The sequence below is a fragment of the Alteromonas infernus genome (assembly GCF_902705815.1).
Genome location: NZ_CACSIG010000008.1, coordinates 288358 through 346028, shown reverse-complemented (window position 1 = coordinate 346028; position 57671 = coordinate 288358). Strand labels below are relative to the sequence as shown.

Below are 57671 nucleotides of genomic sequence, written 5' to 3'. Positions count from 1 at the left end.
AGCAATGTGAACAAGAACTTGAATATTTAGGTTCGTTAACAATGAGATTATTTCGGCGTAGGGACAAAATAAGGTTGATTGCTTGTGTGTTCCTCATTTCCATTTCTTGGAGTATCGCTATTTTCTTTTCGTTTAACATTAATAGTTGATTTTTTAAGGTCTATCTCAAATTACTTTCTATGAAAAGAATAGCTTACCTCGATAACTTACTTTATCCCGTTATGCTCATTCTAACGATGATTGCTCTACACTTTCACGCTGGAACAATACAGTTAGACATTAATTCGAGTGACGCACAAAGAGACTTGAATACTGCAGTTGGAACATCACTGCTTAGTGGTGTTTTTCTTTTATCCATCAGAATCATACAACAGAATGTAGCTAAGCATCTTTTTCTCATGCTAAACGTGATTCGCAAACCACAAGACTTTTGGTTTCACCGGAAAAAGCTATCAGAGCAATTTAAGAGACATGTAATTTGGTCACTCTCTCTAGGCTTTGTTATGCCTCTACTATATATGGTGTCAGAGGGGGTTATAGCGAGAATCAATGAGCGAGAAGTCTTTGCTGTTGCTATGGGAGCGGTACCTTTTTGGTTGTTAATGTCACTGTTTATACTTCAGATAACTACCGTCAACAGATATTTATGGAAATTTTTGTCCAACGGTAGCATAGAAGCTATCGATAAAATTAAGCTTTACAGGAGTGTAATTAAGATTGCAGTCACGACGATTTTTATGACGTCAATGGTGTTTCTCGTTATACCTGTTTTTTGGATAAAGCAGCCTGTCCATTTTTTTGATATGGTTTTTATCGTATCGCTAGTACTATTTTTTGTTGTTTTTCTTGTAGCGCCTACGATTAAGTTCATTTGTATAGTACGTAAGATCAAATGCTCATTAGCTAGGGATTTAGACAGAAAGATTGACCGCTTGATTAAAGAAAGTGTAGTAGCGGAAAAAAGTAAAGAGATCGAATATCTATTAAGCATCAAAGAACGTTACTGTGATTCTTGGATTTTTTATAGGTATAAATGAAACTTTTTGTAGTGTAATTCTTCATGTTCCATAAGTTCGTAATCACGAACTATGCACAGATACGATCTGAAATCTAAATTTGAGGGAGTTTTACTCATGCGAATATACGGCGATAAGCGTTCTGGTAACTGCTATAAAATTCAACTGCTCCTTTCCCTGTTAGGTAAAAGCTGTGAGTGGGTAGACGTTGATATAATGAAAGGAGAAACAAGAGCGCCCTCTTTTCTTGAAAAGACGCCTAATGGCAAAATTCCTCTACTTGAACTCGATGACGGCAGGGTGCTATCAGAGTCAAATGCGATAATGCATTATATTGCGTGTAACTCTCCCTACGTACCCTCATCGCCTTATCACTTCTCACAGTTACTACAATGGCAGTTCTTCGAGCAGTATAGCCATGAACCTTATATTGCGGTGGCACGTTACATCAACGTCTACTTAGGCCTCCCTGAAGATAAGAAAGCCGAGTATGAATCTAAGCAAGCAGGTGGTTATCGCGCCCTTGCTGTGATGGAGCACCAGCTTAATCTCACGCCGTATTTGTTAGGCGATAGCATTAGTCTTGCCGATATTTCTTTATTCGCTTACACCCATGTTGCAAATGAAGGCGGGTTTGACCTTTCTGCCTACCCTGCTATTCGCAACTGGATACAATTGATTAAAGAGCAAAAAGGGTTTATCCCTATGAAAGCGTAGCAAGCGCTGTGTAAAACGTTATTGCACTTTTCGTCGATGGGATTGTGGACCCTGCCACATTTTCTGAAGTGCGCTCTGTGCCCTATGAAGGGCCAATACATTCGTATTTTCGATACAGCTAATGGCATAAGCTGTCGCTTCTAACGTCGAAAGCGCGCTGGCTACAGAAGTATGCCTAATCAAATAGTTTGAGTCAGGGGCGTTAGTAAAATGAAACGCGGGTAAAACCCTTAGCCAAGGGTTTCGCTTTACAATACCAAACGCTTGTTTCCAGCTTCCATCAACTAGAATGAGTGTAGAAATCTGGTTCGATATAGTGGCAGATGCATTTTCTAGAGGTGTACTCGCTTCACTGGGATAAATAAGTGCTGAATGCTTTTGACTACACTGCATTTCCAAAGCCGCCATCGCGCTATTGTCACTAGCACAAACGACCTGAGTGCTTGGAATGCACAGACTTAGCAGTCTCACCGTATTTTTTGCGTGATGCGCTTCTTTCTCGTGCTGAACGATAATAATGTCGAGCGCGGTTTTCACCTTATCTATATGCTCGCAAATACAAGTGTTTTGTGGATACTGACAGCCTTCACAATAAAGACGCATAATGTGGTTATTTAATCCTTCCGTTCGAAGTGGTAAAGCAAATAGTTTAGTAACTTAACTGTTAGGATAATATACAACATGATAAATGAAGCAGTACAATTATGTGTTGAGAAAACCCTTTCTTTCGTACCAGATGGAAATGTTATCAGCTATGGTTTATTAGCAGATTTGTGCGGCTTGCCAGGTAGGGCGAGAATGATGGGAAAGTGTTTACAGGAAATCGAAACGGACTGTAACTGGCACAGAGTTCTTCGTGCTGACGGCAAAATCGCATTTCCTAGCGGCTCTGACAAAGCACGCGAACAGCGGGAGCGATTAATAGCCGAAGGGGTTGAGGTAAAGCGCAGTCGAGTTAATATGAAAAAATTCGGTTGGTCTCCAGATATACACACTATACTGGTAGCATTAGATTACTAATATCTCGTTTTATATCAGAGTAGTTAGATAAACGTATATTGCGTGCAGAATAATGATAAAAAAAATTAAGATTGATCAGTTAACGCCCGGTATGTTTGTTCACCAAATACTTGAACAGGACGGAGCATTGACGGTTAAAAGCCAAGGTCGAGTGACTTCTGCCGATGTTGTGAAAACCCTCAAAAAGCGTGGCGTGAAAACCCTCGCTATAGACACTGATAAGAATTTTGATGCAGGCGAGATTGCGCAAGAGGCAGTACCAGAAACAACACAAGCTGGCCAAATAAAGAACAATGCTAAACCAAAGAAGGTAACGCTTACAAACGAACTCAATAGAGCATCTAAGCTTCATGTCCAGGGCAAAGCGATCCAAGAGCTTTTGTTAGAAAACCTTCAAAAAGAAACCCCCTTTGATGCAAGTATCCCAAAAGCGTTTTCTAATAAATTGGTTGAGTCGGTAGATAGGAATCCTGATGCGTTACTCTGCCTAACTAAAATACGCGAAAAAGACGATTACCTGTTAGAACATTCTCTTAATGTCGCTATCTTATTGGCTAACTTCGGTAAGTTTTTGGGAATGTCTGAAGAGGACGTTCAAGATCTCTCTTATGCCGGCTTTCTTCATGGATTTAGGAAAAATTAAAATCCCCGGTGAGATTCTTCATAAACCTGGTCGGCTAACCGATAGTGAAATGGAGATCATGAAAGGCCATGTAAAATATGGTGTTGATTACCTAAAAAGCACTGATATAGCGGCTCCTCTCATTAGAGCAATCAGTGAGCACCATGAACGTTTAGATGGCCTTGGTTACCCTGCAGGTACTAAAGGTAACGCAATAAGTAAAGCAGGGCGAATGTTGGCCATTGCTGATATGTACGATGCCCTTACCGCTGACCGTGTCTATAAATCAGGTATGTCTAGCCAAAAAGCCTTTTCGATTTTGATGAGCGATGCCCCTACCCGCCTTGATCAAACGCTTGTACAGCAGTTTATCAAATGTCTTGGCGTATACCCTGTTGGTAGCCTTGTTTTACTATCAAATGACAGGCTTGGCATGGTGTTGGAACAGCGAGACTCTCCGCTAACGCCGCTGGTTAAAGAGTTCTTTTCTGTGCGAAATAACCATTACCTGCCCCCCAGAGATATCGATCTTGCGCTCGATAAGACAGTGAGTATCGCTAAAGCCGTTATTGCCTCCGACTACAAAATTGATGTGAACAGTTTTTTCGAACGTTCTGTCGCGACCTAATCTGTCGTTACTTTTTGGCAACACCGTGTACAAATTACAGTGTGTTTCGCTTCTTTCGATACGCTGTTCATTGCTTTCGTATTTAGCTTGCGTTCAGGTTTGGCGCATTATAATTAACGTTCAAATAAGGCGTGCCTGAAGCTATTTTTAGGTTTAGGTTGTTGAATTTTAGGTAATAGTTAATATCCCCTATAAAAATTGGCTGGCTCTTTGAAAAAGGGACGAAGTATCTGTTTTCAATAGGGTGGAACGGTATTTGCTCTACTAATTTTTAATAGAAACATTTATGTTAAGCTTATTGAAGGTAGCAATGGATAAATGAAACCTATCAATAGTGAGCTGTATACTTTAAATAAGAGGAAGTTATGAAAAAGACTCTCGCTGTAAGTTTGATCGCTGCGTCGTTAACGGTTGCAGGTTGTGCAACTGATCCAAATAATACGCAGAAAGGTGCCGCAATTGGTGCTGTAGTTGGTGCACTACTCGGTAAAGCAACAGGTGATAATGACAAAAGCCGATACGCGTGGGGCGCTGCGGTAGGTGCCATTGCGGGTGGAGCAATCGGTAACTATATGGACAAACAGGAAGAAGAGTTAAGAACAGAGCTTTCTGATACTGGTGTTCAAGTAGTGCGTGAGGGAGATAACCTTCGTCTAATTATGCCAGGCGACATTACTTTTGCTACTGACAGCGCTAGCATTAGCCCTAACTTCAACCCAGTTCTACAAGATGTTGCAAAAGTAGTAAATAACTACGAAAAAACAGTATTAATGATTAAAGGTCATACCGACGACACGGGTTCTGAACAATATAACCAGTCTCTGTCGGAAAGACGCGCGGGTGCGGTTAAGAATTTACTGATTAACTATTCGGTAAACCCTACTCGTATTACTACCGTGGGCATGGGGGAATACTCGCCTAAAGTACCAAATAATAGCGCGGCTAACCGTTCTATGAACCGCCGTGTTGAAATGGAAATTCAACCGTTAACCCAGTCTAATACCTAATTCCACTGCAGGCACGGTTAAATATAATAAAGAGCCCCGTTTGTTCGGGGCTTTGTTTATCTATCTATGGCCTTTATTTGTTCAGCAACTACGTCGGCTATGGCGTTAGGTATGGGAATAGCCAAATGATAGTGAGCGACTTTCCATTTACCATCCTGCTTAGTTAATACGCCTGTTCCTCGGGTTTCCCCTAACTTTTCATTATCTAAAAGTTCATCAAACCAGGCTACCTTCTTGTCTGGCGAAAAATAAATGTGTCTGTCTCTAGGAGAGTATGTCCAGCCGCTGCCTTTATCGAAGTGGGGTTTTGCATATGCCATAAACGTTGTCAGACTCCATACCTCTGAAGCGTCGGTCCCGATAAAAACGGCGTTGTCATCATATAAGCCGAAATAGCTATCAAAGTCTGCGTTAGAGGCGTTCGTGTGCAAAGCATCAAGCACGTTGCCCACCGCCTCGCGATCGTCATCAGCACTTACCGACATAGAAAGTAACAACAGCATTAGTAGGGTTACATATTTCACGTTCTTATCTACCTCAAAGCTTGACTTAACGCCTATCTTAAAAGCTCACATAATATTTTGGAAACAATTATGAAGCTTATTGCGAGTACATTTAAAGTGATAAACCGTACATGCCCGATGTCTATATGAAAAGGTGTGTTGATGTTTCACATGGAACAAATTTTATGCTCCGATTGCCTTAAAAAGTCTGAATCAACAAATGTAAAGGTGGGGGGCGTCTAGCATGCTCAAGCGTATAAATTTGGACAAGCAGCAGTAAGCATTTAACGCCAACGGGAAGCTAATTTGTAACGGCGAATAAAGTTGTTTTGAGTATTTAAGGCTTTTAGAAGAAAGGCTGGCACGCTATTTAACGGTATGTTAACCATCAACCATCAACCTTCGTATTTAATCGCAGACTCTCTTACAACCAACGTAGGTTCGAAGCATTGCTTAATCTCATGGCCTTGGCCATAGACCTTATTTAATATGTACTTTGCTGACATTTCGGCCATTTCAGCCACAGGGTTACTTACTGTGGTTAACCTAGGAAAAACATGATGGGCAAAAACGACATCATCAAAACCCACAATGGATAAGTCATGTGGCAAGCTCATTCCTAAGTCTCTTGCACAACTAATAGCACCTGACGCCATCCAGTCGTTCGCGCACACTAAAGCGGAAAAGTGGTGATCTTGTGCCATCAACTCAAGTAACCCTACCTTTCCGTCATCCTCTGAATAATCGCCATTGAATACCAGCTGAGGGTTAACGGTTAACCCTGCCTCACTTAGCGCACGCTTATGCCCTTTTAAGCGTAAACAGGCATCTGCTTTGTCAGTAGGGCCAGAGATGTAAGCAATGTGCTTATGGCCTAACTCTAGTAAATGTCGCGTTGCTAGGTAGCCACCTTTTTCGTTATCTAAGGTTGTACAGGCATCGGGGAGGCCATCTACCTTGCGATTGACTAGTGCAACGGGAAGCTTGGATTGATTTAGTTCTAAGAGGTACGCATCAGACAGCGCTTCTGCGTGCATGATAAGCGCATCGCAGTTTCGGCTTATCAGAAATTCTACGGCATCCTTTTCCGTTTCTAAACAATTGCGCCCTACCGTGATAATGACGTGTTTATCTTGAGCGCGTAATGTAGATTCAACCGCTTGCATTAAGTCGCCGAAAAAAGGTGCATTAAGCTCGGGGACAAGTACACCTATGCTGTCGGTTCTACTGTTCGCCAGTGAACGAGCAACCGAGTTTGGTCGGTAATTCAGTTCCTTTACCGCTTTTTCAACCCGTTCTTTCAGCACTTTATTAACTGACGTTTTACCATTTAAAACACGGGATACGGTAGATAATGAAACGCCCGCGCGTTCAGCAACTTGGTAAATGGTAGGCACGTATTCAACCTCGTTTATAAATCAATGCGTAATCTTTCTTGTATTATGCCGACATCGGCGGTTCTGTGCTACGTCGAGCCAGTAATGCTTGAGTAACTTGTCTTTGCTTTTCATCATTTAAGGGGGCCAAGGCATGAAGCCACAGCAGTATCACCGTGTGGCCGATGAGATGAGTGAGCAATCTTTGAAACAGTTTCTTGCGGGACTAAAGCAGCAGGTGGACAACCACATAGCTAAACTTCCCGCGCACGAGGTGTTTTTAACACAGTATTTGGGGTGAGTTATAAGAAGTGTATTTTTGGAAGCTATTTATTACTATCTTTTGTCATTAACGTCATCAATCGCGGGTGTACAAATAATTTTTCCTTACCGGAATTCATTTCTTGCAGCACACCAATACCCGCTAACTGCTTTAAATACGTTGAAGCAGTTTGGCGTTTTGCAATGTCACGTTTAACTAAATTATTGATACGGCAGTAGGGTTGTTCAAAAATAAGCTGAACGAGCTCATAGCTATATATTTTAGGTAGCTGTGCTTTTATGTAATCGGTTGTACTTTCCATAAGTGCCCTTATCGCTGTGATCTTATCACTAGTCCATATGGCAGTTTGCTCGACACCTTTTAGTATAAATAACAGCCAATCTTCCCAATTCTGATCTTTGGTCACGTGGTTCAATAGGCGATAATAGTCTTGTTTATTATGAACGATGAAACGGCTTAAATACAAAATAGGTAGCGTTAAAAGACCGCATTCAATAAGGTACAAAACATTTAAAATACGTCCTGTTCGACCATTCCCATCATAAAATGGATGTATAGCTTCAAATTGATAATGGCTAACAGCCATCTTTATTAATGGATCTATATCATCGTCATCATGAAGAAATCGCTCCCAGTTAGTTAACAAGTCGCGGATAACGTTCTCTCCCGCAGGCGGGGTATAGATAATTTCTCCAGTCGTCTGGTTGCCTATAAAAGTCCCCGGTACTTTACGAATATCCATTTCAGAGTGCTTTAACGTACTGCATACTTCAATGGCTGTCGCTGTGCAAAGCGGCTTTCTTTCAAGTTGTATATAACCTTGATACAACGCTGTTCTGTAGCGTAAAGCTTCCTTTGTTGCATGATCAGCGCCCTTGTCTTCTAGCGCATACTGAAAAAGCTTATCGGTAGTGGTGACAATATTTTCAATTTCTGAACTGTCTTTTGCTTCCAGCAAAGGTAATAAGTTAATTAGCATGCTTTGGTTAGGTATGAGTTCTCCTGCCTTTTTTAATTCTGCTACAGCGGCGCGTGCAGAAATACAGGCTTTCAGAACGGCCTTCGTTTCTATGGAATGTAGATTTGGCGGTAATGTGGGTAATTGGTTGTAAGGCAGCTCTGCTTGCCAAATCATGTTTAAATTTCCAGTTTATATCGACATACATGAACTATTGGGTCAGTTTATGTCGATTAGATCGACATATCAATTCCATGTGTCGAGTTTTTTTATGTTTTTTTCGACATGACTTTCTTGTGTGTCGATACACTCGACACATCAACACTCAATCCAAACGATTTACCAAAATCGAGTTTTGAGTAGGAAACTTCAAAGCAGTACGCCATTCCTTAGGGCTGTTTAATATCCTCTTATTCACCCTTTAAAGCTTGGCATATCAAGTGTTGTCCCATTGTCCCAACTGCCCACGGTAAGTGAGCAAATGGGTGGCTAGTTAGTTTCGCCTGGCTGGCTTTTTCGGCATACGGCTGCGTTTGCCATCGAAGAAGGCCAATACTCTGAACCAATAGAGTGATTCTTTAAGTCAAAATGAGGGGGCTGCCCACCATTCTGCCCCCACTAAACAAGTAGTTGATAATGGAAATCTACCAACCGAATTGGACGGGAAAAATAAAAAAGCCCTGTAATTTCGATGCTCTTCACAAGGTAATACAGGGCTTTTAAGGCATTCTTGGACGGGTAAATTTCAACCCAAGAACCTATTCGATGTTTTGGATCTGTTCGCGCATCTGCTCAATTAATACTTTAAGCTCTACAGCTGATTGCGTTATGTCAGTGCTAATAGATTTTGAACCTAAGGTGTTCGATTCACGATTAAATTCCTGCATCATAAAGTCGAGTCTGCGGCCTACTGCCCCGCCCTTCTTAAGGATATTGCGGGTTTCTTTAACATGTGCGTTTAAGCGGTCTAGCTCTTCTGCCACATCCACTTTTTGCGCAAGCATGATCATCTCTTGCTCGAAACGGCCAGCGTCAAGCTCTACTTTTGCCTCTTCAAAGCGCGCCTGCACTCTTTCGCGCTGCCACACCATAATTTCAGGCATGCGCGCCGCCACTTTTTCCGCTTCTGCTTCAATGGCATCGAGGCGCTGCGTAATCATGCCTTTAAGCGCTTCGCCTTCTGTAGCACGGGCACTAATGAAGTCATTTAACGCTTGGTCAAACGCGGTCATTACATCGGCGTGAATGGCATCCATATCGGCCTCTTCGGCGGCAATTACGCCAGGCCAGCGCAATACGTCTAGCGGATTAACGCCAGTTGATTGACCGTGCGACTGCACCCAGTCGGCCGCGTGTAGAACTTGCTTTGCTAGCTCTTCATTTAAGCTAAGCTTGGTTACAGCTGCATCGTTTGCGGTAAAACGCAAGGCACATTCTACTTTTCCTCGCGCCAACTTTTTGCGGAAACGCTCGCGTAAAACAGGCTCTAGTGAGCGAAACTGCTCTGGTAGGCGGAAGTAGGTTTCTAAAAAGCGTTGGTTAACTGAGCGTATTTCCCAAACCGCTGAGCCCCACTCTTTTTTCGTTTCTACGCGTGCAAACGCTGTCATGCTGTAAATCATAAATATCCTTTAATTTTTATAAAAGCCTGCAAAAACAACCCGAACGTCGTGTTGTATACGTGAAAATCGAAGGCAGGTTTTCTTGTGTTTTGTATATTACCCCACATTTACGATTTTCAATAAGCAAACATGCAAAGTTCGTTTTTAACGCTTGCGGGTATTGCGTTATACTTAAGCGCAATTTCGTAGCTATTTTGTATTTGCAGCGTTTGGCCGCGCGTTAACTTTCTCGTATTTTTAACGCAGGGCAGAACTGTAAATCGCAATTCATTTTTAAGCATTTACGTTGTGGAGAACACTATGCGTCCAAGCGGCAGAACCGCCAGTCAAATTCGCCCCGTTACTATTACTCGCCAATACACTTGTCATGCAGAAGGCTCTGTTCTTGTAGAGTTTGGTAACACCAAGGTGTTGTGTAATGCGACGGTGGAAGAAGGTGTACCACGCTTTATGAAAGGCCAAGGCAAAGGTTGGGTGACGGCGGAATACAGTATGCTTCCGCGCGCAACCCATACTCGCAGCGGTCGTGAAGCCGCACGCGGTAAGCAAGGTGGCCGTACGTTAGAAATTCAGCGTCTCATCGCTCGCTCACTTCGCGCTGCACTTGACCTAAAATTACTGGGTGAAAACACCATCACGCTTGATTGCGATGTTATCCAGGCAGATGGCGGCACCCGCACAGCCTCAATTACCGGCGCATGTGTTGCCTTAGTTGATGCGCTTACATACATGCGCAGCAAAGGTATTATTAAAACAAACCCACTTAAGCACATGATTGCTGCGCTATCAGTCGGTATTTACGAAGGTACACCCATTGCTGACCTTGAGTATACCGAAGATTCTGAAGCTGAAACCGATATGAACATTGTAATGACAGAGACAGGTAAACTTATCGAAGTGCAAGGCACTGCTGAGGGCGAACCTTTCTCGTTTGAAGAACTTGATGAGCTGTTGAAAATTGGTAAGCACGGGCTGCGTGAACTATTCGATATTCAAAAAGCAGCCTTGGCGTAAGCGAGTAATAAAGAGGTCATCATGAAAGCGTTTCAGCGAGATTTTATCGAGTTTGCTATTGAACGTGGCGTACTGAAGTTTGGCGAATTTACGCTAAAATCGGGCCGCGTGAGCCCCTACTTCTTTAATGCTGGTTTGTTTAACCGCGGCGGTGATTTGGCCAAACTGGGCCGCTTTTACGCCAATGCACTAATGGATGCCGGCGTTGAGTTTAACGTACTGTTTGGCCCGGCCTACAAAGGCATTCCTATTGCCACTACGACTGCCGTGGCGTTGGCGGATAACCATAACCTTGATGTGCCTTATTGCTTTAACCGCAAAGAAGCCAAAACACACGGTGAAGGCGGCAATCTAGTGGGAAGCCCGCTAGAGGGCAAGGTTATGCTGGTGGATGATGTGATCACAGCCGGCACTGCTATTCGTGAGTCTATGACACTCATAGAGCAGCAGCAAGCAAGCCTGTCAGGCGTACTTATCGCGTTAGATAGACAAGAGCGCGGTAAAGGCGAGCTCTCTGCGATTCAAGAAGTAGAGCGCGACTTCAACACGCAGGTTATCTCGATTGTTTCCCTTGCCGATGTGGTGTCATACCTTGGTGAAAAAGGCGGTTTTGATAACGAGATCGCTGCAATAAACACCTATCGTGAAAACTATGGCATCTGAGTTTGACAACGTGTTTAACGCCGCCAGTCAGCACCTAGATGCTTTGGGACTTCGCTGCCCTGAGCCGGTGATGATGGTGCGTTTGAATATTCGAAAGTTGGCCGATGGGGAAACTCTTTCGGTCACGGCTGACGATCCATCAACGGCCAGAGATATTCCCAGTTTTTGCCGCTTTATGGACCATACCTTAGTGGCATCCCAAACTGAGACCTTACCGTATCAATACGTTATAAAGAAAGGGCGCGAATAGGCGCCCTTCTTTTTTAAACCGTTAGTCGATTTTTCTATACTTGGCTTCAAGTGCACAATAAAGTCCAAACATAATGAATCCAGCTCCTACGGCCGCGATAAGATAGGGGCCGAAGGGTTGCTGCATTAAGGTTTCAAGCGCTTTTTGTAAGCCACCTGCTTCTGAAGGATTACTCAAAAAAGCGGCGAGAATAAAAAAGCTTCCTACTAGCGAGTAAACAACGCCCCTAGCGGTATACCCTAGCCGGCCAGTTACGGTCACACTCTTTTCGATACGTTGACTTAACGCGGGTAAAGAAAACTTTTCTAAAAAGTCGGTGGTATAGGCATGCTTGAACTGCACAATAGCAAATATGAGTATACACAAACCAATGGCGGTCACTAATACTAAACCCCATTCGTACTGCATTAAAAACTCGCTGACCTTTTTTCCACTTCCTTGAGAAGAGGAACTACTTTTTAGTGCTAAAAGGGTTTTTCCACCCGCATAAGCGGCAATAAAATAGAAAGCGCCAGACACAAAGAAGAAGACTTTATTGATCATGTAGATAAAGAAACTGTCGTCAGTAGATTTATCAGTGATAAAAATTTGCAGCCAGCGCCAAGAGGCGTAACAGGCGAGACCGAGAACAAGAATACCTAAGAATACCTGTCCAAGGGGTTGTTGTTTAAGTGTAATAAAGACATGGGACTGGGAGGCTTTTTCACGACCCATCGTATTTAACACTGAGGTAAGAATGAATGCCCCCAGCATGATATACATAACGGTTTTCGCGCTGTAGCCCGCTTTAGCCGTAGCTTTTTTCCATTTCGACGAAGATTTCACGAGTTCCTCTCATAACCTAATGGCAACATTAATTCATCTACTTCTACGTTACCTATCAAGTTGCATTCCGCTTTTTATTTTCGTTTAAACTTCATCTAGCGAGCAGGGGCATCAGCTTTCTGCGCCATTTGCCGCTACTTGCAATAGCAGCTTTTGTAATACACGCTTGCTGTGCGCACAGGTGCAGTGGATGTCGGTCATATGCAAGACTTCCACGCTTAACATCTTTTGCAATACCGACGCTTTTACGTTTAACGAAACGAAGCCTTCTTGATTTGAAATTTGTTCTGGTGTCATGATCATTTCCCCTTTGTGAATAGTTTAATGCAGCGTTTCACTGGCCAATCGATTTGTGCATTCAGGCAAGTGAATGTGTTCAAGCGTTTGCTGTAATGATGCAATCAATCTACAAATAGAAGGGCTAGTGGCGTGAAGCGGTAATATTGCAATAAGTTGCTGTTGGCATTCTTGCAATATGGCGTGGGCCTCACGCTTTTTTTGCTCTTGTGCGAGAAGAGAGGACAAATACATGCCCATGGTGCCAAACGCGAGCACATCCTCTTGTATGGCTTTTTCTTTATTCGATGAGGTGGACTGTAGTGCATTAAGAATGACTTTGGCTGCTTCAAAGGTTTGATAACCCAGTTCCCTGGCCCGCTCACGCTTGCCCTGCTGATGGGCTTGCTGGGTTTGCGCTTGCATAGCAAGGCGATGTTGTCGGGCATTTAAAGGATTTAGCTGTAGCCACTTTTTATACACGGGACACAAACGCTGAACATTCATATAAGCACCTCCTGTTTTTTATAACATTAGTGCAAATAAGAATCATTATCAAATGTAAAGTTCAAAAAATCTATTGCAGCAATCGGTGTTCAGGAAATTGGGGTCATGAGGTCTTTAATTTGTTGCAGCGATTAACACGTCAAACTTTGTGTAGGCTATCCGAGTGCGTTAGACAGCCACCACAAAAAGATCACAGCAAGGGTAATGGCGACAACGGCTTTCATTTTATAACGTTTGATAAGCTGTTCGGCTTTATCTCCTGCGTAATACACGACAATCGCAAGCCCGAAGTATCGGATAGCCCGTGCTATGACGGTCGCTAAAAGAAACAGAGGTAGCGAAAATTTCGTCGCCCCTGCTGCGAGCATGGCAACTTGGAAGGGAATAGGCGCGATACCTAAGGTCATAACAAACCAAAAGCCTTGGTTTTGCATTTGCTGCTTAACATTATCGAACTGGTCTTGGCTGAAAAAAGTGTTAATCAACCACTCCCCTACTATATCAAATAAGTAATATCCAAGTGCATAGCCAAAAACAGCACCAATAACACAGCCTAATGTTGCCATGAACGCGATTTTCCACAGCGACTCGCGTCTTGCCTGCATTAGCGGAACCATTACCGCTTCAAGGGGAATAGGCACTATCGTGGATTCTAAAAACGACGCTAAGGTGATGCCTTTTAGCATATGTTTAGAGTCGATCAGCTTTTTAGTTTTATGTTTAACCTTTTTACCCAGTGCCATGTAATCTCTACTACTTAAATTATTTTTTACTGCCTGTATACAACACCGTCTTTCATCACAAATGACACGCGCTCCATAAGCGAGATGTCCTCTAGCGGGTTACCCGGTATGGCTACAATATCGGCTAACTTGCCTTGTTCCAGTGTGCCCAAAATATCGTCTATACCCAGTAATTCCGCGCTGTTAACGGTGGCGCTAAGCAGTGCATCAATCGGCTTCATACCGGCATCGACCATAAGCGAAAACTCTTGGGCATTATCGCCATGGGCCGACACACCGCTGTCTGTACCATAAGCAATTTTTACGCCCGCTTTGTGCGCTTCGGCGAAAGTATTTTGAATGAGCGGACCAATGGCTGCCGCTTTAGGGCGAACGAGTTCTGGGAAGAAGCCGTCTATTTTAGCTTTATCGGCTACGAACTTACCCGCCAGTATGGTAGGCACATAGTAGGTACCGTGTTTTTTCATAAGGTTGCGAATTTCATCATCCATGAAAGTACCGTGCTCGATAGAATCCACACCTGCTTCAATGGCTCGCATCATCCCTTCCTTGCCGTGGGCGTGTACGGCTACTGTCATGCCATAATCTTTTGCTGTAGCGACTATAGCTTCCAGTTCATCCGTCATAAATTGTGGGTTTTGGCCGCTTTTAGCTACGCTCAACACGCCCCCGGTTGCCGTAATTTTAATGAGGTCTGCGCCGTCCTGATAGCGAGCGCGAACGGCTTCTCGGGCTTCGACTTCTCCGTTCGCCACGCCTTGTTTGGGGCCTACATCAGGGCGCAATAGGTGTGACATGCCGTTGCTTGGGTCGGCATGCCCCCCGGTCGTAGCGATAGATTTAGCTGCCGTGTATATACGTGGCCCTGAAGCGTACCCTTTTGCAATAGCATTGCGTAATGCGACGGTTTCATTGTAGCCGTCACCCAGATTTCTTACCGTAGTAAAGCCAGCGTTTAGCGTTACTTCGGCGTATTTAGCTGCGCGCAACGCATAGTCGGCTTCATTCAATGAAAAGCGCTCAAGGTACGTTTGTGGCCCGCCATGCTGTGACGACAAGTGCACATGCATATCCATTAACCCAGGCATAACCGTCGCGGCTTTTAAATCAATAACCGTGTCGCCTTCCTGCGCTCGCGTAAACCCTTTTTGCACGGAAGCTATTTTGTTATCTTCAACAACAATAGTTACATTGCTCAACAGCTTTTTTGACGTACCAGTAAAGGCTTTTCCAGCGTGGATAAGGGTTGCTGCTGCGGTTGAAAAAGAGGACGACAACAGGGCTGCGGCTACCGTCAGCGTAATGAGAGGCTTATTCATGATATAGGTCTTCTTGTTGATTGTTTTGTAGACTATATCGAATGTAATGCACCTGTTGATATAACGCAAAGTAAAGCGCTATCAATGGCGTCTTTTCAGTGATAAGTGACCTAACGTGCTCGCACTTGCGTCTTTATTAAGGCGCTATTAATGCTACCTAGCAACTTCACCTAATATAAAACGTTTCCCACTTGAGCGAATCGAAAACGATGTTACAGACTCGTTTGCGTGTTCGTCGGCATGCTCAAGTAGTTGATAGTAAACATTTTGGTGTAGTCTAGCCCATAAGTTCCTACGCACATTCACATAGGGAATGGGCGTAGCTTGGGGGTCTTGGATGGCTTTGGGGGGAACCCGTAGTTCAAGTTGTTCTGCATGTTCTAAACGTATTTCGTCACCGGTTTGCGTGGTAAAGGTGAACACGTCGTCATCGGTGCGTTCGCCTTTTTCTTTTTGCCATTGAGTAACAAGAAAAGGCGTGTCCTCTACGGTAATACCTACTTTTTCCACGGGGGTTACCAGGAAGTAGTTTTCATCTTCCCGCTTTAAGACCGAGGCAAAAAGTTGGACCAGACTCGCTCGCCCAATCGGGCTTCCTTCGTAAAACCACCTGCCATCCAGGGCAATCGTAAGGTTAATGTCTCCGCAAAAATCGGGATCCCATTTCTCAACAGGCGGTAAAGGGCGCGCTTTTGACGACGTGCCCTTAAGCTGTTGTTGAAATCTAGTTAGATCCACGTTCTTCAACCAATACTTTCAGCTCGCGTAGCTTTGCCTTGATACGGCGCATGTTATCTGGCCCGGTGCGAAGTAATTGTTTTTGCGGTTCATTTAAATTTTCCAAGCGCTCATCCGCATATTTATAGGCTACTGAGTCGGAATAGACCTCAACTGGAACTGGTACTTCAGGGGTGTCTAAAAGCTGATCAATAGCTTCTAATAGCACTTGATTAAAGTCCTCGTCAGGGTTTCCAATCTCTGAGAATTTCGCTTGAATATCGCCTTTATAAATACCGTAGATATTAAGTAATGCGTCATTATCAAACGACTCGAGCATATCTACATAAGGCGTGTAACGCTTGTAGCTTGCCGCATCAATCCACTGCTTACCTGCCTGTGAGTAAACGCGAAAGTTTTGCTCTGGAGGCGTAAGTAGCTGATGATTAGGTGCCATTTCATCGTTCGCTAAGTTGGTAACCGATACCACAAAGCGTTGAATAAGTCCTTCGTTCACCAGCATGCGATTAACCGTTGCTTCATCTGCTGATGAGCTTTCAATTAACGATGCTTTCACCGCAGGGTCGCTAGTATCGAGAGGCTCAGGGGCTGACTCGACAGATTCTGGAAGAGGTTCAACTTCGTCTTTTTCTTCCAGCTCAACCGTTGGCGCTGGTTGGGCAGGCTCAAAAACTTCGGGTTCTTGAGGCTCAGTGATTTCCGGCTCAGTAACTTCAGTCTCAGGTGTAACTGCTGGCTCGGGCTCATCTTCGCTGGGCCAAAAGACTATGGCCAGAATAACGATAAGAAGAATGCCAACAATTATAAAATGAGGGCCTAACGATTTCTTTTCTGACGATTCGCTCATAATGACTCCACTACAAAAATATCCTTTCGGTAATACTATCAGAGATAACACCCAAAATTAGAAAATCAATCAAGAGAATTGTTCCCCTTCATCGTAAATTCCTTATTTAAGACACTTTTTTAACGTAAAAAGACCGGTTTTCGATTGGTTTTATTCATCAATTAAGGGGAAACCCTTATTTTTAGGGAGAAAAAATGGCGTTAATGTGTAAATAGAATAATGAAATTCAAAACATTTGTTTAACATTTTTTTGTTTTATGTACTAATGTGTTGATTCAACGAGATAAAGTACTGGAAACCACACGAAAACATACGCTTTTTAGCGAAATTCTCGTGAGGTGTAAGGAGGCTTTAACGTTATAGGCATTTGATAGGAAAACTAGCGTGAGTAGATTTAGACAGTATCACCCGAAACTTCATACCCCAGTAATGCGCTACAGTCATATGCAGCTTTTAATTATGCTTGGGGTAACGCTATACCTATTTTTGAATATTAACAGCTTACCGATTGAGCATCAGCTGATTGCTGTAGCGACAGTCGTGGTTATGAGTATTCAAAATGCGTTTATTCTCTCAAAAGCTAAGGTGGCACTTGCTGTCGAGGGGCCAAGGCTACTTGTATTTCCTTTAATGTGGGTTGCCTCGGGAATGGGCTATGCGGCGTTGATATATAGCGCATCGTCTATTGCTTCGCTGTTGGTTTTGGCTAATGCCGTGCGCCATCGCAACCACCGCCGCCCACTTAATATCCCTAATGAACCTGAAAACCTCGCTTAGCGTATAAGCGTTGTTTTATATTGCCCTTGATAGTGCGGTTGGCATTTTATCACGTAGAGAATGACTTACCGTAAAGGGAGGTAGAAAGCGTTAGACGCGCTCGCTATGTTCATGAGGTAGGTATGCAAAAATTTTACTTTCGGGATATCGAGGATACGCCAACAGTCATCGATTATTTAGAGGTTCAGTCTTACGAGATGAATGTCTATCTCGTTTATTTATCAATTGGAAAGCAAAGCGGTATGCTTTATGACAATAAAGACAAACCTATGCGCTTTTTTAGCGCCGGGCATATCCGTGAGGCATTTGCCCATTGCCACGTGCACAAAGCCGTAATGAAGCACGACACGCCTTACGATGAAATGATAGGCAACCCGCCAAAAAGCGAAGAGCAAATGGCGCTACCGTTTAGTATGCAACTGCCTTATTAATTTACGTGTGGTGTTTACGCTGTAAGCCAGGTGCTAGCGGCTTCTCGCATATCAACGTTTGCGCTTAGTCGCTTAGCAAGCAGAAACAGCCCACCCAGCTTTCGATGTATAAAAAGGGCATCTACCGGCGGTGTGTGCCAGAAGTTATGCTCCATGGTGAGTGTCATTCCCTTTTCATGAAGGCGCGTAATGAGGTCGCTTTGGCCAAAATCATACGGTCCTTCATGCCTTATTGCCTCACAGGCTTCCATCCCAATGTTAATCACGGCGTCTATTTGCGTTTGACTATGAGTTTCATCAATTAGCCCTATGGCAAAGGCCGCCTGCTGCATCATCTTTTCATCGTTCTTCGCTGCGCTGTTCAGTAAAATTTGGTATTGCGCGGCAATGTGGTCAGGGACTTCTCGCGTGGCACCGAAGTCTAATAGTACAATTTCTTTAGTATCTGGTTTAAATCTATAGTTTGCTAAATTGGGGTCGCTTTGTAGAAGTTTGAAATTGAAGACTTCATTAAAAAATAAAGTCATCAACGCGGTCATCACGGCATCTCTTATTTTTTGGGGCTCGTCTAGCAATACATCTAAAGGTTGGCCTTCTATAAAGTCCATCGCTAATACGGTGCTAGTGGTAAGTGGTGCGTAAGTTTTAGGGATAATAAACGCGGTAGAGCAGTGACGAGAAAAGTCACTCGCTTCAACCAGTGCGCGATAGCGGTTGAGCATTTTTGCTTCGCGCTCATAATCTGCCTCTTGATGCAGCTGCGTTTTGGCGTCTTGTAATAGGGGGCCAATGTCTAAAGATTTTGGGACCAACCCGGTCAGCTTTATAAGCGTTGCTACATTATCAATATCACTATCGATGCTTTGTTTAACGCCAGGGTACTGTACCTTAACCGCAAGCATCTCACCTTCCATCGTAATCACTTTATGTACTTGACCTATGGAAGCGGCTGCAATTGGCGCAAAGGAAAAGTAGAGTAAGCCATCTTGCCATTTCTCGCCCCAGGCGTTATTCAGAGTCTCTATTAGCTGGCTTTTAGGCATGGGGTCGGCGTCTTCGCGCAATCGACCCAAAATCACGGCTAACTCTTCAGGTAAAAAGTCACCGGCATCCATAGAGATGAGCTGACCCAGCTTCATGGCGGCCCCGCGCATGCTGGCTAGCTGATCTGCGATGTTAGCAATGTTTTTGGGCGTTAAAAGCAATGAAGATAACACTGGCTTTTCGCCTTTCAAAAGCTGACCTGCACCTTGGGTCACCACATTGCCTGCAATTTTTCCTGCCAATGAACCAAGACGTCCTATACGAGAAAGTCGCGATGAGGGGATCGCTTTGCTGGGGCGCGGTGTTAATTCATCTTTGGTATCTGATTTATCTGCCATACACTCACTCAAATTTTGTTAAGAAGCGAGACAACAGCACGTGTGAAAGCAAGTAAGAGAGGTATCGTATGAGCACTGCTGAACTAATATATTAGTTTTACTTACGACCGGGCGTTACGGATCCCGCAGGCACAAGATAATTAATTAAAATTCACAACGACGTCTATTGAGGCTTTATAAGCACAGTTGACGCAATGGTTGCATTGAATGTTAGCTTTTTATCCCGTTAACCGTGGGAATGACATATAAGTGCCACGCGTTAGATAATTTGAGATGTAAACTGAATAGCCAAACCAATAACGCTTCCGTAAGCAAAGCCAGACCAACCACTGGCGCTTCTGTAGCGAAATAGTGCTGCTCCAAAGAAACCGCACCATAACATGGCTGCATAGGCGGAAATAAGTCCACCGCCCATGCCCGTATCAGGTAAAAACAGCATAACAACAAACGTTAATGCCATGGCCCCACTCAACACCACCCACATAATGTTCTTTTTGTCAGAAAAGGCATTACTCGGTGACTTAATAGTGTCTTTCTGCTCTGCACTTTCAGCGTGTTCGGCAAGTTGAGCCGCTTTTGCTAAACGCTTTTTGCGTTCACTTCGCTCGCTTCGCGATGCATTCTTTTTGACCTGAGAAGGTATTGGTGCAGCAGTACTATTGGCCATGGTTTACCTCACTAACGGGTTTCAGTAACGTGCTTGATCCATAGATAAGGTAGAGCAGGCGTAAGAAAAAGACTATAAGACTTCGGTCTCACATTGACATGAAGGTGCAAGAAAAGAGAAAGCCCGCTTACATTTACCGCAAAGGATGTCTGTAATACGGGCTTTCACATGGCGTAATGCCGCTAGATATTAGTGATGATCGCTAATTTGGCTGCTAAAGCTTACTTCTAACAGGTTTACACTATCTGCAAAGGTAAGGGTTTTAATATCGCCCTTTCCTTCTACATTTAGCGTGTTTACTTGTTTAGGCCATAAGTCACGCAATGCATCGTGGCGAATTTTTACGCCTTCGAGCACGGGGGGCTCAGCCGTTTCTTGATAAACCCAAAAGTGCTTACCTTCCACTTCAAACCCTACGTCTGCTAGCGTTAAAGGCTCGCCTGCGGCGTTCAAAATAGCGAAGTGACGTGCCACATAATCAGCAAAGTGTTGCTGAGTTTCCACGTCATCCATAATTTCAGCGTGTTTATCAAACAAGGCTTTCACCGCATGCTCAGCGTCGTGAAGATTAAACCGGTGCATCACTTCAATATTTTCAGTTCGTGGGTTGAATAACACTGTTGTGATAGCCGCTTTAATTTGGTGAGCCTGCAAGGCAGTACTGTACGAGGCTGCACCTACCAACACAGTCGCGGTAAGCATGAACATACACACGCTTGCAAGCAGAGCACGAGGGCTCTGCTGCAATCGGGGTAAAGACAACTTACTCGTCATCTTTGTCCTCGTCGTCATCGGTTTTCAGCTCGGTTTTTGAATCGTGCATAAGGTCGCGATACTCATAGGTATTACGCGGTTTATTCTTATACGCTTCAATACGCGACGGAATGATGCGACGTGGATAGTGATTGTTTTCCACATTTACATCTGCCGTTTCCCAGTGTGGGTCAACCGTTACGCTTATCAGCTCTTTATCTTTGTCAGTCACGATAAGCTTGCTTACTGCCTTAGGTGTACGACGCCAGATTTCTGCTGGAATGCGCATTTCTTCTTTTGTGCCGTCTTCAAAACTTAGCTCAAGGATAATCGGCATGACCAGACCCCCTTTGTTGCTAAAATCTAGCACGTAGTAGTTTTTGTCTTCTTTTACTGCACGTTCAAACGCTTTACGTTCCCAAGGCTCAAGCTTATCAAGAAATTTCTTGTACTTGTTGCGTTCTTTGTTGGTTACCGTGTAGCGGTCGTTTTCGTCGTAAAAATCGCTGATGTCTTCAAAGCGCTCTACCCACAGCTTTCTACCTTCTTCCTTGTTGCGAATATCGGTAAGTGACTTAGGTTTTTCCATTTCCGCTTCGCGTTCGCGAGCAAAATCAATATCTGGATCTTCAGTGTCTAAACGCAGCTTGTAAACGCTGTCTAGGCTGATATCTACGTGGTCGGTAGTATAGAACCACCCGCGCCAGAACCAATCAAGATCTACACCTGACGCTTCTTCCATGGTGCGGAAGAAATCAGATGGTGTAGGACGCTTGAACATCCAACGCTGCGCATATTCTTTAAACGCAAAGTCGAAAAGCTCACGGCCAAGAATGGTTTCACGAAGAATGTTAAGTGCTACCGCTGGCTTAGTATAAGCATTAGGGCCTAAACGAAGTACTGAATCAGACTGCGTCATAATTGGCACTTGGGTTTGAGACTTCATGTAGCCTGTAATATCGCGAGGCTCAACACCCCATGGAATCGTTGGATCCCATTCACGACCGGCAACGCCATCTAGGAAGCTGTTTAGCCCTTCATCCATCCACGTCCACTGACGCTCATCAGAGTTCACCGTCATAGGGAAATAAATGTGACCCACTTCGTGAATAACCACGCCAATAAGGAAGCGCTTTTCAGCAAGCGAATAAGTGCGTGAACCGTCATCGCGTAGCTCTGTACGCGGGCCATTGAAGGTGATCATGGGGTATTCCATGCCGCCCACCGGGCCATTTACCGACTGGGCAACAGGGTATGGGTAATCAAAGCTAAAACGGCTGTAAACATCCATAGTATGGATGATGGATTCTGTTGAATACTTCTGCCATAGCTCGCCACCTTCTTTCGGGTAGAAAGACATCGCCATCACCAGGGGTTGCGTGTCGCCACCTTGTTGATAACCGCGTGCATCCCACGCGAACTTACGCGAAGATGCCCAGGCGAAGTCACGTACGTTATCGGCTTTAAAGGTCCAAGTTTTAAGCTTAGACGTGCCTTCTTTTTCATTTTCAATCGCTTCTTCAGGAGAAACGATAAACACGATGCGGTCAGCTTTTTCTGCTTTTTTCAAACGATCGCGCTGCGTTTTGGTTAGCACGTCTTTCGGGTTTTGAAGCACACCTGTAGAAGACACAATATGATCCGCTGGAACTGTGATATCTACTTCATAGTTACCAAATTCTAGCGTGAACTCACCACGGCCAATGAACTCTTTATTGGTCCAAGCTTCGTAGTCAGTGTATGCAGCTAGGCGTGGGAACCACTGGGCTAGCAAGAAGATGTCGTTGCCACCCTCGCGCTCGTCATCTGGGAAGTGCTCGTAACCTGCACGGGCTGAAACTGCATCCTCTTCTACAATGTTGAACGCAAAATCGATATCAAAAGTGACTTCGCTGCCAGGTTTAAGTGGCTTTGCAAGGTCAACACGCATCAGTGTACCAACAATGGTATGACGTAAATCATTACCCGATTTGTCTTCTACACGAGAGATGGTGTAACCCAATTCGTTATCGTCAACAAACTGCTGGCGACGTAGCGCACCCATGCTCAGCTTGGCGGGCTTATCGCCGCTCGCTGCCTGTGTGCCTGGCCCACGGTTACCTATGCCACCAAAGGTTGTGGTAAGGGCTGACATAGAGTCATCGCGGAATTTGTTTTGATCAAGCTGAATCCATAAATACTTAAGCGTATCTGGCGAGTTGTTGTGATACGTGATGGTTTCACTCGCTTCAAGGCGGCGCTCGTCTTCAAGTAGTTTTACGTCAATATCGTAATCTACTTGTTGCTGCCAGTATTGATGACCCGGCTCGCCAGCAGCGTTACGGTATACGTTTGGAGTAGGGAGAACTTCGTCTAGCTGACGGAATTTATCTTCGAAATCGCCTTTAGTTTGTTTTATAGCGGCGGTACTTGGAAGAGAAATCAGCATAGACAACACTGGCGCTAGCCAGAAAAAGTGTCGTTTTGCGGTGCTCATGCAGTTTCCTTGCAACTTGTAAGTTAGTATTGTTATAAGATAACAGCTTCTAGTATATAAGCATGCCGGTCACAATCCAATTTTTTGGCCGTAAACTAACCATGTTTTAACGCAAAAAAACTGTAACAGAACGTTTTGTTTCAAGCTTTAACTGTCGTATTCTTAAGCCCTTGTTTTCTTCTTTTCTTCTCATTATGAACCGTTTTACTTGGCAACGTGCCGTTATTAAAGTTGGCAGTGCCCTCATTGCGCCAGAGGGAAATGAATGCAGTGGTCGCTACTTACTTTCTTTAGCGCGTTTTATTACCGCAAGCCGAGAGGCGGGCAAAGAAGTTATTCTGGTCTCTTCTGGTAGTGTGGCCGCTGGGCGCAGCAAAGTGAAGGTAAGGCACAATGCTTCTATTGCCGAGAAGCAGGCGATGGCAGCAATCGGTCAAAACCTTATGATGGCTAACTGGCAGCGCTTTTTCGACTTTCCTTGTGCGCAAGTGTTACTTACAGCGGATGACTTGCGGGATAGAACCCGTTACGTCAACATCAAAAACACCTTGCGAGAAATTTTAAAGCATAACGCCCTGCCTATCGTGAATGAAAACGATACGGTGGCCGCTAACGAGCTAAAGGTTGGAGATAACGACAATTTAGGCGCCTACACCGCATTGGTAGCCCAAGCCGACACCTTAATTATTTGCTCTGATATTGATGGTTTGTTTACCGCTGACCCTCGAAAAGACAACACCGCAACGCTTATTCCTCATGTTGGGAAAATTGATAGCACCATTTATGGACTGGCTGGTGGTGCTGGTACTGCGGTCGGCACGGGTGGTATGCGCACGAAAATAGAAGCCGCAGACAAATGTACCAGTAGCGGTATTCAAACGCTTATCGTTAACGGTAGAAAAGGCGAAACCTTTGATGCACTGCTTGAAGGCGAAGTGCCGGGTACGCTGTTTGAAGCAAGCAGCACACCGGCCAATGCACGCAGGCTGTGGCTAACTCACACCCTTAAAACCGCTGGCAGAATAGAAGTAGATAGCGGCGCTAAAGAAGCATTGATACAAAAAGGTGCATCTTTGTTACCTTCAGGAATAATCGATGTCGTCGGCCAATTTGAGCAAGGTGATGCGGTAGAAGTCATCTGCCAAGGTGCCGTTGTCGCTAAGGGACTTTGTTTGTATAACGCAAAAGACTTGGGCCTCATAAAAGGGAAAAAGTCGAAAGACATTGCCAGTGTGTTAGGTTATGAGACAACCGATGTCGCTGTTCATCGCGACGACATGGTGCTGTATTAACATCAAGGCTGTATTCTTGCCCTAGTCTACCCGGTGGGATACGTTTTGCTTAACTTCAGCGGCATAAGCCTGAGGCACGGATGTAACGTGCCCTACCGTTAAACATCACAAAGATTCAAGCAAAGGGACAACCATGACTGATATCACGCCAACACTTGCCGATTATCCTTATAAGGTGACTATTGCTACGCGGTGGCAAGACAACGACGCATATGGGCACATTAATAATGTGGTTTATTATGGCTTTTTTGATACTGCCGTTAACCGCTTTTTAATTGAAGAAGGCGGGTTAGACATTCACCACGGGCAAACGGTGGCGTATGTGGTAAGCAGTCAGTGCCAGTACGTAGCGCCCGCCGCCTATCCTGAAGATATTTTTGTTGCGCTGCGCGTAGTTAAAATTGGCAGAAGTTCTGTGACCTATGGCTTATCGGTTTATGCTGGCGAAAATGAGCGCCGCGTAGCACACGGCCAATTTGTGCATGTATTTGTTGATAGAAAAACCGACAAAGCCATCCCTATTCCGGTAGACGTTAAAGCGGCCCTAGAATCAATTTGCGAGGCAATGTGATTCCTTTTTTATTTCAAAAAAAATTTCAATAAAAAGGCTTATAGCAGCACAGCACTAACAAGTGATCGGCATAGCGAAAGAAACAATAAAAGAGACAAGGCAAACACGATGAAAAAAGTGGTATTTCTAGACGCTGAAACCATGGACTTACCCAGTCTTGATACGACAGCCTTAGATAGCCTTAACGCAGACGTCACTTTATACCAACAAACCCAACATAAAGACGTAGCTGAGCGCATACACAATGCCGACGCAGTGCTTGTCAACAAAGTGGTATTAAGCGCAGATGACTTACAGCGGGCTAGGAAGCTGCGCTATATTGGCGTCACCGCCACAGGTATGAATAACATTGACCATGACTACTGCCAACAAGCCGGTATTATTGTGCAAAACGTTGAAGGCTATGGCACTGACAGTGTTGCCCAGCACACGTTGACCTTGGCGCTTAATTTGGCCACAAACTTTGTGGCGTATCAGCACGATGTGCGCAATCAGGCGTGGTCTGCATCCTCACACTTTTGTTTGCTAAACCACCCCGTGGTGGAGCTTGCGGGTAAGCATGCGGTGATTGTTGGGCATGGCGAGCTGGGCAAGCGTGTTGAAACCTTATTTAAGGCTATAGGAATGCAGGTGAGCATTGCTGCTCGTCCCGGCAAAAAAGATGATCCCCGCCCTAGCCTCGCCTCTCTTTTGCCTCACGCAGACGTAGTAAGTCTTCACTGTCCACTTACAGAAGATACCGACAAACTCATTAACGCCGATACCTTATCGCTAATGCAGCCAACGGCTTTTCTTATCAATACCGCCCGGGGTGGGCTTATTGATGAACAGGCGCTATACCATGCGCTTAAACACAACAAAACAACAAAATAGGCGGTGCTGGGCTTGATGTATTAAGTGTGGAGCCACCGCCAGCTGACCATGTGTTGCTTAACGAATCGTTACCAAACTTGCTGGTAACCCCTCACAACGCGTGGATTGGCAACGGAGCAAGACAAAAACTGCTTGATAAAGCCCTTGCACATTTAGCGACATTTTTAGGGCAGTAATGGCGATATGAATAACGCTACGCTGTTTGCATTGTGTTGCTTAATTTGGGGTTCTACCTGGATTGCTATTACTTACCAAATCGGCCACACCTCTGAAACCTTTGCTATTGCCCTGAGGTACTTATTGGCGTCGGCGTGTTTGGGCGCTTATTGCGTAATAAAACGCTTACCTTTGAAGCTACCGCTGCATGTTCACATAAAAATGGCCGCCGTCGGACTATTTCTCTACAGCCTCAATTACACGTTACTGTACATGGCGCAGGCGCACATTATTAGCGCTCTTTTAGCGCTGATGAGTTCTTGCATAATATATATAAACGTGGTGCTTCGTCGCTGGTGGTTAAAAGAGCCGATTAGAAAGGAGGTAGTGATTGGTGCTACTTTTGGCTTGCTCGGCATTGTGTGTTTATTTGTGCCTGAGTTTTCCAAGGTGTCGATGGATGCTGCTCTTGTTACCGGTCTCGCTATTGCCTTTGTCAGTTTCTTTTGTGCCTCGACGGGCAATGTTATTTCGGAACGCATACTGACATCCGGTACACCCGTTATTCAAATGAACTTCTATGCCATGAGTTACGCCATGCTGTTGCTATTTGTGACGTCTTTGGCCATGCCAGGGGAGCTGATTATTCCCAGTAGCGTAGAGTTTTATTTATCGCTTTTTTACTTAGCTGTATTTGGCTCTGTGTTCGCCTTCGGTGCGTATATGAAGCTTTTAAAGCAAATGGGCGCGGACAAGGCGGCCTATGTGGTATTGGTATACCCTATGGTTGCGCTGGTTATTTCAACGTTCTTTGAAGGTTATACGTGGAGCGTGTTGTCTGTTACCGGCGTGATTATCGTGCTTATAGGCAATGCGATTGCCATGGGAAAAGTACCGCGCTTTATGCGTCGCCCTCCTGTGACCAGTTAGCGCGACGCCAGCATTGATAAAGCGGTAAAGCGGCAGTTAACTCGGCTTACTTTAACGCATTTATTTTTCTATTTAGCTCGTACGCGGGCTCGGTCACTATGGTTTCAAGGGTTTCAATCCGTGCCATGAGGGCTTCAATTTGTGCGTCTTTCTCTTCTAAACGCTGTTGCTGTTTGTCGGTCACACTTTTTACGAACGGGTTACTACACTCTCCATTCATCCAATCGTTTAATCGCCACTGAAATTTTGCATCTAGGTAGCTGGCCAAGAGTACAAGTGACGTGATGCTGCCAATTATCAAAACTAAACTTAAAGTAGACATAGTGTTTTTCCCATCGAATTTTTAAGGCCCTCTGTAAAGGCCCGCTAGTGCCAAACGGTTTAACGTAAAGAGCATGCGTTGTGTTTCTTGCTATTTCACCACTTTCTATAGCTTCACGTTAAAGCACGCTCTATTACCCGTAGTCATGAGGTGCGCAAAAAAATTACAGCGTTTAAGAAAAAAGTTTGTAATAAAAGCCAGAGAGCGCAGACTGATAGAAGTAACATAATAAAATAACAACAGTTTTTTTGATTAGGGATATGGCGTTGGGGCAGGGTTTTGACGATATTTTTGCAAAGCACGGCGCACTGCTAAGTCGCGTAGCCAATAGCTATGAGGCAAACGAGGCAATGCAGCAAGAGCTCTTGCAAGAAATTGCGATTGCCGTATGGCAAGGCTTGTCTCGCTTTAAGGGCGACAGCAGCGTAAAAACCTACATATTAAAGATAGCGCACAACCGCGCGGTAACCCACGTGGCAAATCAGGTGAAGCGCCTCGATACCCATCAATACGATCAAGACGATAAGGGCTCGGATGGGTTTGTAAGCCAGGTTCGCTCTCCCGAGGAAGTATCGAGCCAGCACCAGTCATTAGAGCGCTTACTCCGTGCTGTACGGGCGTTACCTTTGCAGCCACGGCAAGTGCTTACGCTTTCCCTTGAGGGCTTAAGTTACGATGAAATTGCAGACGTGTGCGGCCTTACCAAAAACCATGTTGGCGTTATTTTAAAGCGCGCCAAACAAAGTATCATGCAGGAGCAACCTCATGCATAACTCAGATAAAGAGAACCAAAAGACACCGTCAGATAGAACCGACGAAAAGCAAGACGATAGTCTTTCAGCCCTTTGGCAAGCTCAGCCAGTTACCGCTATTAACCTAGAGAAAGTAAAAGCCAACCTTAGCAGCGAAAGAAAAAAACAGCGTTGTTATATGGTGATGGATTCATTGATGGTTTTTCCGGCTATTTATATCCTTGCGAAATATTGGGGCAATATGTCGCTGGTAGCACAACTGATGTTTGTCTTTATGCTGGCTACATCGCTTCCATTGCTTGTTTATCAATTATGGTTAAGAAGAGTGGCAGCGTTTTACAAAGATAGCCAAACTGCTGATCATTTAATGCAGCTAACAAAGCAAGTTAAGAACAATGTAAAGATAGCGTTCATGACCAAGCATTCAACATGGGTAGCTGTAGTTTTTGGGTTCGCTTTCATATTGGAACGCTACTTTTTGGGAGACCTTGCGCCAGAAAAGGTGATCAAACTAATCATCGTAATATCATCAATGAGTATTGGTATGCTAATTTGGTATGTATGGGCACACAAAAGACAAAAACGCTTTGAGCGACAACTCAAAACGCTGGAAGCTATGGCGCAGCAGCACTAAAGGCGGCGCCGAGGCGCTGTTTCAGCTTAAAACAATGAGTCTTTTGGGCTTGCGTTAGGGGTGTTGCCATCCGAGGTAGCGTTGCCTTTTTGGCTTTGCTCTACAGGCTCATCCTCCTTATCAGCCTCATCAGTGCCATTTTCGTCTTCATCGTCATTACGGGAGCTATCGGTTCTGTTATCGCCTAAGAAGAACTCATAGTAGAGATCTAAAGCAAACTCCGACTGATCTTCTAATGTGGTTTGAATCGCCTCTAAGTAAAGGCTTGGAAGCAGCTGGTATTTAAGCGCCAAGTCTGGCGGTAACTGCCTGCGTCGAAGGGTGCTGTTAGCATCATTATTACTTAAGCCTACATCTACGTTGTATTCCACTGATAAACGGTCGTTAATTTGCCCAGTGACCGAGAGCATATTTTCATTGGTACTTAAGCTGAATTCATCAATGCCCAACGCACTTCCTACCTGCCCTGTCAGAGTTTCTGTATTAGAAAGCCCAAAGCCCAATAGCAGTGCAGCATAGTTAGGATCTTGGGTGCCCGAATTAGGGCCCGAGCCGGTCAATAAGTATGACAATACGCCCTGCTGGTCCATTGCGGGCTCAGAAAACAAATTTATACTGGGGGCGTCAGCCGCGCCGTCTATACGAATACCGGCTATGACATCGTCGTCAGTTTTAGCTGGGTCGCGTATGGCCTCTACCAGTAGCAACGGTTGGTCGATAGGGCCGTTAAACTGAACTTCGCCGGTTTGAATAATCAACTGCTGACCATAGGCGCTATAGCGACCGTTTATTATTTGCAGGTCGCCATAGCCAACTAACGCTGGTTGCGTATTCACTCGTATGCCGCCGAATAAGCTGGCGGTAAGACCAAAGGCCTCAAGTTTTACTTGTTCGGTTTTGTTTTTATCGATGTTTACAAGCACCGACGCATGTACGATATCTAGCGGTTCTTCTCTATCCGGTTCCCCCCGCAGGTGGACATCTTTAGACGGCGACACTGCGCTTTCTGGAAGCGACTCAATTTCAATTCGCGCCCACGGTATGTTGACCTCGCCGTTCACATCGACCTTTTCTTGCGTCGCGGCAATGTCAATATTTGGCGACACTTTAAGACGAATGTCGGGCTGTCTAATTTCAAAGCCGTTGCCTTTTAAATTGAAGGTGGCGCTAGGGGTAGACGACCAATCCAGTTCCCCTTTTAGCGTACCTTTTCCGCCGCCCAATACAAAGGTTCCGTCTAGCGAGGCGGTTTGGTCGTTAAGCACCACTTTTTGGTTCCAGTCAGCGAGTGTGACTGGGGTATCTTGTATATCGATAGCGCCGTTTGAAACAGTAAGCTCACCGTTCAGCGATGGGTCGTCAACATAGCCACTAAGTGTAATGTTGCCGTTGAGTAGGCCTGTAAGCGTCCTGATAGCAGGAGAAAGTGGCTTAAACGGTGCTACATTTAGCCCTTCCATGACCAGCTTTCCATCAAGGGGGATTTGCTCGTCGAATGGTCGCGTATTTAGGGTTAGCGTAGCATCACCAATGTCTTGACTCGAAATCAGTGAGGTTGACGCTAATTGCCCTTGTTTAATCTTACCGGTTGTCTCGATTGAGTTAATGGTAAGGGTTAGCGGTCTGGTTTCACCCAGCTGCCAAGGGGCTTTACTCATTGACGCCGTAAACGTGGCGTCTATAGGGTCTTGCTGTGAGTAACTCCCTTTTGTTTTTATACTAAGGGTAGCTTTGGAGGGGCTTGAAACCATGGTGGGTGCCAGCTCATTGGCCCAGAGACCTACTGGTAAGGATGAGGCACTAATGTCCCAGTTGGCCTTACTTTCTTGATAGTTAACGTTTGATACGCACAATTCGCCTTCTCTGCGGGAGGTCCAGCAGTGCTTGCCTATCTTTGCCGTGACGGGGGCTGTGCCGATATCTAGACTGAACGGGCTTGATAATGTCCACTGCATATTGGCAAGCTTTAACGTGGTATCACTAATTTCGCCAATCCAGTGGTTATTACTCCACGCCCCTTTGAGGCTAAGGGCTATGTTGTTATCAGGTACGGCAAGGTCAATTTCAGCGTGATGATCTTTATAGGTGCCGTCTATGGCAACGTTCCCGTTTAACGGCCCTTGCTGAGCGGCTGAAGCATTTAAGTTAGGAGATACGGTGATATCAGAAAGCGCTAACGCGCCGTTTGCGCGAGGGTTTTGCCAAGGCCCCGATGCTTTGATATTGCCATTCACGGCCCCGGTTACTTCAGGGTAAAGGCTATTGATGGCATTAACGCTAATATCAATATCTGCATTTAAATGACGCTTATTTAAAACCTGAGCGATAGCACGAATGGTATTTTTTTCTTGCTCGTTTTCTTGGATGATATTGACGTTGGTAACGAATAAGTCGCTCGGGCCTGCATATACTGCATTGCCTTTTACTTGAAGCGGCTTACCCTGCAGTACACCTGAAATGTTCAAGTCTCTTAAGCTCATGTGCAGGCCGCCGCGCTCGGAATATTGCAAAATACTGTCAATTTCGCCGTTTAGCTGTTGAGGGGCATAAGTGCTGAATTGTTGCGCTGACACATCAGTTAAGGTGGTTTTGCCTTCCCAGGCGATAGTCTCATTTAAATACAGCGTTCCCGTATTCGCTAAGCTTCCTTCCAGTGCGCTGATATTGGCCTGGTTAACATAAATATTATTCTTTTTAAGTACCACATCTAACGATACGGGGATATTGCCAAGGTCGGGCAGCGTTGCCGCGCCATCACCTTGAAGCTGGTAATCACCCATGGTGCCAAAAAGGGATAATTGCCCCTCTTTTAACAGGGCATTTTCCATGGTTGGTATAGCCTGCTCTTGCCAATTTGCGGTGAACTCAATAGGTAAATTTTCGTCGAGAATATTGGTTTTTAAATTAGCATCAGCGCTAATCGCTCCTGTGGCACTAACCGAGAGCGTGAGGTTGTCTGCAGCACCGGATGCATTCATAACGAGTGTTTGCGGCGCATCGTCAAATTGAGTTTTAACCTTAATTTTAGCATTGAGCGGGAAATTGTCTTTAAGTGTGGCACTTGCGCTCCCTCTAAGCTCCCCTTTTTCATGCACCACTGCCATTTCCTCAACCGCTATTTCGCTGCCTTTAAAACGGGTTTGCAAAAGCGAGATGAGCGCCACTCGTTCGATACTTTCACCCTGTATAACTTGTAAATCTTCAACTAATAAGGTGCCGAGGGAAAAAGGAACCGGTGATGTAATTGTAGGTAACTGTGGTACATCGTAGGTTAATGAGTACGACGTAGGCAAAGGGCTGTCTTTTACCTTTTCTGGCTCTGCGTTTTTCTTATTTTGGGATGGCGTGTTGGGGGCGTTAGCCGGTGATGTCGATGGCGAATCTGTGCCTTGCTCTACAAGCGCTACCTTTAGCCCCTTCGTCGCTAAACTATCAAGTGAAAGTGCCTCATTACCGTTAAAGTCGACGAGTTCTAGTTCATCAATTTCGACGATAGTGGTGAGTAGCGCAAGCTTAATATTGCTTAACGCTAAGTACTCGACTTCGATGGGAAGTGGCAAAGCAAACTCATCGTTAGCGTCGGTTTCGTCTGGCGCTTCTATAGCTAAGGCAAGTTGGGTTAACGTCGCATTTTCAAGCGTGAGTTCATTAACGCACACTTTAGGTTCAAACAGGCAGCGCCATGTTATATCGATATAGGCGTATTGGGCTGACACTTTCCATTGCGGGTTCTCCCACTGAACGTTGTGTACTTCAAGCGTGTCGGCAAAGCCGCCGTCTATCGCATCGATAGACAAGTTATCTACAAAAGTGTTGGCTACAAGCTTAACGGTTGGTCCGCCTAATGGGCTAATTAGCAGCGCATATACGGCTACCAGCAAAAGAATAGGTGAGAGTAAAATGGCCGATATAGTGCGTTTTCTCATAGCTCAGGCCCCAGCATGATATGTAACTGCCATGTATTTTCATCGGGGGCAAACCCCCTTGCAACATAAAAACGAACGGGGCCGATTGGCGAAAGCCAATGGACACCCGGGCCAACGCTATAGGTTAGTGTTGTACTGGTGTCGTTGGTGGCGGTACCGGCATCAACAAATGCCGCGACGCGCCAATTATCGGCTACGCGATAGGCATATTCCACGCTTGTGGTAAGCAAATATTTCCCGCCTATTGAATCGGTCACAAGTTCACCGGTTTCGGGGTCGATAACATCTGCGGTGGGCGATATTTCTCGATAGTCAAAACCCCTAACGCTTTGGTCTCCCCCAGCGTAGAAACGCAAAGAGGTGGGTACTTCATCGAAGCTGTTGGTTTTAATAGCGCCTGCTTCACCGCGTAAGGATATTCTATGTACATCGTTAAACGTGCGTATCAACGTAGCCTCTACTACCGCTTTAGCAAAGTCGATGTCAGAGCCAAAGCCTTCTTTGCCATATTGTGCAAGCATTTGAATGTAGCTGCCGTTGCTGATGTTAAGCTCGCTGTCTTTATTGCGATAGGTTAACGAGTACCCCGGTAAAACCAGTGACGTGGTATTGGTGTTAAGCTCCCCTTGATCGTACGTTTCCCTAAGGTAAGTTATCGAACCATCGTGCTGCCATGGCGAGTCGTTTTTTTGCCAGTAGCGGTGGGCAGACAACGATAGGGTTTCACTTTCAAAGGACGTGTTGGCGTATTCAATAAATTGGTAACCCGCCTCAATGCTGGCGTAATCACGAGTGATGTTTTTCATGGGAATGCGGTAGTCGGCGGTAACAGACTGTTCGGGCTCAGATATAAAGATATCCGATGATACCGAATGTCCTTTGTCATTTACCCAAGGGCGCTCCCAGCCAAGTCGGACCCGCGGGCCGGTATCGGTGGCCGCGCCAAGTGACACATTAAATGCGTCGGTAGGCCTGTGCTGTAGTGACACCTCAACAGGTACACGTAAACCCTCAGCGTCACTAACTACCGGCCTGGCAATCACACGATTGAAATACCCAGATTGATTCAATCGCCGATTGAAATCAGACAACACCGCTGATGAATAAGCGTCTCCGGTTTCAAATGGTTTAAGGCGACTGATAATGGCTTTTGCTTTGTCTTCGCCGACGATTTTGAGTTCACCAAACTGGTACTGAGGCCCGCTTTGCGCAATTAACAGTACGTTTGCCTGCTTCGCACCACGCACTAGATCAAGTCGGGTAGCCTGCCAGTGAAAGTCAAAATAGCCGTTGGAAAGGGCATAGTTAAACATCGAAGACTTAAACGATTCATAGATAGTCTGGTTGAGTACATCGCCTTCCTTAAGCTTAAGTGCGTTAAAACGCTCTCTAAACGCTTTATCTTCACGCCCTGCCCCAATAATTTCACGGGTCACTTTATTAATGGTTAGGGGGGCGTTTAACGAAACATTAACCGTAACCTTGTCGCCGTCATCGATAACAACGTTAGTCTCGCTGTTGTAATAGCCATACGGCTGCAGTGCTGTTGCCACTGTATCGCTCACTTCCCCTTGCCAATATGGGTCAGTAAGTAGTGCTTTTTCAACATCGAGGCTGTTCAAGTGAAGCCGAATATTGTTGCGTAGCTTATCGTCTTTTACGCCTTGAATATTATAGGAAATGCCCTCTTGCGCTTGCGCGGTCGATGCTAACGTACAGATCAGCGAAAGCAGTACGCCGCACATCAAAACCAAATGAGTCTTGAATGTTTTCAACATAAACTGTCGGAAAAGTGGGTCTTGCAAACTGGCAAGCCCGGTCCAAATTGAAGGCATGAAAAGGCTAAATCCTTAAGATAACGCTGGGCTAAGAAGCATACCGCTTGATAGTAAAGTCCGTATTGTGAACGCGGTTAATGATACCACAATTGCGTTTTGTATCCCCAAACTACGATGAGAGATCAAATATTTGCGCTAACACTTGGCAGAGTAAAATATCATGGATTGTTTTTTGTACGTCAAGACCCCTATTTTGCTAGTGCATGGAGAGGAAGATCGCATAGTCCCGCCTCTACATAGTCGCTACATGGCAGATGAATTGGAAGATTACGATAAAGTTTTTAAATATGTTGAACTTGAAAGTGGCGATCATTTTTTATCTATTCAGCGTAATCGGCACCTATTCTTCAAAGAAATGGATATGTTTTTGAATCAGTATTTGAAACCTGCTTCAAAGGACGATGCGGTGAAAGCCGGTCTTACCACTGAATAGTACCCGTTAAACGCCCCAGTATTTAAGACAAGATTTCTTCGTGCTGGCGGCTTTTTAACCAAATTTCAGGTACACTTATATAGGCGCGATTATTTCGCGCCTTTTTACTTCCCCACACTTAATTTCATATTCGAGACTTTATGCCCCAGACATCTAATGGCGTATCTGATGATACTGCAGTTGTGCAAAAGCCCGCCCTTGGCCTTGTTGAATTTGTTGCGTTAATGGCAACCATGACCTCGCTGGTTGCCCTTAGCATAGATGCTATGCTGCCCGCACTTATCCAAATTGGTGAGTCACTTAATGTAGAAGAGGCACATCATACCCATTTGATTGTAACCGTGTTCTTTTTAGGCATGGCTTTCGGGCAAATGTTTTTCGGTCCGTTTTCAGACAGCCGTGGCCGCCGTCTAACAATACTAGTGGGCTTATGCATTTTTGCCTTAGGCACGTTTGTTTGTATGCTTGCCACTAATTTAGAAACCATGCTGGTGGGGCGCGTTATTCAAGCTTTTGGGGTGTCTGGCCCGCGCATAGCCTCTATGGCAATTATCCGCGACTTGTACGTGGGTGACGCTATGGCAAAAGTCATGTCATTTATCATGATGGTGTTTATTTTAGTGCCCATGCTTGCCCCAATAATTGGTCAAACCGTAATGGAACTGACATCTTGGTTCCATATATTCACGCTGTTTCTGCTGGTGGCTACTATGGCGGGGATTTGGTTCTTTTCTCGTCAAGGCGAAACCTTGCCTCGTGCAAAGCGCAGAAAATTCTCGCGTGCACACTTTTTTAAATCATCAAAGTTTATTCTGACCCATCCAGAAGTTATGGGTTATACCTTTGCCATGGGTTGTATCTTCGGGGCGTTTTTGGCGTATTTAAGCGCGTCACAAACCATATTTACCGTGTTTTATAATGTAGGAGAGTGGTTCCCATATATCTTCGCTACCCTCGCCTTTTCTATCGGGCTTGCTTCTTACTTCAACGGTAAAATGGTAATGCGTTTCGGCATGCGCAAGCTTTGTCGATTTGCGCTTAAAGGGGTGAACGGGTTTGCGGTTGTCTACCTTGCCTTGTTATTTGCCTACGACGGGCTTCCGCCTCTTGTTCTTACTATTGCTGTGATGTTTGTAGGGTTCTTTTTTGTCGGTATTTTATTTGGAAACTTAAACGCCATGGCCATGCAGCCGCTAGGCGATATGGCTGGGCTAGGTGCAGCTATTATCGGCTGCTTCTCAAGCTTATTCTCGGTGCCCGTTGCCCTTATCGTTGATAGTTTTTTGAATGGAAACTTGATGCCCATTGGTTGGGGCTTTCTTATCTTTTTTGCATTAGCTTACGCATCAGTGCGCTTCGCTGAGCGTGTTCGGGAAGGTGTTACTTCGTAACCGTATAAGTATTAATAGCTTCTTATGTACGGGGCGTAGTAAGAAGAGCGAGACTCGCTGAGTTATAGAAATAAAAAAGCCCGACCAAAATGGTCGGGCAAGAGGGCTTAGTTAAGCACCTAACGACAGAAACTGTCCTAACCTCTGTTTTTACACAACTATGGCTTTCATATCAGTCATGTAGCCACGCAAGGTCTTACCTACCGATTCCACACCGTGTGAACGGATGGCTTCGTTAATCTCAACAAGGCGTTTGTTCTCTACTTGATTAGAAGCAGCAGTCAAACCCTTACCGATAACGCTGGTATCAATGGTAGGCATAAATTTCTCACGCAAAATCGGAATTGCTGCATTGGCAAACAAATAGTTTCCGTATTCTGCTGTGTCTGAAATAACCACGTTCATTTCATACAAACGCTTACGTGCGATTGTGTTAGAAATAAGCGGTGTTTCATGCAGTGATTCATAGTACGCAGACTCAGGTAAAATACCGGCTTCAACCATTACGTCGAACGCAACTTCAACACCACACTTGATCATGGCAACCAGTAAGATGCCGTGGTCAAAGAATTCTTGTTCACTGATTTCACCTTCATAAGCCGGTGCGTTTTCAAACGCGGTTTCACCGGTTTCTTCACGCCACTTAAGTAGGTTTGCATCGCCGTTCGCCCAGTCTTCCATCATGGTGCGAGAGAACTCACCGCTGATGATGTCGTCTTGGTGCTTTTCAAATAGCGGACGAAGTAGATCAGTTAACTGCTCAGAAAGCTCAAACGCTTTCACTTTCGCAGGGTTTGAAAGACGGTCCATCATATTAGTAACGCCGCCAATCTTAAGTGCTTCAGTAATGGCTTCTAGACCGTACTGAATAAGCGCACCTGCATAACCTGGGTCAATACCGTCATCAACCATTTTCTCGAACGCAAGTACTGCTGCAACTTGTTGCATACCACATAAAATGGTTTGCTCACCCATAAGGTCAGATTTAACTTCAGCCACAAATGAAGACTCAAGTACACCTGCGCGGTCACCGCCAGTTGCACTTGCCAGAGCTTTAGCCTGATCCCAACCTTTACCTTCAGGGTCGTTTTCCGGGTGCACAGCTATTAGTGTTGGTACACCAAAGCCTCGCTTATATTCTTCACGTACCTCTGAGCCTGGGCTTTTCGGCGCACACATAATTACTGTGATATCGCTACGAATTTGCTGGCCTTCTTCAACAATGTTGAAGCCGTGTGAGTAACCTAGCGTTGCACCTTTTTTCATAAGCGGCATTACTGCCTCTACCACACTTGCGTGCTGCTTATCAGGTGTTAGGTTGTAAACTACATCAGCTTCTGGAATAAGCTGCTGATAGTTACCAACAGTAAATCCATTGCTTGAAGCGCGTTTGTAAGAGTCGCGTTGCTCATCGATGGCTGCCTGACGCAGCGCATAAGAAACATCTAACCCTGAGTCACGCATATTCAGGCCTTGGTTAAGGCCCTGCGCGCCGCAGCCTACAATGACAATTTTCTTGCCTTTTAAGAACTGACAACCGTCAGCGAATTCATCGCGTGCCATAAAACGGCAGCGGCCAAGCTGGTCTAACTGCTGGCGAAGTGACAGGGTGTTGAAATAATTAGCCATAAAAATTTCCGAACAACATTCATTTTTGTCAATATCAAACACCGACCTTGGCGTTGACAGACCTCGTCTATGACGACTTGGTAGTGAGACTAAAAGATTTCTTTTGTTTTGGAAAATGATATATTTGCAAGATAATATTGCATAAAGTGAAATGTTTATGGATTTTCGCAGTTTACAGCTCTTTAACCACCTGGCTACCAGCCTTCACTTCGGCGTCACCGCTGAGGCCATGTATGTATCGCCATCTACGTTAAGCCGTGTTATTCAGCGTCTTGAAGACGAGTTAGGCTGCACCTTGTTTAAACGGGATAACCGTAAAGTCGCGCTCACCCATAGCGGGCACAAGTTATTGTCCTTCTCAAAACAAGCGTTAGCTGATTGGCAGCAATTGAAAATTGATTTAAAAGAAGATAGCGATGCACTTCAAGGGGAACTCAGTGTATTTTGCTCGGTAACTGCCAGTCAAAGCCATTTGCCCGCTATGCTAAGGCAGTTCAGTCAGCAGCACCCTGGGGTCGATATACGTTTAATAACCGGTGACCCTGCCCTTGCCATAGAGAAAGTTAAAAGTAAGCAGTGTGATTTATCTATTGCCATCTACACCCCTGATATGCCAACGGATTTACATTTCACAGCGCTTGATAACGTGCCTTTGGTGCTTATTGCTCCTCGAGAATGGCGCTTGACCCAATTAAGTCAGCTAGATTGGACCAAACATCAGGTGATCATGCCTGAAACCGGTCCAACACGACGCACGGCATATCACTGGTTTGCCGAGCACGGTATTCGCCCTAACGTGTATGCGTATGTCGGTGGTAACGAGGCCATTGTAAGCATGGTAGCGCTAGAGTGTGGTGTAGGCTTTGTACCAAAAGTGGTACTTGATCATTCCAGTATGGCCAATGCGGTAACTCAGATACCGGTAGATGATATAGAGCCCTATGCGCTTGGTTTATGTTGCTTGCAGGACAAGCAGAACGAGCCGCTGATAAATGCCTTTATGGAACTAAACTTATCATCAAGACCATAATGTGAGGCTTCGTTTACGCTTGCGTAAACATTTGCGGCTAATTAGCACTAAGTTGTTTTATCAAATTGTCTAATGCGCGATAGCCTAACGCTTCAGCGATATGAGCGCGAAGTACGCCCTGTGACCCTTCCAGATCGGCAATGGTTCTGGCCACCTTTAGCGTGCGGTGAAACACACGCATGGATAAATTCAGCTGTTTCGCGGCTGCCTGTAAAAAGCGTAAGTCTGCATCATCAAGTAGGCAAATATCGGCAAGCTCGCCCGCATGCAGCGCACCGTTAGGTTTACCTTGGCGCGCTTGTTGTTTATGCCTTGCTTCAATAACCCGTTGGCGGGTGTCAAATAATGAATCGTTAGGCATATTGGCCCGTTCTGGCAGGTCGTAGTCGGGCAAACGGGGCACTTCTACCTGGATGTCTATTCTATCGAGAAGCGGCCCAGAGAGGCGATTTAAGTAGTTAAGTTGCTGCTGTGGTGTCAGACGATTATCATCAATATCACCCGTCGGGCTTGGGTTCATCGCTGCTACTAACTGAAAATTAGCTGGGTACGTAGCGCTTCCTGAAGCTCTCGACAAGTGTACATCGCCAGTTTCAAGGGGCTCACGCAATACATCCAGCGCTTTGCGTCCAAATTCAGGCAATTCGTCTAAAAACAAAATACCGTTATGGGCCAGCGATATTTCGCCCGGCACCGGATTAGAACCGCCACCAGTAAGCGCCACAGCAGAACTGGTATGATGGGGAGAGCGCAAATGACGCGTTAAAAAGCGCTCGGCGTGTAAGGTTTCACCTTTTACTGAATGAATGGCGGCTACTTCAAGGGCCTCTTCCTCGCTCATATCTGGTAGTAGCGAGAGCATACGGCTAGCTAGCAGGCTCTTTCCCGTGCCGGGAGGCCCCACCATTAGTAGATTATGCGCACCACTTGCGGCAATGATTAACGCCCGTTTAGCCTGTTCCTGCCCGATAATATCATCCCAACCTGTTTGCACCTTATTAGGCGAATGTGAAGCAAAAGGCTGTCCCTTTGCCAATTTCTTATTGCCAGTAAGGTGTTCATAAACAGACAGTAAATCAAACGCGGGAAAGCGCGTAGCGTGGGATACAAGTGCGGCTTCAACGTCATTGTCACCAGGGTAAACCAAAGCAATATCTTCGTTTGCGGCTGTCATTACGACGGGAATAAGGCCGTTAACCGGCTTTATTTCTCCGTTTAAAGCAAGCTCGCCCACAAAGGCAATATTTAATAAGCTTGTATCTGAAATATAGCCGGAAGCGGCGAGTATACCTACGGCGATGGGAAGGTCGAATCGCCCGCCGAACTTAGGAATATCAGCGGGAGCTAAGTTAACGGTTATTCGTTTGGCAGGAAATTCAAAGCCACTGTTGATAAGGGCGCTGCGCACACGCTCACGGGCTTCCTTTACACTGGTTTCAGCCATGCCCACTAGTTGAAAGGCGGGTAAGCCGTTAGCCAAATGAATTTCTACGCTCACCTCTGGCGCAGTAACGCCTTGGCCTGCAAAAGTTTTAACCACAGCCATGCCCATAAGCCTTACTCACCCCTGTGTCTTTATCTCTTATTTCAAAGTTTAGTGCATCCATCGCTCATGCAGAGCAAACGCAGCAAGGCTCAACTGTAGTGGGTGTGAAGAAAACTTGTAACTGTACTGAGGGAGTGAATATCGACGGAATTAAAAAATGCGGGCCTATTGTTTAAAGAGGAAATGAGGTCGGTGCTGGTCTTGCCTATTTTAACGCTTCACTGGCCTGCATGCGCTCAGCGAAGCGTTAACTAAAGCGCTTAATGGTGATCGTTATAAAAGACGGGTAATTGCCAGTGCCAGCGCATGGCACCTAGTCTAAACAGCACGGTAGTAGCAAGAGCTGCGATCCCGCACCACTGGGTAGCAAGGTCAAATTCAAGTGCGATGCCATATACAATACCGCCAGCGATACAGGTCATCGCATAAAGCTCGCCGTTTAGTACCAGCGGTACTTCGCGGCAGATGACGTCGCGTAACAACCCTCCGAAAACACCAGTAATGGTGCCCATTGCTACCGCCACTGCCATGCCTGTGTCGTTGGCTAGGGCTTTCTCTATGCCTACTACATTAAAAAGTGCTAGCCCAAAAGCATCGGCGATTAACAAATAGTGAAAGGGAAATCGCGGGCTTATTCGAAGCCAGATGATGGGAACAAAAGCCGCAATGAGAGTGGTATACAAATAGTCGGTATCGGCAATCCAAAACACAGGTACATCTAACATAACGTCGCGCAGCGTACCGCCACCAATGGCAGTAGCACTGGCTAGCACCACAACGCCGAACCCATCCATGCGTTTTTGATAGGCCATAAGAGTCCCGGAAATTGCGCATACCGCAACGCCTGCCAGGTTTAGCCAGTGAAACCAATCGAACATGCTTATTACCCTTTTACTACTCTGAAGACTCGCTATTTCTACCGCAAAAAACTTGATCAAGCCGTGTGTTTCATGCTATTTCTTTGCGCAATACCAATTCGCGGTTTACTGCGCGTTGCGTGTAGGGGTAAAGCCATAACCCCTAACAAACAACATTTCATTTTTATAATGCCAAAGGAATACGGCATTGTAAGTCAAAGATATCATATAAAACAAAGCGCTACTGGTCTGTGAGCAGTGAGGCTTTGTCGCCCTTCGCTTGAACGACCTAAGATGATTTAATACATCATCAGTATGACATGCAATTTTGAGTAAAACAGCGCGTATTGGAAAACAAGCCAAAGCATTACTGGTTTACCACTGTTTTTAAGTTTCACATAAAGGTCTAGCATTAAACCCTAGCACCTAAAATTAACGGGAAGGATTTATGCCCAAGTTACGTTCTGCAACTACCACACAAGGTAGAAATATGGCCGGCGCTCGTGCGCTATGGCGTGCAACCGGAATGAAAGATTCTGATTTCGGCAAGCCTATTATTGCTATTGCTAACTCATTTACGCAGTTTGTACCTGGGCACGTTCACCTCAAAGACCTTGGTCAACTGGTAGCGCACAGCGTGGAAGAAGCCGGTGGTGTTGCAAAAGAGTTCAACACAATAGCGGTAGACGACGGTATCGCTATGGGTCATAGCGGGATGCTTTACAGCCTTCCGTCTCGCGAAATCATCGCTGATGCGGTGGAGTATATGGTAAATGCGCACTGCGCCGATGCCATTGTTTGTATCTCTAACTGTGACAAGATAACCCCGGGAATGTTGATGGCATCAATGCGCCTTAACGTGCCGGTAATCTTTGTATCGGGCGGTCCGATGGAAGCGGGGAAAACCAAGCTTTCAGACCAGCTTATCAAGCTAGATTTGGTTGATGCCATGGTAGCGGCTGCTGATGACAAAGTGAGCGATGCAGATACCGATGAAATTGAGCGTTCAGCCTGCCCTACCTGTGGTTCATGCTCAGGGATGTTCACTGCTAACTCCATGAATTGCTTAACCGAAGCGTTAGGTTTATCACTACCGGGCAATGGTTCAATGCTTGCTACTCACGCTGACCGTGAAGGGCTGTTCAAACAAGCAGGTAAGCAAATAGTTGAGCTTTGCAAGCGCTACTACGGTGATGATGATGAAAGCGTATTGCCCCGTAATATCGCTAACTTCAAAGCGTTTGAAAACGCTATGAGCCTTGACATTGCCATGGGAGGTTCAACCAATACCATTCTGCACTTGTTAGCAGCAGCGATGGAAGGTGAAGTGCCTTTTACTATGGATGATATCGACCGCCTGTCTCGCAAAGTGCCTCACTTATGTAAAGTGGCGCCGTCGACGCCTAAATACCACATGGAAGACGTGCACCGTGCCGGTGGCGTGCTAGGTATTTTAAACGAGCTTAACAAAGCGGGCCTGCTGAACACCGATGTTAATCACGTGCTTGGTAAGTCGCTTACGGAGGTTATCAGCGAGTGGGATATCACTAACCCTGAAAATAAAGACGCGATCACCTTTTATCGCGCGGGACCTGCGGGCATTCGAACGACTAAGGCGTTTAGCCAAGACTGTCGCTGGGATGAAGCCGATGACGACCGCGAAAACGGCTGTATCCGCTCGATTGAACATGCGTTTAGTCAAGAAGGTGGACTCGCTGTACTTTACGGTAATGTGGCAGAAGACGGCTGTATTGTTAAAACCGCAGGTGTGGATGAGTCTATTTTAAAATTCAACGGCACAGCGCGTATTTATGAAAGCCAAGACGATGCGGTAGCGGGTATTTTAGGTGACGAAGTAAAAGCAGGCGATGTGGTATTTATTCGCTACGAGGGTCCGCGCGGCGGACCGGGCATGCAAGAAATGCTTTACCCAACCTCTTACCTAAAATCAAAAGGCTTAGGCAAGCACTGTGCATTAGTTACCGACGGCCGATTTAGCGGTGGTACTAGCGGCCTGTCTATTGGTCATTGCTCTCCTGAGGCGGCAAGTGGTGGCGGTATTGGCTTAGTTGAAGACGGGGACAAGATTGAAATAGATATCCCTAACCGAAGCATCAACATCGTTATTTCCGATGAAGCGCTCGCCGAACGCCGTGCAAAAATGGAAGCAAGCGATAAACCTTGGAAACCTAAGGATCGCGTTCGTGAAGTCTCAACATCGCTTAAAACCTTTGCAGCGCTAGCAACCAGTGCTGATAAGGGTGCGGTACGTGATGTAAGCAAACTGGACGATTTATAATGGCAGGCCAGCACGTTAGCGACCACGAATATCTAAGAAAGATTTTACTCGCTCCCGTTTACGATGTGGCTGTGGCCAGTGAGCTTTCTTACATGTCACTGCTATCTGCGGAACTTGGCAATGATATTTTCCTAAAGCGGGAAGACCAGCAGCCGGTTAAAAGCTTTAAACTGCGTGGTGCCTACAACCGTATTTGTTCACTAAGTGAAGCTCAGCTTAAAGCCGGGGTTATTGGTGCTTCTGCCGGTAACCATGCGCAAGGCTTGGCGTATAGCGCAAAAATGAAGGGTATTCAGGCAACCATCGTTATGCCGGAAACCACCCCTGACATTAAAGTAGACGCAGTACGTCGCTTTGGTGGTGAAAACGTGAATGTGGTATTGCATGGCACCAGCTTTGACCAAGCCAGTAACCATGCTAAAGCACTGTGTGAGACCCATGGCTATACCTTCGTACCGCCGTTTGACGACCCTGATGTAATTGCAGGCCAAGGTACGGTTGCGCGAGAGCTATTAGAGCAAAACCCACACCTTGATATTTTATTTATCGCCGTGGGCGGTGGTGGCTTAGCTGCCGGGATTGCCGTGTATTTAAAGCAGCTAAAGCCCAGCATTAAGATTGTGGCGGTGGAGTCTGAAGAGTCGGCGTGTTTCATTAAAGCGAAAGCACAAGGCGAGCCTACGGAACTGGAAAGCGTCGGTATTTTTGCCGATGGCGTGGCGGTCAAAGTCATGGGGCAGGAAACCTTTCGTTTATGTAACCGTTTAATTGACGAAACCATTACCGTTACCAATGATGAAATTTGTGGCGCAATTAAAGATATTTTCGACGACACCCGGGTTATTGCTGAACCTGCTGGCGCCCTTTCTGTGGCCGCTATTCGCAAATACGCTAAGCAGTACGACTTGAAGGGCAAGAAGCTTGGTGGCATTTTGTGTGGCGCAAACATCAATTTTCATACCTTACGCTATGTTTCTGAACGCTGTGAATTAGGCGAGCAGAAAGAAGCAGTTTTTGCGGTAAAAATTCCTGAAACCAAAGGCGCTTTCAAGCAGTTTTGTGAGTGCGTGGGGGCTAAGGCCATTACCGAGTTCAATTATCGCTATGCCAGTGAAAGTGAAGCGCATATCTTTGTAGGCGTGAAGCTTAAAGGCGGTCAGCAAGAGTTTGCTGCACTGCAAGGTGACCTTGAGAGCAAAGGCTATGACTGCGTTAATTTAAGTGACAACGAGCTGGCAAAACTGCACGTACGTCATATGGTTGGTGGTCGCCCACCTACTATCTTGAACGAGCAGGTATTTAGCTTTGAATTTCCGGAGCGCCCGGGAGCATTGCTGAATTTCTTAAACACCTTAGGCGAGCAGTGGAATATTACTTTATTCCATTATCGCAACCACGGTGCAGCCGAGGGGCTAGTGTTAGCTGGCTTTGATATTGCGCCTGAAAGCCGGGATGACTTTAACCAGCACGTCGCCGAATTAGGTTACAAGGTGGAAGAAGTCACGGATAATCCAGCTTATCGTTTTTTCTTGTCTCAACCCGCCTAAATTAAAACGCTGAGCGCAGGCGCTTGGCTTTTCAAGTTATCGCCTTGCATTGTTTCACGTTAAGCCATGGTTTACCGAGAAGCGATACAAGGCGGCATTACAACGAGCCACTTTACCTTTAAGTGAAAAACGGCTTACTTTTTACCGGTGTCAAACAAAGGTAAAGGGTGCACAAAAAAGCCCATGCAGCAGCATGGGCTTTTTACGTTTTGATAGATAGTGTTAATGGCGAGCTTTAATTAGTTTGACCATTAAGCGCTACATTCTCTAAATGTTGCATCATTTCAGGCCATATTAGCGCCATTACATCTTGTCGAAGCGCTTCACATTCTTCAGAGTACTTTAGGCTGCCATCTTTTTCAGAGTCTAACCAATGGTTTTCTTTAAGTGCGCCGATAAAGCTAGACAGCACGTTCTTGTCGTAAAACTCTGGTGAACTTAGCCCGTACAGGGCGGATAAACGCTCGGCCACTTGTTTACTCTCACGCTCTAAGGCGCCTCGACTAATTACCTTTTCTTTATCAAGAATGGTAAGCACAACGGCATAACGCTGTAACGTTTCCTGCATGCAGCGGCTTAACAGCCATGCAGAATGGAATTGTTTACAGTGAGCATCAGGGGGCAATAGCTCTTTGTCTTTTTGACGCAATAACCCATTATTGAGCAGTGCGGTAATCAGTGCGTCAGTATAAGCAAGAGCTTCATCTTGGGTTAGATGCAAGAAAAGCTCTTTTTGCAGTAAAGGATAAAGTGCAGCAATTAGCTGAAGTATATCGTTCTTAGTCGTGCCTTTTTTCGCGAAAACAGAGGCCATAACAAGACCTGGGATCGCAAATAAGTGCAAAATATTGTTGCGATAATATGTCAGGTAAACCGCTGACTTAGGCTGCGGGCTAATTAACCGGCCGTAGTCATCTTCTTTAATATCAAAGCGTCCGAGTTTCAGCGTATCGCGCAGCAATGCTTCTGCCGTTGAATCAGGAATGGTGGCGTCGTCACTAAATGGAACAGCTTTAAACAAATCCATAAAATCGCCAATAGACTGTTTTAGCTCGGCCTCACTCATGGTTTGTGTTTTTGAAGAGAGTAAACACAGCGATGTAAGCGCCATACCATTTAACGCGGCTGCGCGGTTAATTCGCGTCATCACGTTATTAGCAAGTTCATTAACCGCAGGCGTTAACCACGCAGGCTTCTTCTCGGGCTCAGCATCTCTACAGTCGCGCCAGTTAGGCACATGGCTTTCAAGGAACTGGTTCAGCGCAATGGGCTCACCAAAGTTCACATATCCGTGGCCGTAATTTTTAAGTTTACGAATAGCAGAGAAGACTTGAAGGTTTGACTCTTTTTTCTTCTTAGACCCTTTAAGTTCGTTAAGGTAGCTTTTCACTTCCATCACGTTTTCATAGCCAATATAAACAGGCACGATGCTCACAGGGCGATTCACCCCTTTCAACATGGCTTGAATGGTCATGGCTAACATGCCGGTTTTCGGCGGAATAAGACGACCTGTGCGGCTACGACCGCCTTCAGGGTAGTATTTCACCGAGTAGCCTTTGTTGAAAAGTAGCTCTAAATACTCTCTGAAAACAGCAGTATACAGCTTGTTGCCTGCAAAGCTGCGACGCAGGAAAAACGCACCGCCACGGCGGAACATTTTACCTACGGGCCAAAAGTTAAGATTAATACCAGCTGCGATATGGGGCGATACCATGCCTTCGTGATAAATCACGTAAGTGAGCAGTAGGTAATCCATATGGCTGCGGTGACACGGCACATAAATAATTTCATGTCCGTTTGCAGCAAGTTCGCGAATTCGTTCGGCGTGCCCTACGCTTATGCCGTTATAGATTTTGTTCCAGATACGCGTAAGCAGCCTGTCGCCAAACCGGATAAGGCCCTCGCGATAGTCTGCAGCAATCTCGGTAATGTATGACTGGGCGCGCGCTTTTGCTTTGTCGTGAGATACTTTTTTGCTTCTGGATTCCTCGGCAATGGCGCGGCGTACGGCATCAGACCCCAATACGCTATTATTGAGCTCTTGACGCTCTAATAGCGTAGGGCCCGTCATACTTTGGCGCTTTCTCTGAAAATGCGTACTGGCAACCCGAACGAGCTTATGAGCGATACTCTGATCGCTACCGTGTTGGTTAGACATGGCGCGCGCCGAAACGGCCTTAGAGTAATTGATAAAGTTGTCACGGCCTAAAAACAGCACGATGAATAACTTGCGCAACCAGCTGGGTGCAGCCTTATCAGCAATAAGGTCGCTCAGTCCCGGGTTACCGCGTCCTGGTGCTCTGCCCCATGTCACATAAACCGGCACAACTTGTAAATCGAGATTCTCATGGTCTCTGTGCAGGTGGAAAAGGTCTGTAAAGACTTCTTCAATTCCCGTGTCTTTTGCCGACGAGCGGAAAAGCGGTTGTGTTTTTCGCAAAAACAACGTCGATGAATACTCTCTCCCTGCCAGCGTTAAGGTCTTAGTTGGGCTGGGTAAGTCTAGAGCTTGGGTCGACATTCTCAATGCAAGTTGGTCTGTCACTGAGTTGGTGGGAAGTAGATAAACGATAGGTTTGTTTTTATCTATTCCTAATTCGGTTTCAACGTTAACTGGAATACTATGGGCTTTAACCAGTAACTTTACAGGATAATGAAATACCGACAAAAGGGCTTTTCGCATCCACGACATGAACTATGTAATCCTATGAAATAAAAACAAGGGGAGTGTAACACAATCGCGTCACAATCTCGCGATAAGCCAATATCATTGCTTTACTTGCTGTAATGACTTCATGTGATTGAACAAGTTCAAAGATAAGCGAGGATTCCCTCAATCTCCTTATTATAAAGCGTGCTTTTTATACTTCATTAGAAAACCAGCGGAATTTAATAGCGATAAGGTTTTTTTATTACTATTTTTATATTAAGTGATGCTAATGAGATAAGAGTAGTGGATGACGAAACGCGCTTAAAAACGATTGATGACTTTATGCTTAACAGCGAAGTACCACTAGACTTAGACGATTTAATGCTTGTCTTAGCCGGTGCATTCCGGGTACCTATTGCGTTAATCGGTGTAGTGGGCGAGTTCGAAGAGACGTTTAAAGCGCGTTTCGGCACTCAGCTTAGCAAAGTGAGTAGAGAGCACTCCTTCAGTAGTTTTGTCGTTGATGAGCATAATCAAGTAGTGATAGCTGACGCGCAAAATGATCCTCGCGTTAGCGATAACCCACTTGTCACGGGTGAGCCCAATATTTGCTTTTACGCTGGGACGCCAATAGAAATAAATAAACAAGTTATTGGTGCAGTGTGTTTAATTGATACGGTGCATCGAGAGTTTGATGACAAGCACCTAGAGGTACTTAATAAAATTGGAGCGCTCGTTAGCCAACATATATCACTTTCTAAAGAACATGAAGCGCTTAAGCGAGAGCATGGACTAATTGAAAAATCGCCCATTGTATTGGCCACGTGGCGCTACGATACGTCTTTAAGGTTGGTGTACATTTCTAAAAACAGTGAACGTGTACTGGGAGTATCTTCTCAAGATTTATTGAGCGGCGATGTCGAGCTGAGCGACGTTATCACTCAAGAAGCCGACAACGACTTCACCTTTGCTATGCAAGCACACATGGAGGGTGTAGAAACTCACTCCTGTCGCCTTCAAATTACTACGCCTACACGAACAATTTGGGTGAGCATGATATCTACCGCTAATTTTCGCGAAGATGGTATTGTGTACTCTGTACAGGCATTTTTGTTTGATACCAGCGACCAAAAGTACGTAGAGGATAAGCTAAATAAAACTAACCAGCGCATGCGTTTACTTTTGGAAGCGTCTGAATTGGGCACTTGGGACTGGAATTTAGCTGCCGACGTCAATCAAGTTAACAAACGCTGGTGTGATATCGTTGGCCTCGAATATGAGTATTACGATACAAGTGCGCGCTTTTTCCGGCAGCTCATACACCCTGCTGACTATGTTCAGGTAGAAAAACAGCTTAATGATCACCTTGTTGGTAAAAGCAAAGCATTTAATACCAGCTTTCGTATGAAGCACACTGACGGGACTTGGGTGTGGGTAGAAAGCTACGGCAAAACTGTAGAAAGCGACGCACAGGGAAAGCCTATACGCATCGCAGGCATCCATCGAGATATAACGCAGCGAATGGAAAGTGAGCTTCACGAGAAAAAGAAAACCCAGCTTCTACAATTTATTAATAAGACCCGCGCTTTTTATCTTCAAAATAATGATTTAACGATGGCATGCCAGCATGTTTTGCCTGAACTTATAGATATTTCTGATAGTCAGTTTGCGTTTATTGGGCAAATGAAAGGCAAAGAAGCATCTGCAAAGCTCTTCATTCACGCTATATCAGAAGTAGTGTGGGACAGCAGTAGCTTTTCTCAATATACAGAATATAAAAAGCGGAACTTGTATTTTGACAATTTCGACAACCTGTTTGGCACCACAATATTGACGGGCAAGATTACGATTAGTAACGTTTCTGGTGGTCATCCTAATGCAAAGGGGGTTCCGAAAGGACACCCCCGCATTAGCCGATTTCTGGGGCTGCCTATTAAGGTGAAAGACCGCGTAGTCGGTATGATCGGGTTGGCTAATAAATTTGACGTCTACACCGAAGAAGATGCGGAGTTTTTACAGCCCCTATTAGACGCGCTAGCGGGTCTTTTTTATGCAGTAGAGTTAGAAGAAGCGCGCGCTGTTGCAGAAGAAAAGTTGCGTCATCTAGCGATGACTGACTCTCTGACGGGGTTGTTCAATCGGCGTGCATTTTTAGATGAATGCATCAAATTATCAGATTACCACGGCAGTGGATGTGTTGCTATCGTCGATATCGATCACTTTAAAAAAGTAAACGATACCTATGGACATGATGCAGGCGATCAAGCCCTCATAACTGTTGCCAGAAAAATCGCTAAACACAATCAGCCACCGAATGTCGTCGCGCGACTTGGCGGAGAAGAGTTTGCGCTTGTCGTTTTAGGCAAAGAAAAAAGCGAAATTAGCGCGCAATTAGAGGCGTTACGTGTCGCGGTTGAAGAGACGATAGTCAACTACAAAAGCGACACAATAAACCTATCGATAAGTATAGGCGCTACCTTTATAGAAGATACCTATGGTGCCGATTTTAGCGCACTCTTATCAATTGCAGATAAGTCGTTGTATGAAGCTAAAGAGCAAGGTCGAAATCAGGTTGTTTGGGGATAAATGTAAAAGGCGCTTGTTCTCTATGCTGTGGAATAAAACGAAGGTATCGGAAAAGACGCGCTAAGTGCTTGTTATTTGGTTTTAGGTGTATATACTTACAGGAACTGTATGAACAGACAGGTCTTTTATGCGCCCACTCACAGCTCGACAAACTGAAGTTTTAGAACTTATTAAAACAACCATGCAAGAAACGGGAATGCCGCCTACGCGTGCTGAAATTGCCCGTCAGCTTGGTTTCCGTTCTGCCAACGCCGCGGAAGAACACTTGAAAGCCTTGGCGCGTAAAGGCGTGATTGAAATTTTGCCGGGTACGTCGCGAGGTATAAAGCTCAATATTCCTCTGGACAATGAAGCTGAAGAGGAAGAAGGCCTGCCTTTAATTGGGCGTGTAGCTGCTGGAGAGCCTATTTTAGCTCAAGAGCACGTTGAGTCTCATTACAAGGTAGACCCTGCCCTATTCCAACCTCAAGCAGACTTTTTACTTCGTGTAAACGGTATGAGTATGAAAGACATCGGCATTTTAGACGGTGATCTGCTAGCTGTGCATCGCACGACTGATGTACATAATGGACAAGTGGTGGTAGCTCGAGTTGATGAAGATGTTACTGTGAAGCGTCTAGAAAAACGCGGTCGCGAGGTATTACTTCATGCTGAAAATGAAGAGTTTTCACCGATAAAAGTTGACCTTGCAAATGAGCCCTTCGCAATCGAAGGTATTGCAGTAGGCGTTATACGAAACGCTGATTGGATGTAAGGTTTTAGCTTCTTTGATCAAAAGCGGTGCATTAGCCGCTTTTTTTGTGCCTTTTACTCCCCGTTTTTGTTCTGCTTTAGGCAAATTAGGTTTGAATATCCTATTCCTACTAGAAATCCTTGAATCCACTATTGTGCGGTAGATTTCTCTTTATTTCGTCCATGAATACCTCCCGCGACAGCTATTACAAAATATAAGCACTGTTTAAAACTGTCGTTCAAGGTGGATTAACTTGTCTATTTAATAGCAAGTTAAAGTAACATCGACGTTGTCTCCACGTTCAAAATGGGCGTTTGATTTACTGCGCGTTTGCACATTCTAAAGCTTACTTCCTGCACACCTCATCTTATGCTGACTTTTAATCAAATGATTAAATATTAACCACTTCGTTAAATTTTTAATAGAAAAGACTAGACGGCACGACATTATTGCGCAATTCTTATACAGAGATTAACAAAATAATAACAATGACTCTAAATTTGTTTTACAAGTTGAGGTTATGGGTCAATCGTTCGCAATTCATTTGGTAGGGTTAGCGCAAAACAAGATAGCGCCTTTAGCCGTACCATTCCGGAGGTGCTGAGTGAAACAACTAACGACCGTATTGGCAAGGTGGTGCGCAAGCCTACCATTTTTGCTTTTCTCTTCATTGATTTTCGCGCAAGAAGCAAGTGAAGAAATCTCTTCACTTAATTTACGACGCGGTGCTACCGACATTAGTGGTCAGGTTTACGACCTTCATATGTTGATGTTCTTCATTTGTGTTGGCATTGCGGTGGTCGTGTTTGGCGTGATGTTCGCGTCTATGTATCTACATAGAAAGTCTCGTGGCGCTAAGCCCGCTAACTTTCATGAAAATGTAAAAGTAGAAATCGCGTGGACCGTTATCCCTTTCCTTATTCTCGTTTTTATGGCGGTACCGGCTGCAAATACGCTAATCGCGATGGAAGATACCACTGAACCCGATATGACAGTGTTGGTCACAGGGTCGCAATGGAAGTGGCATTATAAATATATGGACAGTGACGTGGAGTTCTACTCGCTGCTTGCCACACAAAGAGAGCAGATTGAAAACAAGTTTCAGAAAACCGATAACTACTTACTTGAGGTTGACCGTCCACTAGTGATACCTACGGGCAAAAAAATACGATTCCTTATTACCTCTGACGACGTTATTCATTCGTGGTGGGTTCCAGATTTTGCCGTTAAGAAAGATGCCAACCCTGGATTTATTAACGAGTCATGGGCCAATGTAAATGAGCCCGGCATTTATCGCGGACAGTGTGCTGAATTGTGCGGAAAAGATCACGGTTATATGCCCGTTGTGGTTATTGCCAAAGAGCCCGCTGAGTTTGATAAGTGGATGAGTGAACAAGAGGCAATGGTTCGTCAGGCAAAAGAAGAAGAGCAGCGTCTCCTTTCTATGAATATGTCGATGGACGAGTTAATGCAAGAAGGTGAGCGTGTTTATAACGCGACTTGCGCAGCATGTCATATGCCCAATGGTGAAGGTCTCCCTGGCGTGTTTCCAGCACTCAAAGGCAGCAAAATGGTCAAAGAAGATCAGCAAGGCCATATCGACATTGTGCTTCACGGTAAGTCAGGCACGGCCATGCAAGCCTTTGGCAAAATGTTAAGTCTTAAAGAAATAGCAGCTGTTGTTACCTACGAGCGAAATGCGTGGGGTAACAACACAGGTGACATGGTTCAGGCTAAAGATGTCAACGCTGTTGCGAACGGAAACTAGGAGCAGATCATGAGCAAAGCAACTGAAGTTATTTCGCCAGATACCTCTGCGCAACACGATGATCATGAGCATCACGACCATATTCCAAAGGGGGTTACCCGTTGGTTGTTTACCACTAACCACAAGGACATAGGCACACTCTATCTATGGTTCGCCTTTATCATGTTCTTAGTGGGCGGTGCGATGGCAATGGTTATCCGGGCTGAACTGTTTCAGCCTGGCTTACAAATTGTTGAACCAAATTTCTTTAACCAAATGACCACAGTGCATGGGCTTATCATGGTTTTTGGCGCGGTAATGCCTGCTTTTACCGGGCTTGCTAACTGGTTAATCCCCATGATGATAGGTGCGCCAGATATGGCATTGCCTCGCATGAATAACTGGAGTTTCTGGATCCTACCCGGCGCGTTTCTCATACTGTTAAGCTCGCTGTTCATGGAAGGCGGTGGTCCGGCATTTGGCTGGACGTTCTATGCGCCACTTTCCACAACATATAGCGGCGATTCCACAGCGCTGTTTGTGTTTTCGGTTCACATAATGGGTATTTCATCCATTATGGGTGCGATTAACGTCATTGTGACGATTTTCAATATGCGTGCCCCTGGCATGACCTGGATGAAAATGCCGCTATTTGTGTGGACATGGCTAATCACTGCATTCCTTCTTATTGCCGTTATGCCAGTGCTAGCAGGCGCGGTAACCATGGTATTGACCGATAAATTCTTTGGAACAAGCTTCTTTGATGCAGCAGGTGGCGGTGACCCCGTCATGTTCCAGCACATTTTTTGGTTCTTCGGTCACCCTGAAGTGTACATAATGATATTGCCGGCCTTTGGTATTATCTCGCAAATTGTTCCTACTTTTTCCCGTAAAAAGCTATTTGGTTATGCTTCTATGGTTTATGCAACCGCGTCCATTGCGCTGTTGTCATTTGTTGTTTGGGCTCACCACATGTTTACCACGGGCATGCCGGTTTATATGGAAATGTTTTTCATGTTTGCCACCATGCTTATTTCGGTGCCAACTGGCGTAAAAGTGTTTAACTGGGTGGCCACTATGTGGCGTGGCTCGCTAAGTTTTGAAATGCCGATGATGTTTGCGATTGCCTTTATCGTGCTTTTCACCATAGGCGGGTTATCGGGACTTATGCTTGCGATAACGCCAGTTGACTTCCAATACCACGATACCTACTTCGTAGTGGCTCACTTTCACTATGTACTTGTGACAGGGGCCGTCTTTTCCATCATGGCAGCCGTTTACTATTGGCTACCTAAATGGACCGGCAAAATGTACGACACTACGTTGGCAAAATGGCATTTCTGGTGTTCCCTCGTGTCGGTGAATGTTTTGTTTTTTCCTATGCACTTTGTAGGTTTGGCGGGCATGCCACGTCGTATTCCAGATTATGCTTTACAGTTCGCCGATTTTAACAAGTGGATAAGCTTGGGCGGCTTCGCATTTGGTTTATCTCAACTTATCTTCCTCGCATTGCTTATTAAGGCTTGCAAAAAGCAGGGAGAAGGCGTGTCAGCGCAGGTATGGGACGGCGCTGAAGGTCTTGAGTGGGAAATTCCATCACCTGCTCCTTACCACACGTTCGAAACCCCACCTGTTGTTAAATAAGCGCTTAGGTTGGGCGTGTTATATGTGAAACATGGCCTGTGTGAGTAAGGAAATTCACACACTACAGACGGTAGGGATGTTGGGGCGCTTATCATAGCGTTTAACAGTCCTTACCTTTGAATTTACTCGGAGGTAGCGTGATGTCACAACAAAGTGCAAACAACAAAATGGTGATCAAGCTTATCGCCATTGTTATCGGCATGTTTGGCTTCGGCTTCGCACTTGTTCCTCTTTACGATGTGTTTTGTGATGTAACGGGAATTAACGGCAAAACTGAAGGGACTGCAGCAGTTTATCAATCGGTTGAAATTGATACGTCCAGAACAGTGACCGTCGAGTTTATTACCCGCACAAATACCGGCATGCCGTGGGAGTTTCGCGCCGAGACGAAGCGTGTGAAAGTTCACCCCGGTGAGCTCAACACGGTGTCGTTTTACGTTCGAAACCCAGCCTCTAGCAATATTGTGGCTCAAGCCATTCCTTCTGTATCACCAGGCATGGCAGCACTTTATTTAAATAAGACGGAATGCTTCTGTTTTAACCAGCAGCCTTTGTCCGCAGGTAGCGAAGCCTACATGCCTATGCAGTTTTATGTAGACCCTCAGTTACCTGAAGATATTACCTTTTTTACTTTGCAGTACACACTCTATGACGTCACAGCGCGAGCAAGTGACCTAACGACAACACCGAATCCCTTTATGGCTTCGACACCGTCGACCGGTGAATAGGCACAAGGGATAAGGAGAAAAAAATGCAACCCGAAATTCAAAAAGATGAATACCAAAAATACTATGTACCCGCGCAAAGCCCTTGGCCCATTGTTGGTGCTATCGCATTATTTCTTATCGCCGTGGGGGCAGGAAACTATGTTGTAGAGGCCACAAAAGGGGAAACTGGCTACGGAGGCCATATCCTTCTTGCGGGTGTCGCAGTGTTATTAGTGATGCTTATCGGCTGGTTTAAAAACCAAATTGACGAGTCGATGGCGGGGCTGTACAGCGATCAGTTAGGGCGCTCGTATCGACAGGGAATGAGCTGGTTTATATTCTCAGAAGTCATGTTTTTTGCTGCGTTTTTTGGCGCCCTTTACTACGCGAGATTTATCGCTGTTCCCTGGTTGGGAGGCGCATCAAATAATGCCATGACCAACGAGGTACTGTGGCCCACATTTGAAGCTATGTGGCCGCTGGTAAGTACGCCGGGCGGAGTGACAACACAAGAGATGAGCGCCGCCGGTCTACCGACTATTAATACCGTAATTCTACTCATTTCCTCTATAACTTTGCACTTTGCGCATGTGGGGCTAGAGCAGAATAAACGCAAGCAATTAACCCTTATGCTTGGCATTACCATCTTACTTGGGTGTGGGTTCTTATTCTTGCAGGTGGAGGAATATGTCCACGCGTATCGCGACTTGGGTTTAACCCTTCAGTCAGGCATTTATGGCAATACTTTCTTTATGCTTACTGGGTTTCACGGCATGCACGTCACCCTTGGAACTATCATTCTTATCGTGATGTTTTTTAGGGTTTTGAAAGGGCATTTTACGCCAGATAATCACTTCGCGTTTCAAGCCGGAAGCTGGTATTGGCACTTTGTTGATGTGGTGTGGGTCATGCTTTATCTCTTTGTTTACGTGCTATAAAGCAAGAAGCCCCAAACTCAATAAGGCCTTGGGTTTGGGGTAATTAAGCCGGTACCAATAGCGATAAGAATAAGAATGACGATGATGGCTGAAGTCAGTACACGCCGACCAATATATTTACTCATAGGGCCTTTCGACGTGTCGTTTTTCATCATAACGCGCATTGCCATGAACAAGTTCACAATCATGTACAGCACAAGAGCAACAAGGATTATTTTTATTAGCATACTCACCTCTGTTTTTATTTTATTTGTGCACGGGGCGAGATAACTATGTTCTCTCGCACTAGCCGCGTTATTCCTTGGTTACTCACAGGCTTTAGTGTGGCGATAATGTGCGGTTTAGGGTATTGGCAACTTGATCGCATGGTCCAAAAGCAACAACGCTTAGCTAGCATAGCGCAAAAGCAAAGCAATGGAACCTTGAGTTTAGAAGAAGCGCTTTTAAATCAGGATCCCCGAGATATTACGGTATCGTTTAGCGGCGCATTAGACGCCAATCACGTCCTGCTTTTAGATAACCAAATTCACAAGCAACGGGTAGGGTTTGATGTTCTCGCTCCGGTGTATACCAATGCAGGCTGGCTATTGGTTAATTTCGGTTGGGTGCCGGCGCCAGACTTAACCCGAACCTTACCGGATATCCGCTTGGCTAGCGATATGCGGGCATTTACCGGCATTATCAGTGCGCCCGGTGAAAATCCGTTAGTTAAAGAAACGAATATGGCACTTGCGCAAAGCCCGGCACTTGTTCAGTACATCGACTTTGCTGCTTTAAGCCATGCGTTAGAGCGCAACTTTTTACCTTTTATTCTTCAACTTACAACTCCCGACCCCGCATTTATTCGCGAGCATAAGGCGGTTGTAATGTCTCCTGAAAAGCACCTTGGCTATGCGCTGCAATGGTTTGGTTTAGCCATAGCCGCCGCCGCTATTGGCGGCTTTGCAATTAGTAAGAAAGGACGTAGTTATGAGTAATACTGCTTCAAAAAAGACGTTAATTATTATGGTGGCGGTGTTTGTTTTGCCTGTGGTGTTGGCAAAGCTTGCCCTTGATAACGACTGGTTCACCAAAGGCGCGACCAATAAAGGTAATTTGCTAGCGCCTACCATTGATATGAGTGCTCTGCTTAAAGATGCAGAGCCGAAATGGCGATTGCTTTACGTCATGCCCGAAACGTGCGATAGCGTGTGCGAGAACGCCCTATTTAGCATTAACCA

At 45.4% G+C, this 57671-nt stretch carries 52 protein-coding genes and 3 pseudogenes (2 of these 55 only partly in view); 31 read left to right on the top strand and 24 right to left on the bottom strand.

What is annotated here, in order from left to right; all coding sequences use genetic code 11:
• From ACX5J7_RS03470 to ACX5J7_RS03460, 3 genes are all read left to right on the top strand, one after another.
• Positions 1-149: the 3' portion of a hypothetical protein gene (locus tag ACX5J7_RS03470; RefSeq protein ID WP_287151072.1), read on the top strand. It extends 799 nt beyond the left edge of the window; the window shows 149 of its 948 coding nt (coding positions 800-948); the start codon falls outside the window, past its left edge; its stop codon occupies positions 147-149.
• Positions 150-179: 30 nt separating this feature from the next.
• Entirely contained in the window at positions 180-1037 is an 858-nt protein-coding gene (locus ACX5J7_RS03465; RefSeq protein ID WP_498706121.1) for a hypothetical protein, read from the top strand.
• Between the two features lie 96 nt (positions 1038-1133).
• Positions 1134-1733, top strand: coding sequence for a glutathione S-transferase family protein (locus tag ACX5J7_RS03460; protein ID WP_020746933.1), 600 nt, complete (start codon positions 1134-1136; stop codon positions 1731-1733).
• Positions 1734-1751: 18 nt separating this feature from the next.
• Here ACX5J7_RS03460 and ACX5J7_RS03455 read toward each other — a convergent pair whose 3' ends face one another.
• The gene (locus ACX5J7_RS03455) at positions 1752-2336 is read right to left on the bottom strand and encodes a tRNA-uridine aminocarboxypropyltransferase (RefSeq protein ID WP_333970865.1); all 585 of its coding nucleotides are present in this window, start codon (positions 2334-2336) and stop codon (positions 1752-1754) included.
• A gap of 78 nt (positions 2337-2414) precedes the next feature.
• Here ACX5J7_RS03455 and ACX5J7_RS03450 point away from each other — a divergent pair, with 78 nt between their 5' ends.
• The 3 genes and pseudogenes from ACX5J7_RS03450 to ACX5J7_RS03440 all read left to right on the top strand — a co-directional run bounded on the left by ACX5J7_RS03450 (position 2415) and on the right by ACX5J7_RS03440 (position 5010).
• Entirely contained in the window at positions 2415-2753 is a 339-nt protein-coding gene (locus ACX5J7_RS03450) for an MGMT family protein (RefSeq protein ID WP_474116421.1), read from the top strand.
• Between the two features lie 52 nt (positions 2754-2805).
• Positions 2806-4003: pseudogene (locus tag ACX5J7_RS03445) on the top strand (cyclic di-GMP phosphodiesterase).
• Between the two features lie 365 nt (positions 4004-4368).
• Positions 4369-5010, top strand: coding sequence for a YiaD family glycine zipper/OmpA-like lipoprotein (locus ACX5J7_RS03440; protein WP_020746930.1), 642 nt, complete (start codon positions 4369-4371; stop codon positions 5008-5010).
• Positions 5011-5066: 56 nt separating this feature from the next.
• Here ACX5J7_RS03440 and ACX5J7_RS03435 read toward each other — a convergent pair whose 3' ends face one another.
• Both ACX5J7_RS03435 and ACX5J7_RS03430 read right to left on the bottom strand, forming a co-directional pair.
• The gene (locus ACX5J7_RS03435) at positions 5067-5534 is read right to left on the bottom strand and encodes a nuclear transport factor 2 family protein (protein WP_498706118.1); all 468 of its coding nucleotides are present in this window, start codon (positions 5532-5534) and stop codon (positions 5067-5069) included.
• A 374-nt stretch (positions 5535-5908) separates the two neighbouring features.
• A complete protein-coding gene (locus ACX5J7_RS03430) occupies positions 5909-6910 on the bottom strand; it encodes a LacI family DNA-binding transcriptional regulator (RefSeq protein WP_474115640.1) in 1002 nt (333 codons plus the stop codon).
• 133 nt (positions 6911-7043) lie between these two features.
• On the opposite strand from ACX5J7_RS03430, the gene ACX5J7_RS03425 reads away from it, so the two are divergent.
• Positions 7044-7190 (top strand): hypothetical protein, encoded by a 147-nt coding sequence (locus ACX5J7_RS03425; protein ID WP_012520206.1) that lies wholly within the window; start codon positions 7044-7046, stop codon positions 7188-7190.
• 25 nt (positions 7191-7215) lie between these two features.
• On the opposite strand, the gene fic is transcribed toward ACX5J7_RS03425, so the two are convergent.
• Positions 7216-8307, bottom strand: coding sequence for a protein adenylyltransferase Fic (fic, locus tag ACX5J7_RS03420; RefSeq protein WP_498706115.1), 1092 nt, complete (start codon positions 8305-8307; stop codon positions 7216-7218).
• A gap of 581 nt (positions 8308-8888) precedes the next feature.
• Positions 8889-9752 (bottom strand): YicC/YloC family endoribonuclease, encoded by an 864-nt coding sequence (locus ACX5J7_RS03415; RefSeq protein ID WP_012518694.1) that lies wholly within the window; start codon positions 9750-9752, stop codon positions 8889-8891.
• A gap of 300 nt (positions 9753-10052) precedes the next feature.
• Between ACX5J7_RS03415 and rph the strand changes: the two genes are divergently transcribed.
• From rph to tusA, 3 genes are read left to right on the top strand one after another with little or no spacing between them, the layout of a single operon-like run.
• Entirely contained in the window at positions 10053-10766 is a 714-nt protein-coding gene (rph, locus tag ACX5J7_RS03410; RefSeq protein WP_012518696.1) for a ribonuclease PH, read from the top strand.
• 21 nt (positions 10767-10787) lie between these two features.
• Positions 10788-11429, top strand: a complete 642-nt coding sequence (gene pyrE / locus ACX5J7_RS03405; protein ID WP_012518697.1) for an orotate phosphoribosyltransferase — start codon at positions 10788-10790, stop codon at positions 11427-11429.
• Complete coding sequence (gene tusA / locus ACX5J7_RS03400) at positions 11419-11679, top strand: sulfurtransferase TusA (RefSeq protein ID WP_020744569.1); 261 nt, start codon at positions 11419-11421, stop codon at positions 11677-11679. Before pyrE ends, tusA begins: the two co-directional genes overlap by 11 nt.
• Positions 11680-11700: 21 nt before the next feature.
• On the opposite strand, the gene ACX5J7_RS03395 is transcribed toward tusA, so the two are convergent.
• From ACX5J7_RS03395 to ACX5J7_RS03365, 7 genes are all read right to left on the bottom strand, one after another.
• Positions 11701-12504 carry a DUF1206 domain-containing protein gene (locus tag ACX5J7_RS03395; RefSeq protein WP_020746906.1) on the bottom strand — a complete coding sequence of 268 codons (804 nt, stop codon included), beginning with the start codon at positions 12502-12504 and terminating at the stop codon, positions 11701-11703.
• Between the two features lie 111 nt (positions 12505-12615).
• Positions 12616-12801, bottom strand: a complete 186-nt coding sequence (locus ACX5J7_RS03390) for a hypothetical protein (protein ID WP_020744567.1) — start codon at positions 12799-12801, stop codon at positions 12616-12618.
• A 24-nt stretch (positions 12802-12825) separates the two neighbouring features.
• The gene (locus ACX5J7_RS03385; protein ID WP_020744566.1) at positions 12826-13287 is read right to left on the bottom strand and encodes a hypothetical protein; all 462 of its coding nucleotides are present in this window, start codon (positions 13285-13287) and stop codon (positions 12826-12828) included.
• Between the two features lie 155 nt (positions 13288-13442).
• A complete protein-coding gene (locus ACX5J7_RS03380) occupies positions 13443-14030 on the bottom strand; it encodes a YqaA family protein (RefSeq protein ID WP_020744565.1) in 588 nt (195 codons plus the stop codon).
• Between the two features lie 26 nt (positions 14031-14056).
• A complete protein-coding gene (locus ACX5J7_RS03375) occupies positions 14057-15349 on the bottom strand; it encodes an amidohydrolase family protein (protein ID WP_498706111.1) in 1293 nt (430 codons plus the stop codon).
• A gap of 153 nt (positions 15350-15502) precedes the next feature.
• On the bottom strand, positions 15503-16087 hold the full coding sequence (locus ACX5J7_RS03370) for a DUF1285 domain-containing protein (RefSeq protein WP_024017264.1): 585 nt from the start codon (positions 16085-16087) through the stop codon (positions 15503-15505).
• Positions 16074-16934, bottom strand: a complete 861-nt coding sequence (locus ACX5J7_RS03365) for a DUF3014 domain-containing protein (protein WP_020744562.1) — start codon at positions 16932-16934, stop codon at positions 16074-16076. The genes ACX5J7_RS03370 and ACX5J7_RS03365 overlap by 14 nt, the downstream gene beginning before the upstream one ends.
• A gap of 384 nt (positions 16935-17318) precedes the next feature.
• Between ACX5J7_RS03365 and ACX5J7_RS03360 the strand changes: the two genes are divergently transcribed.
• Together ACX5J7_RS03360 and ACX5J7_RS03355 are read left to right on the top strand one after the other, a co-directional pair.
• Positions 17319-17711: a hypothetical protein gene (locus ACX5J7_RS03360; protein ID WP_278384120.1), complete on the top strand. Its 393-nt coding sequence runs from the start codon at positions 17319-17321 to the stop codon at positions 17709-17711.
• 122 nt (positions 17712-17833) lie between these two features.
• Entirely contained in the window at positions 17834-18142 is a 309-nt protein-coding gene (locus ACX5J7_RS03355) for a DUF6482 family protein (protein WP_020744561.1), read from the top strand.
• Between the two features lie 14 nt (positions 18143-18156).
• Here ACX5J7_RS03355 and ACX5J7_RS03350 read toward each other — a convergent pair whose 3' ends face one another.
• The 4 genes from ACX5J7_RS03350 to ACX5J7_RS03335 form a co-directional block, all read right to left on the bottom strand.
• Positions 18157-19524 carry an ABC1 kinase family protein gene (locus ACX5J7_RS03350; protein ID WP_498706106.1) on the bottom strand — a complete coding sequence of 456 codons (1368 nt, stop codon included), beginning with the start codon at positions 19522-19524 and terminating at the stop codon, positions 18157-18159.
• A gap of 259 nt (positions 19525-19783) precedes the next feature.
• Positions 19784-20191, bottom strand: a complete 408-nt coding sequence (locus tag ACX5J7_RS03345) for a hypothetical protein (protein ID WP_020744559.1) — start codon at positions 20189-20191, stop codon at positions 19784-19786.
• A 189-nt stretch (positions 20192-20380) separates the two neighbouring features.
• The gene (locus ACX5J7_RS03340; RefSeq protein ID WP_498706103.1) at positions 20381-20965 is read right to left on the bottom strand and encodes a DUF6702 family protein; all 585 of its coding nucleotides are present in this window, start codon (positions 20963-20965) and stop codon (positions 20381-20383) included.
• Positions 20955-23420, bottom strand: a complete 2466-nt coding sequence (locus ACX5J7_RS03335; RefSeq protein WP_012518711.1) for a M1 family aminopeptidase — start codon at positions 23418-23420, stop codon at positions 20955-20957. Before ACX5J7_RS03335 ends, ACX5J7_RS03340 begins: the two co-directional genes overlap by 11 nt.
• A gap of 194 nt (positions 23421-23614) precedes the next feature.
• Here ACX5J7_RS03335 and proB point away from each other — a divergent pair, with 194 nt between their 5' ends.
• From proB to ACX5J7_RS03315, 4 genes and pseudogenes are all read left to right on the top strand, one after another.
• Positions 23615-24712 carry a glutamate 5-kinase gene (proB, locus tag ACX5J7_RS03330; protein WP_020744556.1) on the top strand — a complete coding sequence of 366 codons (1098 nt, stop codon included), beginning with the start codon at positions 23615-23617 and terminating at the stop codon, positions 24710-24712.
• Between the two features lie 133 nt (positions 24713-24845).
• Positions 24846-25283 carry an acyl-CoA thioesterase gene (locus ACX5J7_RS03325; protein WP_012520190.1) on the top strand — a complete coding sequence of 146 codons (438 nt, stop codon included), beginning with the start codon at positions 24846-24848 and terminating at the stop codon, positions 25281-25283.
• Between the two features lie 108 nt (positions 25284-25391).
• A pseudogene (locus tag ACX5J7_RS03320) lies at positions 25392-26332 on the top strand (D-2-hydroxyacid dehydrogenase).
• A gap of 7 nt (positions 26333-26339) precedes the next feature.
• Positions 26340-27242, top strand: a complete 903-nt coding sequence (locus ACX5J7_RS03315) for a DMT family transporter (protein WP_498706102.1) — start codon at positions 26340-26342, stop codon at positions 27240-27242.
• A 46-nt stretch (positions 27243-27288) separates the two neighbouring features.
• Here the strand turns inward: ACX5J7_RS03315 and ACX5J7_RS03310 are convergent, their stop codons facing one another.
• Complete coding sequence (locus ACX5J7_RS03310) at positions 27289-27564, bottom strand: hypothetical protein (protein WP_012518716.1); 276 nt, start codon at positions 27562-27564, stop codon at positions 27289-27291.
• Between the two features lie 266 nt (positions 27565-27830).
• On the opposite strand from ACX5J7_RS03310, the gene ACX5J7_RS03305 reads away from it, so the two are divergent.
• Positions 27831-28337, top strand: coding sequence for an RNA polymerase sigma factor (locus ACX5J7_RS03305; protein WP_015068501.1), 507 nt, complete (start codon positions 27831-27833; stop codon positions 28335-28337).
• On the top strand, positions 28330-28950 hold the full coding sequence (locus tag ACX5J7_RS03300; protein WP_012518718.1) for a hypothetical protein: 621 nt from the start codon (positions 28330-28332) through the stop codon (positions 28948-28950). The genes ACX5J7_RS03305 and ACX5J7_RS03300 overlap by 8 nt, the downstream gene beginning before the upstream one ends.
• A gap of 26 nt (positions 28951-28976) precedes the next feature.
• Here ACX5J7_RS03300 and ACX5J7_RS03295 read toward each other — a convergent pair whose 3' ends face one another.
• Both ACX5J7_RS03295 and ACX5J7_RS03290 read right to left on the bottom strand, forming a co-directional pair.
• Positions 28977-32876, bottom strand: coding sequence for a translocation/assembly module TamB domain-containing protein (locus tag ACX5J7_RS03295; protein WP_498706099.1), 3900 nt, complete (start codon positions 32874-32876; stop codon positions 28977-28979).
• Positions 32873-34711: an autotransporter assembly complex protein TamA gene (locus tag ACX5J7_RS03290; protein WP_483380410.1), complete on the bottom strand. Its 1839-nt coding sequence runs from the start codon at positions 34709-34711 to the stop codon at positions 32873-32875. The genes ACX5J7_RS03295 and ACX5J7_RS03290 overlap by 4 nt, the downstream gene beginning before the upstream one ends.
• 181 nt (positions 34712-34892) lie before the next feature.
• On the opposite strand from ACX5J7_RS03290, the pseudogene ACX5J7_RS03285 reads away from it, so the two are divergent.
• Both ACX5J7_RS03285 and ACX5J7_RS03280 read left to right on the top strand, forming a co-directional pair.
• Positions 34893-35147: pseudogene (locus ACX5J7_RS03285) on the top strand (alpha/beta hydrolase family protein); the annotation flags it as partial.
• Between the two features lie 140 nt (positions 35148-35287).
• Positions 35288-36538 carry a multidrug effflux MFS transporter gene (locus ACX5J7_RS03280; protein ID WP_012520184.1) on the top strand — a complete coding sequence of 417 codons (1251 nt, stop codon included), beginning with the start codon at positions 35288-35290 and terminating at the stop codon, positions 36536-36538.
• Between the two features lie 150 nt (positions 36539-36688).
• On the opposite strand, the gene ilvC is transcribed toward ACX5J7_RS03280, so the two are convergent.
• Positions 36689-38167, bottom strand: a complete 1479-nt coding sequence (gene ilvC / locus ACX5J7_RS03275) for a ketol-acid reductoisomerase (protein WP_020744550.1) — start codon at positions 38165-38167, stop codon at positions 36689-36691.
• A gap of 157 nt (positions 38168-38324) precedes the next feature.
• On the opposite strand from ilvC, the gene ilvY reads away from it, so the two are divergent.
• Entirely contained in the window at positions 38325-39197 is an 873-nt protein-coding gene (gene ilvY / locus ACX5J7_RS03270) for an HTH-type transcriptional activator IlvY (RefSeq protein WP_278384132.1), read from the top strand.
• A gap of 37 nt (positions 39198-39234) precedes the next feature.
• On the opposite strand, the gene ACX5J7_RS03265 is transcribed toward ilvY, so the two are convergent.
• Together ACX5J7_RS03265 and ACX5J7_RS03260 are read right to left on the bottom strand one after the other, a co-directional pair.
• The gene (locus ACX5J7_RS03265) at positions 39235-40749 is read right to left on the bottom strand and encodes a YifB family Mg chelatase-like AAA ATPase (RefSeq protein ID WP_024017260.1); all 1515 of its coding nucleotides are present in this window, start codon (positions 40747-40749) and stop codon (positions 39235-39237) included.
• A gap of 254 nt (positions 40750-41003) precedes the next feature.
• The gene (locus ACX5J7_RS03260) at positions 41004-41621 is read right to left on the bottom strand and encodes a trimeric intracellular cation channel family protein (RefSeq protein WP_024017259.1); all 618 of its coding nucleotides are present in this window, start codon (positions 41619-41621) and stop codon (positions 41004-41006) included.
• A 427-nt stretch (positions 41622-42048) separates the two neighbouring features.
• On the opposite strand from ACX5J7_RS03260, the gene ilvD reads away from it, so the two are divergent.
• Positions 42049-43899 (top strand): dihydroxy-acid dehydratase, encoded by a 1851-nt coding sequence (gene ilvD / locus ACX5J7_RS03255; RefSeq protein ID WP_498706095.1) that lies wholly within the window; start codon positions 42049-42051, stop codon positions 43897-43899.
• Positions 43899-45446, top strand: coding sequence for a threonine ammonia-lyase, biosynthetic (ilvA, locus tag ACX5J7_RS03250; protein ID WP_474375621.1), 1548 nt, complete (start codon positions 43899-43901; stop codon positions 45444-45446). Before ilvD ends, ilvA begins: the two co-directional genes overlap by 1 nt.
• A gap of 235 nt (positions 45447-45681) precedes the next feature.
• Here the strand turns inward: ilvA and plsB are convergent, their stop codons facing one another.
• Entirely contained in the window at positions 45682-48138 is a 2457-nt protein-coding gene (gene plsB / locus ACX5J7_RS03245) for a glycerol-3-phosphate 1-O-acyltransferase PlsB (protein ID WP_498706092.1), read from the bottom strand.
• Between the two features lie 261 nt (positions 48139-48399).
• On the opposite strand from plsB, the gene ACX5J7_RS03240 reads away from it, so the two are divergent.
• The 6 genes from ACX5J7_RS03240 to ACX5J7_RS03215 all read left to right on the top strand — a co-directional run bounded on the left by ACX5J7_RS03240 (position 48400) and on the right by ACX5J7_RS03215 (position 56451).
• Positions 48400-50682, top strand: coding sequence for a sensor domain-containing diguanylate cyclase (locus tag ACX5J7_RS03240; RefSeq protein ID WP_498706090.1), 2283 nt, complete (start codon positions 48400-48402; stop codon positions 50680-50682).
• Between the two features lie 127 nt (positions 50683-50809).
• Positions 50810-51436: a transcriptional repressor LexA gene (gene lexA / locus ACX5J7_RS03235; protein ID WP_012518730.1), complete on the top strand. Its 627-nt coding sequence runs from the start codon at positions 50810-50812 to the stop codon at positions 51434-51436.
• A gap of 583 nt (positions 51437-52019) precedes the next feature.
• A complete protein-coding gene (gene coxB, locus ACX5J7_RS03230) occupies positions 52020-53183 on the top strand; it encodes a cytochrome c oxidase subunit II (RefSeq protein ID WP_020744543.1) in 1164 nt (387 codons plus the stop codon).
• A gap of 9 nt (positions 53184-53192) precedes the next feature.
• Complete coding sequence (ctaD, locus tag ACX5J7_RS03225) at positions 53193-54806, top strand: cytochrome c oxidase subunit I (RefSeq protein ID WP_012518733.1); 1614 nt, start codon at positions 53193-53195, stop codon at positions 54804-54806.
• A gap of 140 nt (positions 54807-54946) precedes the next feature.
• Positions 54947-55534 carry a cytochrome c oxidase assembly protein gene (locus ACX5J7_RS03220; RefSeq protein ID WP_020746418.1) on the top strand — a complete coding sequence of 196 codons (588 nt, stop codon included), beginning with the start codon at positions 54947-54949 and terminating at the stop codon, positions 55532-55534.
• Between the two features lie 23 nt (positions 55535-55557).
• On the top strand, positions 55558-56451 hold the full coding sequence (locus tag ACX5J7_RS03215; protein WP_012518735.1) for a cytochrome c oxidase subunit 3: 894 nt from the start codon (positions 55558-55560) through the stop codon (positions 56449-56451).
• Positions 56452-56468: 17 nt separating this feature from the next.
• Here the strand turns inward: ACX5J7_RS03215 and ACX5J7_RS03210 are convergent, their stop codons facing one another.
• A complete protein-coding gene (locus ACX5J7_RS03210) occupies positions 56469-56678 on the bottom strand; it encodes a DUF2909 domain-containing protein (RefSeq protein WP_012518736.1) in 210 nt (69 codons plus the stop codon).
• Positions 56679-56723: 45 nt separating this feature from the next.
• Between ACX5J7_RS03210 and ACX5J7_RS03205 the strand changes: the two genes are divergently transcribed.
• On the top strand, positions 56724-57428 hold the full coding sequence (locus ACX5J7_RS03205; protein WP_333969950.1) for an SURF1 family protein: 705 nt from the start codon (positions 56724-56726) through the stop codon (positions 57426-57428).
• Positions 57421-57671, top strand: partial view of a redox-active disulfide-containing membrane protein gene (locus ACX5J7_RS03200; protein WP_012518738.1) — the 5' portion only. Its footprint extends 289 nt past the window's final position; 251 of the gene's 540 nt are visible here — the first part of the coding sequence; the start codon lies at positions 57421-57423; the stop codon falls past the right edge of the window. Before ACX5J7_RS03205 ends, ACX5J7_RS03200 begins: the two co-directional genes overlap by 8 nt.

What these genes read in the sequence shown, in the direction of transcription:
- ACX5J7_RS03465 (WP_498706121.1), top strand. Translation starts at nt 180, where the DNA reads ATGAAAAGAATAGCTTACCTCGATAACTTACTTTATCCCGTTATGCTC.
- ACX5J7_RS03460 (WP_020746933.1), top strand. Translation starts at nt 1,134, where the DNA reads ATGCGAATATACGGCGATAAGCGTTCTGGTAACTGCTATAAAATTCAA.
- ACX5J7_RS03455 (WP_333970865.1), bottom strand. Translation starts at nt 2,336, where the DNA reads ATGCGTCTTTATTGTGAAGGCTGTCAGTATCCACAAAACACTTGTATT.
- ACX5J7_RS03450 (WP_474116421.1), top strand. Translation starts at nt 2,415, where the DNA reads ATGATAAATGAAGCAGTACAATTATGTGTTGAGAAAACCCTTTCTTTC.
- ACX5J7_RS03440 (WP_020746930.1), top strand. Translation starts at nt 4,369, where the DNA reads ATGAAAAAGACTCTCGCTGTAAGTTTGATCGCTGCGTCGTTAACGGTT.
- ACX5J7_RS03425 (WP_012520206.1), top strand. Translation starts at nt 7,044, where the DNA reads ATGAAGCCACAGCAGTATCACCGTGTGGCCGATGAGATGAGTGAGCAA.
- fic (WP_498706115.1), bottom strand. Translation starts at nt 8,307, where the DNA reads ATGATTTGGCAAGCAGAGCTGCCTTACAACCAATTACCCACATTACCG.
- ACX5J7_RS03415 (WP_012518694.1), bottom strand. Translation starts at nt 9,752, where the DNA reads ATGATTTACAGCATGACAGCGTTTGCACGCGTAGAAACGAAAAAAGAG.
- rph (WP_012518696.1), top strand. Translation starts at nt 10,053, where the DNA reads ATGCGTCCAAGCGGCAGAACCGCCAGTCAAATTCGCCCCGTTACTATT.
- pyrE (WP_012518697.1), top strand. Translation starts at nt 10,788, where the DNA reads ATGAAAGCGTTTCAGCGAGATTTTATCGAGTTTGCTATTGAACGTGGC.
- tusA (WP_020744569.1), top strand. Translation starts at nt 11,419, where the DNA reads ATGGCATCTGAGTTTGACAACGTGTTTAACGCCGCCAGTCAGCACCTA.
- ACX5J7_RS03390 (WP_020744567.1), bottom strand. Translation starts at nt 12,801, where the DNA reads ATGACACCAGAACAAATTTCAAATCAAGAAGGCTTCGTTTCGTTAAAC.
- ACX5J7_RS03385 (WP_020744566.1), bottom strand. Translation starts at nt 13,287, where the DNA reads ATGAATGTTCAGCGTTTGTGTCCCGTGTATAAAAAGTGGCTACAGCTA.
- ACX5J7_RS03380 (WP_020744565.1), bottom strand. Translation starts at nt 14,030, where the DNA reads ATGGCACTGGGTAAAAAGGTTAAACATAAAACTAAAAAGCTGATCGAC.
- ACX5J7_RS03375 (WP_498706111.1), bottom strand. Translation starts at nt 15,349, where the DNA reads ATGAATAAGCCTCTCATTACGCTGACGGTAGCCGCAGCCCTGTTGTCG.
- ACX5J7_RS03365 (WP_020744562.1), bottom strand. Translation starts at nt 16,934, where the DNA reads ATGAGCGAATCGTCAGAAAAGAAATCGTTAGGCCCTCATTTTATAATT.
- ACX5J7_RS03355 (WP_020744561.1), top strand. Translation starts at nt 17,834, where the DNA reads ATGCAAAAATTTTACTTTCGGGATATCGAGGATACGCCAACAGTCATC.
- ACX5J7_RS03350 (WP_498706106.1), bottom strand. Translation starts at nt 19,524, where the DNA reads ATGGCAGATAAATCAGATACCAAAGATGAATTAACACCGCGCCCCAGC.
- ACX5J7_RS03345 (WP_020744559.1), bottom strand. Translation starts at nt 20,191, where the DNA reads ATGGCCAATAGTACTGCTGCACCAATACCTTCTCAGGTCAAAAAGAAT.
- ACX5J7_RS03340 (WP_498706103.1), bottom strand. Translation starts at nt 20,965, where the DNA reads ATGACGAGTAAGTTGTCTTTACCCCGATTGCAGCAGAGCCCTCGTGCT.
- ACX5J7_RS03335 (WP_012518711.1), bottom strand. Translation starts at nt 23,420, where the DNA reads ATGAGCACCGCAAAACGACACTTTTTCTGGCTAGCGCCAGTGTTGTCT.
- proB (WP_020744556.1), top strand. Translation starts at nt 23,615, where the DNA reads ATGAACCGTTTTACTTGGCAACGTGCCGTTATTAAAGTTGGCAGTGCC.
- ACX5J7_RS03325 (WP_012520190.1), top strand. Translation starts at nt 24,846, where the DNA reads ATGACTGATATCACGCCAACACTTGCCGATTATCCTTATAAGGTGACT.
- ACX5J7_RS03315 (WP_498706102.1), top strand. Translation starts at nt 26,340, where the DNA reads ATGAATAACGCTACGCTGTTTGCATTGTGTTGCTTAATTTGGGGTTCT.
- ACX5J7_RS03310 (WP_012518716.1), bottom strand. Translation starts at nt 27,564, where the DNA reads ATGTCTACTTTAAGTTTAGTTTTGATAATTGGCAGCATCACGTCACTT.
- ACX5J7_RS03300 (WP_012518718.1), top strand. Translation starts at nt 28,330, where the DNA reads ATGCATAACTCAGATAAAGAGAACCAAAAGACACCGTCAGATAGAACC.
- ACX5J7_RS03295 (WP_498706099.1), bottom strand. Translation starts at nt 32,876, where the DNA reads ATGAGAAAACGCACTATATCGGCCATTTTACTCTCACCTATTCTTTTG.
- ACX5J7_RS03290 (WP_483380410.1), bottom strand. Translation starts at nt 34,711, where the DNA reads ATGCCTTCAATTTGGACCGGGCTTGCCAGTTTGCAAGACCCACTTTTC.
- ACX5J7_RS03280 (WP_012520184.1), top strand. Translation starts at nt 35,288, where the DNA reads ATGCCCCAGACATCTAATGGCGTATCTGATGATACTGCAGTTGTGCAA.
- ilvC (WP_020744550.1), bottom strand. Translation starts at nt 38,167, where the DNA reads ATGGCTAATTATTTCAACACCCTGTCACTTCGCCAGCAGTTAGACCAG.
- ilvY (WP_278384132.1), top strand. Translation starts at nt 38,325, where the DNA reads ATGGATTTTCGCAGTTTACAGCTCTTTAACCACCTGGCTACCAGCCTT.
- ACX5J7_RS03265 (WP_024017260.1), bottom strand. Translation starts at nt 40,749, where the DNA reads ATGGGCATGGCTGTGGTTAAAACTTTTGCAGGCCAAGGCGTTACTGCG.
- ACX5J7_RS03260 (WP_024017259.1), bottom strand. Translation starts at nt 41,621, where the DNA reads ATGTTCGATTGGTTTCACTGGCTAAACCTGGCAGGCGTTGCGGTATGC.
- ilvD (WP_498706095.1), top strand. Translation starts at nt 42,049, where the DNA reads ATGCCCAAGTTACGTTCTGCAACTACCACACAAGGTAGAAATATGGCC.
- ilvA (WP_474375621.1), top strand. Translation starts at nt 43,899, where the DNA reads ATGGCAGGCCAGCACGTTAGCGACCACGAATATCTAAGAAAGATTTTA.
- plsB (WP_498706092.1), bottom strand. Translation starts at nt 48,138, where the DNA reads ATGTCGTGGATGCGAAAAGCCCTTTTGTCGGTATTTCATTATCCTGTA.
- lexA (WP_012518730.1), top strand. Translation starts at nt 50,810, where the DNA reads ATGCGCCCACTCACAGCTCGACAAACTGAAGTTTTAGAACTTATTAAA.
- ctaD (WP_012518733.1), top strand. Translation starts at nt 53,193, where the DNA reads ATGAGCAAAGCAACTGAAGTTATTTCGCCAGATACCTCTGCGCAACAC.
- ACX5J7_RS03220 (WP_020746418.1), top strand. Translation starts at nt 54,947, where the DNA reads ATGTCACAACAAAGTGCAAACAACAAAATGGTGATCAAGCTTATCGCC.
- ACX5J7_RS03215 (WP_012518735.1), top strand. Translation starts at nt 55,558, where the DNA reads ATGCAACCCGAAATTCAAAAAGATGAATACCAAAAATACTATGTACCC.
- ACX5J7_RS03210 (WP_012518736.1), bottom strand. Translation starts at nt 56,678, where the DNA reads ATGCTAATAAAAATAATCCTTGTTGCTCTTGTGCTGTACATGATTGTG.
- ACX5J7_RS03205 (WP_333969950.1), top strand. Translation starts at nt 56,724, where the DNA reads ATGTTCTCTCGCACTAGCCGCGTTATTCCTTGGTTACTCACAGGCTTT.